This is a genomic window from Bradyrhizobium arachidis (assembly GCF_024758505.1).
GTDB lineage: Bacteria > Pseudomonadota > Alphaproteobacteria > Rhizobiales > Xanthobacteraceae > Bradyrhizobium > Bradyrhizobium manausense_C.
On record NZ_CP077970.1, the window covers coordinates 4,103,470 to 4,159,228 of the forward strand.

At 64.0% G+C, this 55,759-nt stretch carries 58 protein-coding genes (1 of these 58 cut by a window edge); 52 read left to right on the forward strand and 6 right to left on the reverse strand.

Annotation, left to right across the window (positions count from 1 at the left end):
• Window positions 1-32 precede the first annotated feature (32 nt).
• From rplK to KUF59_RS18745, 9 genes are all read left to right on the forward strand, one after another.
• Complete coding sequence (rplK, locus tag KUF59_RS18705; RefSeq protein ID WP_128933125.1) at window positions 33-461, forward strand: 50S ribosomal protein L11; 429 nt, start codon at window positions 33-35, stop codon at window positions 459-461.
• A gap of 6 nt (window positions 462-467) precedes the next feature.
• On the forward strand, window positions 468-1,160 hold the full coding sequence (rplA, locus tag KUF59_RS18710) for a 50S ribosomal protein L1 (RefSeq protein ID WP_212456588.1): 693 nt from the start codon (window positions 468-470) through the stop codon (window positions 1,158-1,160).
• A 93-nt stretch (window positions 1,161-1,253) separates the two neighbouring features.
• A complete protein-coding gene (locus KUF59_RS18715; RefSeq protein ID WP_212456587.1) occupies window positions 1,254-2,219 on the forward strand; it encodes a 2-hydroxyacid dehydrogenase in 966 nt (321 codons plus the stop codon).
• A 575-nt stretch (window positions 2,220-2,794) separates the two neighbouring features.
• Entirely contained in the window at window positions 2,795-3,313 is a 519-nt protein-coding gene (gene rplJ / locus KUF59_RS18720; protein ID WP_027520974.1) for a 50S ribosomal protein L10, read from the forward strand.
• 51 nt (window positions 3,314-3,364) lie between these two features.
• Window positions 3,365-3,742: a 50S ribosomal protein L7/L12 gene (rplL, locus tag KUF59_RS18725; RefSeq protein WP_212456586.1), complete on the forward strand. Its 378-nt coding sequence runs from the start codon at window positions 3,365-3,367 to the stop codon at window positions 3,740-3,742.
• 501 nt (window positions 3,743-4,243) lie between these two features.
• A complete protein-coding gene (rpoB, locus tag KUF59_RS18730) occupies window positions 4,244-8,362 on the forward strand; it encodes a DNA-directed RNA polymerase subunit beta (protein ID WP_212456585.1) in 4,119 nt (1,372 codons plus the stop codon).
• Window positions 8,363-8,490: 128 nt separating this feature from the next.
• Window positions 8,491-12,687: a DNA-directed RNA polymerase subunit beta' gene (rpoC, locus tag KUF59_RS18735; protein ID WP_212456584.1), complete on the forward strand. Its 4,197-nt coding sequence runs from the start codon at window positions 8,491-8,493 to the stop codon at window positions 12,685-12,687.
• A 191-nt stretch (window positions 12,688-12,878) separates the two neighbouring features.
• Window positions 12,879-14,939 carry an FAD-dependent oxidoreductase gene (locus tag KUF59_RS18740; protein WP_212456583.1) on the forward strand — a complete coding sequence of 687 codons (2,061 nt, stop codon included), beginning with the start codon at window positions 12,879-12,881 and terminating at the stop codon, window positions 14,937-14,939.
• A gap of 135 nt (window positions 14,940-15,074) precedes the next feature.
• Window positions 15,075-17,105, forward strand: coding sequence for an ABC transporter ATP-binding protein (locus KUF59_RS18745; protein ID WP_212456582.1), 2,031 nt, complete (start codon window positions 15,075-15,077; stop codon window positions 17,103-17,105).
• On the opposite strand, the gene KUF59_RS18750 is transcribed toward KUF59_RS18745, so the two are convergent.
• Window positions 17,048-18,271: an FAD-dependent oxidoreductase gene (locus tag KUF59_RS18750; protein WP_212456581.1), complete on the reverse strand. Its 1,224-nt coding sequence runs from the start codon at window positions 18,269-18,271 to the stop codon at window positions 17,048-17,050. The two genes, KUF59_RS18745 and KUF59_RS18750, sit on opposite strands and share 58 nt — an antisense overlap.
• A 672-nt stretch (window positions 18,272-18,943) precedes the next feature.
• Between KUF59_RS18750 and rpsL the strand changes: the two genes are divergently transcribed.
• The 33 genes from rpsL (at window position 18,944) to KUF59_RS18915 (ending at window position 40,225) form a co-directional block, all read left to right on the forward strand.
• Complete coding sequence (gene rpsL / locus KUF59_RS18755) at window positions 18,944-19,315, forward strand: 30S ribosomal protein S12 (protein ID WP_007603006.1); 372 nt, start codon at window positions 18,944-18,946, stop codon at window positions 19,313-19,315.
• A gap of 15 nt (window positions 19,316-19,330) precedes the next feature.
• Window positions 19,331-19,801 (forward strand): 30S ribosomal protein S7, encoded by a 471-nt coding sequence (rpsG, locus tag KUF59_RS18760; protein WP_212456580.1) that lies wholly within the window; start codon window positions 19,331-19,333, stop codon window positions 19,799-19,801.
• A gap of 33 nt (window positions 19,802-19,834) precedes the next feature.
• Window positions 19,835-21,907, forward strand: coding sequence for an elongation factor G (fusA, locus tag KUF59_RS18765; RefSeq protein ID WP_212456579.1), 2,073 nt, complete (start codon window positions 19,835-19,837; stop codon window positions 21,905-21,907).
• 40 nt (window positions 21,908-21,947) lie between these two features.
• Window positions 21,948-23,138: an elongation factor Tu gene (tuf, locus tag KUF59_RS18770; RefSeq protein WP_140976510.1), complete on the forward strand. Its 1,191-nt coding sequence runs from the start codon at window positions 21,948-21,950 to the stop codon at window positions 23,136-23,138.
• An 87-nt stretch (window positions 23,139-23,225) separates the two neighbouring features.
• Complete coding sequence (gene rpsJ / locus KUF59_RS18775; protein ID WP_002712302.1) at window positions 23,226-23,534, forward strand: 30S ribosomal protein S10; 309 nt, start codon at window positions 23,226-23,228, stop codon at window positions 23,532-23,534.
• Window positions 23,535-23,632: 98 nt separating this feature from the next.
• A complete protein-coding gene (rplC, locus tag KUF59_RS18780) occupies window positions 23,633-24,346 on the forward strand; it encodes a 50S ribosomal protein L3 (protein WP_212456578.1) in 714 nt (237 codons plus the stop codon).
• 1 nt (window position 24,347) lies between these two features.
• Window positions 24,348-24,968, forward strand: a complete 621-nt coding sequence (gene rplD / locus KUF59_RS18785) for a 50S ribosomal protein L4 (RefSeq protein WP_212403715.1) — start codon at window positions 24,348-24,350, stop codon at window positions 24,966-24,968.
• Window positions 24,965-25,267, forward strand: a complete 303-nt coding sequence (locus KUF59_RS18790) for a 50S ribosomal protein L23 (RefSeq protein WP_140976513.1) — start codon at window positions 24,965-24,967, stop codon at window positions 25,265-25,267. Before rplD ends, KUF59_RS18790 begins: the two co-directional genes overlap by 4 nt.
• A 12-nt stretch (window positions 25,268-25,279) precedes the next feature.
• Window positions 25,280-26,113: a 50S ribosomal protein L2 gene (gene rplB / locus KUF59_RS18795; RefSeq protein ID WP_212456577.1), complete on the forward strand. Its 834-nt coding sequence runs from the start codon at window positions 25,280-25,282 to the stop codon at window positions 26,111-26,113.
• A gap of 12 nt (window positions 26,114-26,125) precedes the next feature.
• Window positions 26,126-26,404 (forward strand): 30S ribosomal protein S19, encoded by a 279-nt coding sequence (gene rpsS, locus KUF59_RS18800; RefSeq protein WP_140976515.1) that lies wholly within the window; start codon window positions 26,126-26,128, stop codon window positions 26,402-26,404.
• A gap of 10 nt (window positions 26,405-26,414) precedes the next feature.
• Window positions 26,415-26,801: a 50S ribosomal protein L22 gene (gene rplV / locus KUF59_RS18805; protein ID WP_008549264.1), complete on the forward strand. Its 387-nt coding sequence runs from the start codon at window positions 26,415-26,417 to the stop codon at window positions 26,799-26,801.
• Window positions 26,802-26,819: 18 nt separating this feature from the next.
• A complete protein-coding gene (rpsC, locus tag KUF59_RS18810) occupies window positions 26,820-27,533 on the forward strand; it encodes a 30S ribosomal protein S3 (protein WP_212456576.1) in 714 nt (237 codons plus the stop codon).
• Between the two features lie 30 nt (window positions 27,534-27,563).
• Entirely contained in the window at window positions 27,564-27,977 is a 414-nt protein-coding gene (rplP, locus tag KUF59_RS18815) for a 50S ribosomal protein L16 (protein ID WP_212456575.1), read from the forward strand.
• 5 nt (window positions 27,978-27,982) lie between these two features.
• Window positions 27,983-28,189: a 50S ribosomal protein L29 gene (gene rpmC / locus KUF59_RS18820; RefSeq protein ID WP_140982250.1), complete on the forward strand. Its 207-nt coding sequence runs from the start codon at window positions 27,983-27,985 to the stop codon at window positions 28,187-28,189.
• Window positions 28,190-28,202: 13 nt separating this feature from the next.
• Window positions 28,203-28,451 carry a 30S ribosomal protein S17 gene (rpsQ, locus tag KUF59_RS18825; RefSeq protein WP_145660379.1) on the forward strand — a complete coding sequence of 83 codons (249 nt, stop codon included), beginning with the start codon at window positions 28,203-28,205 and terminating at the stop codon, window positions 28,449-28,451.
• 83 nt (window positions 28,452-28,534) lie between these two features.
• Window positions 28,535-28,903 carry a 50S ribosomal protein L14 gene (gene rplN, locus KUF59_RS18830; protein WP_072823614.1) on the forward strand — a complete coding sequence of 123 codons (369 nt, stop codon included), beginning with the start codon at window positions 28,535-28,537 and terminating at the stop codon, window positions 28,901-28,903.
• Complete coding sequence (rplX, locus tag KUF59_RS18835; RefSeq protein WP_212456574.1) at window positions 28,903-29,217, forward strand: 50S ribosomal protein L24; 315 nt, start codon at window positions 28,903-28,905, stop codon at window positions 29,215-29,217. The genes rplN and rplX overlap by 1 nt, the downstream gene beginning before the upstream one ends.
• A complete protein-coding gene (gene rplE / locus KUF59_RS18840) occupies window positions 29,210-29,767 on the forward strand; it encodes a 50S ribosomal protein L5 (protein ID WP_212456573.1) in 558 nt (185 codons plus the stop codon). The genes rplX and rplE overlap by 8 nt, the downstream gene beginning before the upstream one ends.
• 46 nt (window positions 29,768-29,813) lie before the next feature.
• Entirely contained in the window at window positions 29,814-30,119 is a 306-nt protein-coding gene (rpsN, locus tag KUF59_RS18845; protein ID WP_018647251.1) for a 30S ribosomal protein S14, read from the forward strand.
• 14 nt (window positions 30,120-30,133) lie between these two features.
• On the forward strand, window positions 30,134-30,532 hold the full coding sequence (rpsH, locus tag KUF59_RS18850) for a 30S ribosomal protein S8 (protein ID WP_140982244.1): 399 nt from the start codon (window positions 30,134-30,136) through the stop codon (window positions 30,530-30,532).
• Window positions 30,533-30,548: 16 nt separating this feature from the next.
• Entirely contained in the window at window positions 30,549-31,082 is a 534-nt protein-coding gene (gene rplF / locus KUF59_RS18855) for a 50S ribosomal protein L6 (RefSeq protein WP_212456572.1), read from the forward strand.
• An 11-nt stretch (window positions 31,083-31,093) separates the two neighbouring features.
• Window positions 31,094-31,456 (forward strand): 50S ribosomal protein L18, encoded by a 363-nt coding sequence (gene rplR / locus KUF59_RS18860; protein ID WP_212456571.1) that lies wholly within the window; start codon window positions 31,094-31,096, stop codon window positions 31,454-31,456.
• A gap of 47 nt (window positions 31,457-31,503) precedes the next feature.
• On the forward strand, window positions 31,504-32,100 hold the full coding sequence (rpsE, locus tag KUF59_RS18865) for a 30S ribosomal protein S5 (RefSeq protein ID WP_212456570.1): 597 nt from the start codon (window positions 31,504-31,506) through the stop codon (window positions 32,098-32,100).
• A gap of 24 nt (window positions 32,101-32,124) precedes the next feature.
• Window positions 32,125-32,319 carry a 50S ribosomal protein L30 gene (rpmD, locus tag KUF59_RS18870; protein WP_212456569.1) on the forward strand — a complete coding sequence of 65 codons (195 nt, stop codon included), beginning with the start codon at window positions 32,125-32,127 and terminating at the stop codon, window positions 32,317-32,319.
• Between the two features lie 75 nt (window positions 32,320-32,394).
• Window positions 32,395-32,880: a 50S ribosomal protein L15 gene (rplO, locus tag KUF59_RS18875; RefSeq protein ID WP_212456568.1), complete on the forward strand. Its 486-nt coding sequence runs from the start codon at window positions 32,395-32,397 to the stop codon at window positions 32,878-32,880.
• Window positions 32,881-33,031: 151 nt separating this feature from the next.
• Window positions 33,032-34,363, forward strand: a complete 1,332-nt coding sequence (gene secY / locus KUF59_RS18880; RefSeq protein ID WP_212456567.1) for a preprotein translocase subunit SecY — start codon at window positions 33,032-33,034, stop codon at window positions 34,361-34,363.
• Window positions 34,360-35,583 carry a preprotein translocase subunit SecY gene (locus KUF59_RS18885; protein WP_212456566.1) on the forward strand — a complete coding sequence of 408 codons (1,224 nt, stop codon included), beginning with the start codon at window positions 34,360-34,362 and terminating at the stop codon, window positions 35,581-35,583. Before secY ends, KUF59_RS18885 begins: the two co-directional genes overlap by 4 nt.
• A complete protein-coding gene (locus KUF59_RS18890) occupies window positions 35,580-36,464 on the forward strand; it encodes an adenylate kinase (protein WP_212456565.1) in 885 nt (294 codons plus the stop codon). The genes KUF59_RS18885 and KUF59_RS18890 overlap by 4 nt, the downstream gene beginning before the upstream one ends.
• 185 nt (window positions 36,465-36,649) lie before the next feature.
• Window positions 36,650-37,018, forward strand: a complete 369-nt coding sequence (gene rpsM, locus KUF59_RS18895; RefSeq protein ID WP_212456564.1) for a 30S ribosomal protein S13 — start codon at window positions 36,650-36,652, stop codon at window positions 37,016-37,018.
• Window positions 37,019-37,141: 123 nt separating this feature from the next.
• On the forward strand, window positions 37,142-37,531 hold the full coding sequence (rpsK, locus tag KUF59_RS18900) for a 30S ribosomal protein S11 (protein WP_007603045.1): 390 nt from the start codon (window positions 37,142-37,144) through the stop codon (window positions 37,529-37,531).
• Window positions 37,532-37,642: 111 nt separating this feature from the next.
• Window positions 37,643-38,674, forward strand: a complete 1,032-nt coding sequence (locus KUF59_RS18905) for a DNA-directed RNA polymerase subunit alpha (RefSeq protein WP_212456563.1) — start codon at window positions 37,643-37,645, stop codon at window positions 38,672-38,674.
• 165 nt (window positions 38,675-38,839) lie between these two features.
• On the forward strand, window positions 38,840-39,256 hold the full coding sequence (gene rplQ / locus KUF59_RS18910; RefSeq protein ID WP_212403728.1) for a 50S ribosomal protein L17: 417 nt from the start codon (window positions 38,840-38,842) through the stop codon (window positions 39,254-39,256).
• Between the two features lie 180 nt (window positions 39,257-39,436).
• Entirely contained in the window at window positions 39,437-40,225 is a 789-nt protein-coding gene (locus KUF59_RS18915) for an SDR family NAD(P)-dependent oxidoreductase (protein ID WP_212460209.1), read from the forward strand.
• An 11-nt stretch (window positions 40,226-40,236) separates the two neighbouring features.
• Here KUF59_RS18915 and KUF59_RS18920 read toward each other — a convergent pair whose 3' ends face one another.
• Window positions 40,237-41,214: a Bug family tripartite tricarboxylate transporter substrate binding protein gene (locus KUF59_RS18920; protein ID WP_258769847.1), complete on the reverse strand. Its 978-nt coding sequence runs from the start codon at window positions 41,212-41,214 to the stop codon at window positions 40,237-40,239.
• A gap of 27 nt (window positions 41,215-41,241) precedes the next feature.
• The gene (locus KUF59_RS18925) at window positions 41,242-42,735 is read right to left on the reverse strand and encodes an amidase (protein ID WP_258769848.1); all 1,494 of its coding nucleotides are present in this window, start codon (window positions 42,733-42,735) and stop codon (window positions 41,242-41,244) included.
• A gap of 175 nt (window positions 42,736-42,910) precedes the next feature.
• Here KUF59_RS18925 and KUF59_RS18930 point away from each other — a divergent pair, with 175 nt between their 5' ends.
• A complete protein-coding gene (locus KUF59_RS18930) occupies window positions 42,911-43,420 on the forward strand; it encodes a hypothetical protein (RefSeq protein ID WP_258769849.1) in 510 nt (169 codons plus the stop codon).
• Between the two features lie 173 nt (window positions 43,421-43,593).
• On the opposite strand, the gene KUF59_RS18935 is transcribed toward KUF59_RS18930, so the two are convergent.
• Entirely contained in the window at window positions 43,594-44,607 is a 1,014-nt protein-coding gene (locus KUF59_RS18935; RefSeq protein WP_258769850.1) for a zinc-binding alcohol dehydrogenase family protein, read from the reverse strand.
• 117 nt (window positions 44,608-44,724) lie between these two features.
• On the opposite strand from KUF59_RS18935, the gene KUF59_RS18940 reads away from it, so the two are divergent.
• Window positions 44,725-45,111 (forward strand): winged helix-turn-helix transcriptional regulator, encoded by a 387-nt coding sequence (locus KUF59_RS18940; RefSeq protein WP_212460205.1) that lies wholly within the window; start codon window positions 44,725-44,727, stop codon window positions 45,109-45,111.
• A gap of 181 nt (window positions 45,112-45,292) precedes the next feature.
• Here KUF59_RS18940 and KUF59_RS18945 read toward each other — a convergent pair whose 3' ends face one another.
• A complete protein-coding gene (locus KUF59_RS18945) occupies window positions 45,293-46,924 on the reverse strand; it encodes an OprO/OprP family phosphate-selective porin (protein WP_258769851.1) in 1,632 nt (543 codons plus the stop codon).
• A gap of 307 nt (window positions 46,925-47,231) precedes the next feature.
• On the opposite strand from KUF59_RS18945, the gene KUF59_RS18950 reads away from it, so the two are divergent.
• The 4 genes from KUF59_RS18950 (at window position 47,232) to KUF59_RS18965 (ending at window position 51,696) form a co-directional block, all read left to right on the forward strand.
• On the forward strand, window positions 47,232-48,638 hold the full coding sequence (locus tag KUF59_RS18950; protein WP_212460203.1) for a DegQ family serine endoprotease: 1,407 nt from the start codon (window positions 47,232-47,234) through the stop codon (window positions 48,636-48,638).
• A complete protein-coding gene (locus tag KUF59_RS18955; protein WP_212460202.1) occupies window positions 48,635-49,972 on the forward strand; it encodes a replication-associated recombination protein A in 1,338 nt (445 codons plus the stop codon). Before KUF59_RS18950 ends, KUF59_RS18955 begins: the two co-directional genes overlap by 4 nt.
• Before the next feature lie 52 nt (window positions 49,973-50,024).
• Window positions 50,025-51,248, forward strand: a complete 1,224-nt coding sequence (locus KUF59_RS18960; RefSeq protein ID WP_258769853.1) for an RluA family pseudouridine synthase — start codon at window positions 50,025-50,027, stop codon at window positions 51,246-51,248.
• 133 nt (window positions 51,249-51,381) lie between these two features.
• A complete protein-coding gene (locus KUF59_RS18965) occupies window positions 51,382-51,696 on the forward strand; it encodes a hypothetical protein (RefSeq protein WP_249140520.1) in 315 nt (104 codons plus the stop codon).
• 174 nt (window positions 51,697-51,870) lie between these two features.
• On the opposite strand, the gene KUF59_RS18970 is transcribed toward KUF59_RS18965, so the two are convergent.
• The gene (locus KUF59_RS18970; protein ID WP_212460200.1) at window positions 51,871-52,317 is read right to left on the reverse strand and encodes a hypothetical protein; all 447 of its coding nucleotides are present in this window, start codon (window positions 52,315-52,317) and stop codon (window positions 51,871-51,873) included.
• Between the two features lie 76 nt (window positions 52,318-52,393).
• Between KUF59_RS18970 and KUF59_RS18975 the strand changes: the two genes are divergently transcribed.
• From KUF59_RS18975 to KUF59_RS18990, 4 genes are all read left to right on the forward strand, one after another.
• The gene (locus KUF59_RS18975) at window positions 52,394-53,179 is read left to right on the forward strand and encodes an ATP12 family chaperone protein (RefSeq protein ID WP_212460199.1); all 786 of its coding nucleotides are present in this window, start codon (window positions 52,394-52,396) and stop codon (window positions 53,177-53,179) included.
• A gap of 57 nt (window positions 53,180-53,236) precedes the next feature.
• Window positions 53,237-54,859, forward strand: coding sequence for a flagellar hook-length control protein FliK (gene fliK, locus KUF59_RS18980; RefSeq protein WP_212460198.1), 1,623 nt, complete (start codon window positions 53,237-53,239; stop codon window positions 54,857-54,859).
• Window positions 54,856-55,131 carry an EscU/YscU/HrcU family type III secretion system export apparatus switch protein gene (locus KUF59_RS18985; RefSeq protein ID WP_212460197.1) on the forward strand — a complete coding sequence of 92 codons (276 nt, stop codon included), beginning with the start codon at window positions 54,856-54,858 and terminating at the stop codon, window positions 55,129-55,131. Before fliK ends, KUF59_RS18985 begins: the two co-directional genes overlap by 4 nt.
• Window positions 55,132-55,201: 70 nt before the next feature.
• Window positions 55,202-55,759, forward strand: partial view of a class D beta-lactamase gene (locus tag KUF59_RS18990; protein ID WP_212460196.1) — the 5' portion only. 261 nt of this gene lie beyond the right edge of the window; only the first 558 of its 819 coding nucleotides appear in the window; its start codon is at window positions 55,202-55,204; its stop codon lies beyond the right edge, outside the window.

Consider the following 55,759-nt stretch of genomic DNA (forward strand, 5'->3'; position numbering starts at 1 on the left):
TGGCCGATAGGCCGGCACAACAGGAGTGATACATGGCAAAGAAAGTGACCGGATACCTGAAGCTTCAGGTCCCGGCCGGTGCGGCGAACCCGTCGCCACCGATCGGTCCCGCGCTTGGTCAGCGCGGTCTCAACATCATGGAATTCTGCAAGGCGTTCAATGCCCAGACCCAGAAGGAAGAGAAGAACACCCCGATCCCCGTGATCATCACCATCTATGCGGACCGTTCCTTCACCTTCGAGATGAAGACGCCACCGATGTCCTACTTCCTCAAGCAGGCTGCAAAAATCCAGTCCGGCTCGAAGGCGCCGGGCCGTGACAAGGCCGGCAAGGTGACCAAGGCGCAGGTGCGCGAGATCGCCGAGAAGAAGATGAAGGATCTCAATTGCGACAGCATCGAGTCGGCCATGAAGATGGTCGAGGGCTCTGCCCGTTCGATGGGTCTGGAAGTGGCGGGGTAAGCGGTCATGGCAATCGGAAAGCGTTTGAAGAAAGCCCGCGAAGGCGTTGACCGCGAAAAGCTCTATCCGCTCGCGGAGGCCATCAAGATGGTCAAGGAGCGCGCCAAGTCGAAGTTCGACGAGACGATCGAGATCGCGATCAATCTCGGCGTCGATCCCCGTCACGCCGACCAGATGGTCCGCGGCGTCGTCAACCTGCCGAACGGCACCGGCCGCACGCTGCGCGTCGGCGTGTTCGCCCGTGGCGCCAAGGCTGACGAGGCCAAGGCTGCCGGTGCCGACGTTGTCGGCGCCGAAGACCTGGTCGAGAAGGTGCAGAACGGCACGATCGATTTCGACCGTTGTATCGCCACTCCCGACATGATGCCGCTGGTCGGCCGTCTCGGTAAGGTGCTCGGCCCGCGCGGCCTGATGCCGAACCCGAAGATCGGTACCGTCACCATGGACGTCACCAACGCCGTGAAGGGCGCGAAGGGCGGCTCGGTCGAGTTCCGCGTCGAGAAGGCCGGCATCGTGCAGGCCGGCGTCGGCAAGGCCTCGTTCTCCGAGGAGAAGCTGGTCGAGAACGTCAAGGCGCTCACGGATGCGGTCGCCAAGGCGAAGCCGGCCGGTTCCAAGGGCACTTACATCCAGCGCGTTGCGGTGTCCTCGACCATGGGTCCCGGCGTGAAGGTCGAGCCGGGCACCATCCTCGGCTGAAGCGATAGATAAAGAGATGAGGGCAGGGGCGGAATTGGGCAACCGATTCCGCCCCTTCCGTTTGTGCGGCGGACTTCGGGAGAAATAACAACAATGGCTGACAAGGTCCTGATCTACTCGCGCTTTCCGAAGACGATGATGACGCGCTTTGCGGAAGCGTTCGAGCTGCTCGACACCGCGGGCAAGCCGGCGCACGAGGTGTTTCCCGCCGAGGAGCTCGCCGGCGTTCGCGCGGTGCTGACGGCGGGCGGCACGCCGCTCGGCGGCGCCGAGATGGATCGCTTCCCGAAGCTCGGCGCGATCGTCTGCTACGGCACCGGTTATGACGGCGTCGACCTGAAGGCGGCCGCCGCGCGCAACATCGCGGTCGGCCATAGCCCCGGCGCCAATGCTGCTTCGGTTGCCGACATCGCGATGACGCTGATGCTGGCCGCCACTCGGCGCATCCTGGTCGCCGACCAATATGTCAGGAGCGGCGATTGGGCCGCCTCGAGACAGTCGCCGATGATGCGGCCGCAGGCGGGGATGCCGAGCCGCCGGATCGGCGTCTACGGCATGGGCGAGATCGGCCGGAAGATTGCCGCGCGCTGTGCCGCGTTCGAATCCGAGGTTGGTTATTTCAGCCGCAGCCGGCACGATTTGCCCTATCAGTACTTTCCGACGCTCGAAGCGATGGCCGACTGGTGCAGCGTGCTGATGGTGGCGGTGCGCGCGAGCGCGGAGACCAACCACGTCGTCAACGCCGATATCCTCAAGCGGGTGGGCGCCGACGGCTTCATCGTCAATATCTCCCGCGGCTCGGTCATCGACGAAGCGGCGCTGGTTGCGGCGCTGACCGACGGGACCATCGCTGGCGCCGGCCTCGACGTCTATGCGAGGGAACCCCATGTGCCCGACGCGCTGACGGCGCTGCCCAACGTGGTCCTCAGCCCGCATATCGGCGGGCACACGCTCGATTCGCATGTCGCCATGCAGAACTGCGTCCTGGCCAATCTGACCGCGCTCTTCGATGGCAAGCCGCTGCCCCATGATGTGCGGCCCGAGGGCAAAACGGCCTGAATCGGGTGCTTTCGGCCAGGTCAAGTGCTTTGGCCAATCGATTGGAACTGGTGTGAATTTTGCCCTTGGCAAGCGCCACCGGAGCGGTTAAAGAACCGCATCCGGACGTGCTGGCGGTGGCTGGCGCGTTCGTGCACGCATTCCGAAAACCCGACACGATAGGAGACCATTCCTCTTTGGGATATCCGACAGGATTTGCCCGAAAGGAAGGGGAACCGCTTCGCTAGGCGGAAGGCGCGCAGGGGTTAACCGGCATGCCGGCTGACCTCGTCCTGTCCAAGACTGCAGGCGCCCGCGGAGAATTCAGGTTCTTCAACGGCTTAATCGCACGGCCTGCATAGACGGGTGAAGACCGGATTTCGCTTCGCAGCCTTGCCTTCGGGCGGCTCGGAATGGGTTTGGTTCGGACCTCGACACCCCGTGGGCCCAAAAGGCTTCGGGAGGGCAGGCTTTAATTGTCGTCTCGCCCCGGCGTGTCCAAAGGGTTTTGACCCAGAGGTTCAGGTTTGGGTGGGACGATGGGTGCAACCCGGCAGTCCCGCTTTCGCGCGACTGCCAACCGGAGAGAGCTTGCTGTGGAACGAGCGGCAAAAAAAGAGGCGGTCGAACAGCTCAATGAGGTCTTCAAGACCACGAGCGTCGCGGTCGTTGCTCAATATTCCGGCCTCACCGTGGCCCAGATGCAGAAGCTGCGCATGCAGATGAAGCAGGCGGGTGCGTCGGTGAAGGTCTCGAAGAACCGTCTCGCCAAAATTGCTCTTGAAGGCACTGACGTCGTTGCCATCGGCCCCATGCTGAAGGGGCCGACCGTGATCGCTACTTCGAACGATCCGGTGGCGGCGCCAAAGGTCGCCATCGATTTCGCCAAGGCGAACGAGAAGTTCGTCATCATTGGCGGCTCGATGGGAAAGACCGTCCTGAATGTCGACGGCGTGAAGGCGCTTGCCTCGCTGCCGTCGCTTGACGAACTGCGCGGCAAGATCGTCGGCCTCATCGTGGCCCCGGCGACCAAGCTGGCCCAGCTCGCCAATGCGCCCGCGGGCAAGCTCGCGCGCGTCATCCAGGCTCATGCCTCAAAGGGCGAAGCGGCCTGACGCCCTTCGCAAAACTCAAACCCGAACCAAACGACTTAAGGAAACAGAACTATGGCTGACTTGCAGAAGATCGTTGACGACCTCTCGAGCCTCACCGTGCTCGAAGCTGCCGAACTCGCGAAGCTCCTCGAAGAGAAGTGGGGCGTCTCGGCCGCCGCGGCCGTTGCCGTGGCCGGTCCCGCCGCTGGTGGCGCTGCCGCCGCTCCGGCCGAAGAGAAGACCGAGTTCACGGTCGTTCTCGCCAGCGCCGGCGACAAGAAGATCGAAGTCATCAAGGAAGTCCGCGCCATCACCGGCCTGGGCCTGAAGGAAGCAAAGGACCTCGTCGAGGGCGCGCCGAAGCCGGTCAAGGAAGGCGTGAACAAGGAAGAGGCCGACAAGATCAAGGTCCAGCTCGAGAAGGCTGGCGCGAAGGTCGAGCTCAAGTAAGCGCAGCTTATTGGAGCGAGATCCCGGGCGGGCGTCAGCGCGACCCGGGATCCAGACCCGCAAATTCGATGGCCGTGTTCGGCCGCGGAGAGGCGGGTCTAATGCAAAAGGCGTGCGACGGGACAACCCGACGCAGGCCGAACACGAAAAAGTGTGGGGATTTGAGGGCTTACCCCTCGAATCTCCTCTATTGTCGCCCCATATCGGGTCGGCAGCACGAAAGCGCGGCGGCGGAAAAGGCGAGCTTCCCGCAAGCCGTTGGGAGAGCAGGCTATTTCGGGCTTTTGCAGTCCGTGAAGACAATCGTTGTGACGGGCGGGTGCGCCTTCGCGCCCCGCGCGTCGTTTTGCGTTTTGAAGGTCTGAAGAACAGTTCAGGACTTTAGGGTCCGCAATTGGACTTCTGGCTCTCGAAACGGGTTCGAAAAATTCAACCCGGGGAACGGTGGCAGCCGTGTCCTGGAAGGCGCGCCCAAAGCGGGCGCCGAAATGAGAGGCCACGATGGCGCAGCAGACATTCACCGGTCGCAAACGCGTTCGCAAGTTCTTCGGACACATCAAGGAAGTCGCCGAGATGCCGAACCTCATCGAGGTTCAGAAGGCGTCCTACGACCAGTTCTTGATGGTCGAGGAACCCCAGGGCGGGCGGCCGGACGAAGGCTTGCAGGCGGTTTTCCGTTCGGTGTTCCCGATCTCGGACTTCTCCGGCACCTCCATGCTGGAATTCGTCCGCTATGAATTCGAGCCGCCGAAATACGACGTCGACGAGTGCCGCCAGCGCGGCATGACCTTCGCTGCGCCGCTCAAGGTGACGCTGCGCCTCATCGTGTTCGATATCGACGAGGAAACCGGCGCCAAGTCGGTGAAGGACATCAAGGAGCAGGACGTCTACATGGGCGACATCCCGCTCATGACGATGAACGGCACCTTCATCGTCAACGGCACCGAGCGCGTCATCGTCTCCCAGATGCACCGTTCGCCCGGCGTGTTCTTCGACCACGACAAGGGCAAGACCCACTCCTCGGGCAAGCTGCTGTTCGCCGCCCGCGTGATCCCGTATCGCGGCTCCTGGCTCGACATCGAGTTCGACGCCAAGGACATCGTCTATGCGCGTATCGACCGTCGCCGCAAGATTCCGGTGACGTCGCTGATGTTCGCCCTCGGTCTCGACGGCGAAACGATCCTGTCCACCTTCTACAAGAAGATCCTCTACAAGCGGACCAAGGAAGGCTGGCGCGTTCCGTTCGACGCCAACCGTTTCCGCGGCTACTCGACCATCAACGACCTGATCGACGCCGACACCGGCAAGGTCGTGCTCGAGGCCGGCAAGAAGCTCACCGTCCGTGCCGCCCGCCAGCTCCAGGAGAAGGGGCTGAAGGCGCTGCGCATGTCGGATGAGGAGCTGGTCGGCAACTACCTCGCCGAGGACCTCGTCAATCCGAAGACCGGTGAGATCCACGCCGAAGCCGGCGAGGAGATCACCGACAAGTCGATGAAGCTGCTGAACGAGCAGGGCTACAAGGAGCTGCCGCTGCTCGACATCGACCACGTCAATGTCGGCGCCTACATCCGCAACACGCTCTCGGCCGACAAGAACATGACGCGCGAGGACGCGCTGTTCGACATCTACCGCGTGATGCGTCCGGGCGAGCCGCCGACGCTGGATTCGGCGCAGGCGATGTTCCAGTCGCTGTTCTTCGACGCCGAGCGTTACGACCTCTCCGCGGTCGGCCGCGTCAAGATGAACATGCGCCTCGACCTCGATGCGCCCGACACCCAGCGCACGCTGCGCAAGGAAGACATCCTCTCCGTCATCAAGACGCTGGTGGACCTGCGCGACGGCAAGGGCGAGATCGACGACATCGACCACCTCGGCAACCGCCGTGTGCGCTCGGTCGGCGAGCTCATGGAGAACCAGTACCGCATCGGTCTGCTCCGCATGGAGCGCGCGATCAAGGAGCGCATGTCCTCAGTCGACATCGACACGGTCATGCCGCAGGACCTGATCAACGCGAAGCCCGCGGCTGCGGCCGTACGCGAGTTCTTCGGCTCCTCGCAGCTCTCGCAGTTCATGGACCAGACCAACCCGCTGTCGGAGATCACCCACAAGCGCCGTCTCTCGGCGCTTGGACCGGGCGGTCTGACCCGCGAGCGCGCCGGCTTCGAGGTGCGCGACGTGCATCCGACGCATTACGGCCGTATCTGCCCGATCGAGACGCCTGAAGGTCCGAACATCGGCCTGATCAACTCGCTCGCAACCTTCGCGCGCGTCAACAAGTACGGCTTCGTCGAGACGCCTTATCGTAAGGTGAAGGACGGTCGCGTCACCGACGAGGTCGTGTACCTCTCGGCGATGGAAGAGGGCCGCTACACCGTCGCGCAGGCCAACGTGCCGCTCGACGCCAAGGGCCGCTTCACCGAAGACCTCGTGGTCTGCCGTCACGCCGGCGAAGTCTTGCCGGTGACGCCGGACAAGGTCGACTACATGGACGTGTCGCCGAAGCAGCTCGTTTCGGTCGCCGCCGCGCTGATCCCGTTCCTCGAGAACGACGACGCCAACCGCGCGCTGATGGGCTCGAACATGCAGCGCCAGGCCGTGCCGCTGGTTCGCGCCGAAGCGCCGTTCGTCGGCACCGGCATGGAAGGCGTGGTGGCGCGTGACTCGGGTGCCGCGATCGCGGCGCGCCGTTCGGGCGTGATCGACCAGATCGACGCCACCCGCGTCGTCATCCGCGCCACGGAAGATCTCGATCCGACCAAGTCGGGCGTCGATATCTACCGCCTGATGAAGTACCAGCGCTCCAACCAGTCGACCTGCATCAACCAGCGTCCGCTGGTGAAGGTCGGCGACATCGTCAAGAAGGGCGATATCATCGCGGACGGTCCGTCGACCGACCTCGGCGAGCTCGCTCTGGGGCGCAACGTGCTCGTCGCGTTCATGCCGTGGAACGGCTACAACTTCGAAGACTCGATCCTGCTCTCCGAGCGGATCGTGAAGGACGACGTGTTTACCTCGATTCATATCGAAGAATTCGAGGTGATGGCCCGCGACACCAAGCTCGGACCTGAGGAAATCACCCGCGACATTCCGAACGTCTCGGAAGAAGCGCTGAAGAACCTCGACGAAGCCGGCATCGTCTACATCGGTGCGGAAGTGCGCGCCGGCGACATCCTGGTCGGCAAGATCACGCCGAAGGGCGAGAGCCCGATGACGCCGGAAGAGAAGCTGCTCCGCGCCATCTTCGGCGAAAAGGCCTCCGACGTGCGTGACACCTCGCTGCGCGTTCCTCCGGGCGTGCAGGGCACCATCGTCGAAGTCCGCGTCTTCAACCGCCACGGCGTCGACAAGGACGAGCGTGCGCTGGCGATCGAGCGGGAAGAGATCGAGCGTCTCGCCAAGGACCGCGACGACGAGCAGGCGATCCTGGACCGCAACGTCTACAGCCGTCTCGCCGACCTTCTCGAGGGACGGCAGGGCATCGCGGGCCCCAAGGGCTTCAAGAAGGACACCAAGATCACCCGTGCGGTGCTCGAGGAGTACCCGAAGTCGCAGTGGTGGCTGTTCGCCTCGCCCAACGACAAGCTGATGGCCGAGATCGAGGCCATGCGGAAGCAGTACGACGAGTCGAAGAAGGGGCTCGAGCAGCGCTTCCTCGACAAGGTCGAGAAGCTGCAGCGCGGTGACGAGCTGCCGCCCGGCGTGATGAAGATGGTCAAGGTCTTCGTCGCGGTGAAGCGCAAGATCCAGCCCGGCGACAAGATGGCCGGCCGCCACGGCAACAAGGGCGTGGTGTCGAAGATCGTGCCGATCGAGGACATGCCGTTCCTCGAGGACGGTACGCATGCCGACATCGTGCTCAACCCGCTGGGCGTGCCCTCGCGCATGAACGTCGGTCAGATCCTCGAGACGCATCTCGGCTGGGCCTGCGCGGGCCTTGGGCGGCGCATCGGCCAGACGGTCGATGCCTATCTGTCGAAGCAGGACATGAAGCCGCTGAAGGAAACCTTGAAGCGGATCTACGGCGACGACGAGACGATCAAGACGCTCAACGACGGCGAACTGATCGAGCTCGGCCGCAATCTGAGCCACGGCGTGCCGATCGCGACGCCGGTGTTCGACGGCGCCAAGGAGTCCGACATCGAGGAGATGCTGAAGCTCGCCGGTCTCGACGCTTCGGGTCAGTCGACCGTCTATGACGGCCGCACCGGCGATCCCTTCGATCGCAAGGTGACGGTGGGCTACATCTACATGCTCAAGCTGCACCATCTCGTGGACGACAAGATCCACGCGCGTTCGATCGGTCCGTACTCGCTCGTCACTCAGCAGCCGCTGGGCGGCAAGGCGCAGTTCGGCGGCCAGCGTTTCGGCGAAATGGAGGTGTGGGCGCTCGAAGCTTACGGCGCGGCCTACACGCTCCAGGAAATGCTGACCGTGAAGTCGGACGACGTCGCGGGACGAACCAAGGTGTACGAGGCGATCGTGCGCGGCGACGACACGTTCGAGGCCGGTATCCCGGAATCGTTCAACGTGCTGGTCAAGGAAATGCGCTCGCTCGGCCTCAACGTCGATCTGCACAATTCCAAGGTGGGACCGGCGCCGACGTCGGAAGCGGCCGAGTAATACGACCTTTCATGCCCGGCCTTTGCGGCCGGGCATCGGCGCCCCTCCCAAGGCCTTGAGGGCAGGGCGCCTCGCAAAGTGATTTTCGAATTTGCTGCCGGAGGCGACCGGTACGCGAGGAGAAGACGATGAACCAAGAAATTATGAATCTTTTTAACCCGACGACGCCGGCTCAGGTCTTCGACCAGATCCGGATCTCGATCGCGTCCCCCGAGAAGATTCTGTCCTGGTCCTACGGCGAGATCAAGAAGCCGGAGACCATCAACTACCGCACCTTCAAGCCCGAGCGGGACGGTCTGTTCTGCGCGCGCATCTTCGGGCCGATCAAGGACTACGAGTGCTTGTGCGGCAAGTACAAGCGCATGAAGTACAAGGGCATCATCTGCGAGAAGTGCTCGGTCGAGGTTACGCTGTCGCGCGTCCGGCGCGAGCGCATGGGCCATATCGAGCTCGCAGCGCCCGTCGCCCACATCTGGTTCCTGAAGTCGCTGCCCTCGCGCATCGGCCTCCTGCTCGACATGACGCTGAAGGATCTCGAGCGGATCCTGTACTTCGAATACTACGTCGTTCTCGAGCCGGGCCTCACCGCGCTGAAGGACCGTCAGCTCCTGTCGGAAGACGAGTACCTGAAGGCGCAGGACGAATACGGCCAGGATTCCTTCACCGCCATGATCGGCGCCGAAGCGATCCGCGAGCTGCTCAAGGGCATGGATCTCGAGAAGCTCGAGGTGACCCTGCGCGCGGAGATGGCCGACACCGACTCCGACATCAAGCACAAGAAGCTCGCCAAGCGTCTGAAGATCGTCGAGGCGTTCCGCCACTCCGGCAACAAGCCGGAATGGATGATCCTCACGGTCGTTCCGGTGATCCCGCCGGATCTGCGTCCGCTGGTGCCGCTGGACGGCGGCCGCTTCGCGACCTCCGACCTCAACGACCTCTACCGCCGCGTCATCAACCGCAACAACCGCTTGAAGCGGCTGATGGAGCTGCGCGCGCCCGACATCATCATCCGCAACGAGAAGCGCATGCTTCAGGAAGCGGTCGATGCACTGTTCGACAACGGCCGCCGCGGCCGCGTCATCACCGGCGCCAACAAGAGGCCATTGAAGTCGCTCGCCGACATGCTGAAGGGCAAGCAGGGCCGGTTCCGCCAGAACCTGCTCGGCAAGCGCGTCGACTATTCCGGCCGGTCGGTGATCGTGGTCGGTCCCGAGCTGCGCCTGCACCAGTGCGGCCTGCCGAAGAAGATGGCGCTCGAGCTGTTCAAGCCGTTCATCTATTCGCGGCTCGACGCCAAGGGCCTGTCCACCACCGTGAAGCAGGCCAAGAAGCTGGTCGAGAAGGAGCGGCCCGAGGTCTGGGACATCCTGGACGAGGTGATCCGCGAGCATCCGGTGCTCTTGAACCGCGCGCCGACGCTGCATCGCCTGGGCATCCAGGCGTTCGAGCCGGTGCTGATCGAGGGCAAGGCGATCCAGCTCCATCCGCTGGTCTGCGCTGCGTTCAACGCCGACTTCGACGGCGACCAGATGGCCGTGCACGTTCCGCTGTCGCTTGAAGCGCAGTTGGAAGCGCGCGTCCTGATGATGTCGACCAACAACATCCTGCACCCGGCGAACGGCCAGCCGATCATCGTGCCGTCGCAGGACATCGTGCTCGGTCTCTACTATCTCTCGATCCTGCGCGAAGGCATGCCCGGCGAGGGCAAGGTGTTCGGCGAGATGGCCGAGCTCGAGCATGCGCTGCATTCGAAGGTCATCCACCTCCACACCAAGATCAAGTATCGGTGGGAAGGCGTCGGCGAGGACGGCAAGCCCGCGCGCCGCTGGATCGAGACCACGCCCGGCCGCATCATGCTCGGCAACGTGCTGCCGAAGAGCCCGAAGATCTCCTACGACATCATCAACAAGCTGATGACCAAGCGCGAGATCTCCGGCGTGATCGACCAGGTCTACCGCCACTGTGGTCAGAAGGAGACGGTGATCTTCTGCGACCGCATCATGGCGCTCGGCTTCTACAACGCGTTCAAGGCCGGCATCTCGTTCGGCAAGGACGACATGGTCGTGCCGCACGGCAAGTGGAAGATCGTCGACACCACCCGTACGCTGGCGAAGGATTTCGAGCAGCAGTACAATGACGGTCTGATCACGCACGGCGAGAAGTACAACAAGGTCGTCGACGCCTGGTCGAAGGCCACGGAAGAAATCGCCAAGGCGATGATGAAGGAGATCTCCTCGACCAAGAAGACGGCGAGCGGGGCGGATGCCGACATCAACTCGATCTACATGATGGCGCATTCCGGTGCGCGTGGTTCGCCGGCGCAGATGCGCCAGCTCGCCGGCATGCGCGGCCTGATGGCCAAGCCGTCGGGCGAGATCATCGAGACGCCGATCATCTCGAACTTCAAGGAAGGCCTCTCGGTGCTCGAGTACTTCAACTCGACCCACGGCGCCCGCAAGGGCCTCGCGGACACCGCGTTGAAGACCGCGAACTCCGGCTACCTGACGCGGCGTCTGGTCGACGTTGCCCAGGACTGCATCATCACGCAGGACGACTGCGGCACCAAGCTCGGCATCAAGATGCGCGCCATCGTCGATGCCGGCACCGTGGTCGCCTCGCTCGGCTCGCGCATCCTCGGCCGCACGGCCGGCGAAGACGTCAAGGACGCCTCCGGCAAGGTGATCGTCAAGCGCGGGACCTTGATGGAAGAGATCCACGTGGACGCCATCCAGCAGGGTGGCGTGCAGGAGGTGAAGATCCGCTCGGCGCTGACTTGCGAGCTCGTCAACGGCATCTGCGGCAAGTGCTACGGCCGCGACCTCGCCCGCGGCACGCCGGTCAACCACGGCGAAGCGGTCGGCGTCATCGCGGCGCAGTCGATCGGTGAGCCGGGCACCCAGCTCACCATGCGCACCTTCCACATCGGCGGTGCGGCGCAGCTCAACGAGCAGTCGTTCGTCGAATCCAATTTCGACGGCAAGATCGTGATCAGGAACAAGGCCATCGCCCGCAACAGCGAAGGTCACCTGATCGCGATGGTGCGCAACATGGTGGTCGCGATCGTCGATGCCGACGGCACCGAGCGTGCGACGCACCGCATCCAGTACGGCTCGCGCCTGCATGTCGACGAAGGCGACATGGTCAAGCGCGGCCAGCGCATCGCGGAGTGGGATCCCTACACCCGTCCGCTCCTCACCGAGGTGGAAGGCACCATCGGCTTCGAGGATCTGGTCGAGGGGCAGTCGATCTCGGAAACGCTCGACGAGTCCACCGGTATCGCCAAGCGCGTGGTCATCGACTGGCGCTCGACCCGCGGCGGCGCGGACCTGCGTCCGGCCATCGTGGTCAAGGGCAAGGACGGCAAGGTCCTCAAGCTCGCGCGTGGCGGCGATGCCCGCTACATGCTGTCGGTCGACGCGATCCTTTCGGTCGACACCGGCTCGAAGGTTGCGCCGGGCGACATCCTCGCCCGTATCTCGACCGAGAGCGCCAAGACGCGTGACATCACGGGCGGTCTGCCGCGCGTGGCGGAACTGTTCGAGGCACGGCGTCCGAAGGACGCGGCGATTATCGCGGAAATCGCGGGCACCATCCGGTTCGGCCGCGACTACAAGAACAAGCGCCGCATCTCGATCGAGCCGATGGACAAGACCGAGGAGACTCGCGAGTACCTGATTCCGAAGGGCAAGCACATCCACCTTCAGGACGGCGACGTCGTCGAAAAGGGCGACTTCATCGTGGAAGGCAACCCGGCGCCGCACGACATCCTGGCGATCAAGGGCATCGAGGAACTCGCGGCCTATCTGGTCAACGAGATCCAGGAGGTCTACCGGCTGCAGGGCGTGCTCATCAACGACAAGCACATCGAGGTGATTGTCCGTCAGATGCTCCAGAAGGTGGAAATCACCGACCAGGGCGAGACCGACATGATCTCCGGCGAGCAGGTCGACAAGATCGAGTTCGACCAGCTCAACGAGAAGGCGAAGGAAGAGGGCAAGAAGCCCGCTACGGGAACGCCGGTTCTGCTCGGCATCACCAAGGCGAGCCTGCAGACCCGCTCCTTCTTCTCGGCGGCCTCGTTCCAGGAGACCACCCGCGTCCTCACGGAAGCGGCGGTCAACGGCAAGGTCGATCCGCTCGAGGGCCTCAAGGAGAACGTCATCGTCGGCCGGCTGATCCCGGCAGGCACCGGCGCCTCCATGGCCAAGATCCGCGAAGTCGCCGTGAAGCGCGACAAGCTGATCCTCGACGAGCGCGAGAAGCAGGCCTCCATCGTCTCGCCGGCGCCGGAAGCGGAACCGGTGGCGTTGCCGCCCGCGGAATAATAGCTCCTCCGTACGATTACTGAGGACGACGAAAAGGCCGGCTCATGCCGGCCTTTTTGCTGCTTTCTTTGCTTGTTGCAGTGCAGGGACGCCTTTCGTTCATCTTCCCTTCAGGCTGAAAAGCGCTTTTGCTAAGGTAGCTTAGACCGGAGGTCCCGACACGGGGGGCGGCCGGAGACCACGGAACTCACATGCTTGATCTCGCAATCGTAGGCGGTGGCCCCGGCGGGCTGATGAGCGCCTGGTATCTGAAGCGTAAACTCGGCGATCTCTGCCGCGTCACCATCTACGAAGCGTCCGACCGTCTCGGCGGCAAAATCGTCACCCGCAAATTCGATTCCGCGCCCGCGATCTACGAGGCCGGCGTTGCGGAAATCTATGACTACTCGATGACAGGCCCGGACCCGCTGCGCGAGCTGATCCAGCATTTCGGACTGCAGACCATTCCAATGGATGCCGAGCAGGTGCAGTTCGGCGGCGAATTGTTGAACGACGTGCCGGGCATGCGCCGGAAGTACGGCGCCAAGACTGCCGCGGCGATCGAGGCCTTCCGCCAGCGCTGCGCCGATCTGATGTCGCCGATCGAGTACTACGAGGGCGTCGGCGCGCACGACAACGAGCACCCCTGGGCTCACAAGACCGCGGAGCAGGTGCTGGACGAGGAAGTCGACGACGCAATCGCAAAGCGCTTCTTCAAGGTGATGGCGCGTTCCGACATCGCAACCGAGAGCCACAACACCAACGGGCTCAACGCGCTGAAGAACTATCTGATGGATCTCGACGGCTATATCGGCCTCTATTCCATCCAGAACGGCAACGAGCAGTTGATCGAGTGCCTGCAGTCCGAGGTCAACGCAGACATCCAGCTCAATCATCGCGTGCTCGCCGTCGGCAAGGCCGCGACCGGCCGCTATCAGCTCAAGATGATGAACGGCAAGGGGCCGGAGACGCGCGACTTCGACCTCGTGCTGGTCTGCCTGCCGCATTCCTGGCTGCACACCATGGGCTGGGAAGGCGAGCAGCTCCGCAAGTCGATGGTCAAGCACGTCTCCTATTTCGACCGTCCGGCGCACTATCTGCGGGTCTCGATCCTGTTCGACGAGCCGTTCTGGGGCGAGAAGATTCCCGGCGCCTGGTTCATGTCGGAGGCGTTCGGCGGCTGCTGCGTCTACAACGAGGGCGCGCGCCACGACGTCGGCAAGCACGGCGTGCTGAACTGGCTCATTCCCGGCTCCGATGCGCTGGCTTTTGCCAACCTGTCGGACCAGGAGTTGATCGACGCCGCGGTGAAATCGCTGCCGGCTTCGCTGGGCGATGCCCGCGCGCACTTCATGGAAGGCAAGATCCACCGCTGGCTGTCCTCGGTGAATGCGATTCCCGGCGGCTTGCCCGTGCGCGACGTCATGACCAACCATCGGCCGGAGCCGAAGGAGCACCCCGGCATCGTGCTCGTCGGTGACTATCTGTTCGACTCCACGCTGAACGGTCTGCTGGACTCCTCGGACGCGGCGACCGACATCATCCTGACCGAGATGATGCGCCTGCGCCGCGCGAAGAGCCAGGATGCGAAGCCGCTGTCGGACAAGATCGACCGCGACTACTTTGAGAACTATCGCGGCGCCGGCCCCTATGGCGAGGTGTGGCGGCAGTTCACCGATCCCGACTATCTCACCAGGCTGATCGGCATCGTCTGGGGCAGGGCGAAGGGCGCAAAACTCCTGGTCGCGGGTTCCGCGAGCGGCGAGCTGGTCGGCGCGCTGCGCGAGCGCGGCATCGACGCCTTCGGCATCGAGAACAACCGCGCCATCCACGCCAAAACGCCGAAGGCGCTGCGGAAGTACAACAAGCTCGGCTCGATCGTGGACATGCCGTTCAAGGACGGCGCGTTCGATTTCGTGTTCGAGACCAGCCTCTGCCACGTCTCCGAGAAGCAGGTGGCGCGCGCCATTCGCGAGCTCAACCGCGTGGTCAAGACCGGCCTGGTGTTTGGCTCGGTGACCTCGGACATGGCGCCGGCGTTGATCGACCGTTACGACCTCCTTCGCGGCGTCAGGAAGCTCGGCACCTGGTGGGAGTGGTCGGAGCTGTTCTTCGGCAACGGGTTCGACCTGTCGATGCACCGCAACGATTGCACCGATGCGCTGTGGGCGGCGACGCTGTCCGCCAACAAGGGCCCGGGACAGTGGTACGCCGACGCTGACAGTCTGCGTTACTCGTTCTTCGACAAGGTCGAGGACGACGACGAGGACTAGCCGCGGCCGCGGAACGCGCATTTGCCAATTGTTTTGCCGAATTCATTTTGATCGCATAGAATCGGTGCCATAGCGGTTTCCGCTATTCCCTCGGTTTCTCTGCGGTCATGCCGGCCGTCAGCATCGGTTGGTTTCATGGCGCCCAGGTCTTCGGACAATAGGTCTTCGGACAACAGGTCTCCCTCGTCGGATACACAGAAGCTCGCTGCCGCGGACGCGGCGGCCGAGCTCGAGGACAAGCTCGCCTCCGGCAAGCAGGCCGAGGACGACGATGACGAGGAGGATGAGGACGAGCTTCCCGAGCTCGATGATGACGACGAGGACGAGGACCTCGTCGTCTTTACCGCCCGCGAAGCCGCCGGCGCGCTCTCGACCATCCTGAGTTTCGTCAGGCCCTATCTCGGCAACTACAAGCGCATGCTGGCTTTCGTGGCGTTCGGCGTCATGATCGAGACGCTGTTCAACGTCATCATGCCGCTGAGCCTGAAGTTCCTGATCGACGACGCGCTCGGCGAAGAGGATTTTCAGGCGCTCTACAAGATCCTCGGCGTGCTGGCAGTTGCCGGTATCTTCACCTCGATCGTCGCGGTCTGGTACGAGCGCTGGGATGCACGGCTCGCCGCCTGCATCATCTCCGATATCCGCAAGCGGCTGTTCGAGCACGTCCAGGACCTGCCGGCCTCCTATTTCGGCCGCACCAAGCGCGGCGAGATCTTGTCGCGCTTCTCGGTCGATCTGTCGGCCGTCGAAGGCTCGATCAAGACCTTTGCCAACAGCGCCGCGCTGCCGTTCCTGGAATTGATCGCGGGCATCATCCTGATGGTGTTCCTGAACTGGCAGCTCGCCGCGGTGGCGCTGCTGGTGTTCCCGATCACCTTGATCGGCCCGCGCATCCTCACGCCGAAGGCGGTGCATGCGAACTACGAGCAGAAGCTGAACGAGGCCTCGCTGCTCGGCATGGTGCAGGAGAACGTCGGCGCGCAGGCGGTGATCAAGGCGTTCAGCCTGCAGCGCAAGATGTTCGGCTTCTTCAGCTTCCGCAACAATGAGACCCGCAACAGGATCGCCTCGGCGACCTTCCTGTCCACCATGGTGGAGCGGACGGTCACGATCTCGGTGCTGCTGTTGCACCTCGTGGTGCTGGCGATCGGCGCCTATCTGGCGACCAAGGGCCAGATCACGATCGGCACCTTCGTCACCTTCGAGAGCGCGTTCTGGGAAGTCTCCTACAATATCGCCCATGTGATGCACTTTATCCCGGTGTCGATCTCCTCGGCCGCCGCCGTGCGCCACATCCAGGACCTCCTGGACGAGCCGACGCGCGGCGCCGATCGTGCCGGCGCGCCGGATCTGCCGCGCATCACCAACGACATCACCTTCGACCGCGTCACTTTCCAGTATGAGGGCAGCCAGACGCCGGTGCTGGACAATCTCAGCCTCAAGCTCAACGTCGGCAGGAGCATCGCGGTCGTCGGCCCGAGCGGCTCCGGCAAGAGCACGCTGCTCAACCTGATCCTGCGGCTCTACGTTCCGGACGAGGGCCGCGTCACCATCGACGGCGTCGATATCCGAAAGGTCACGCTGGGCTCGCTGCGGCAAAGCATGGCGGTCGTGTTCCAGGAGAACATGCTGTTCAACATGTCGATCCGCGAGAACATCCGCCTCGGTAAGGAGGGCGCCACCGACGCGGAGGTGGAGGAGGCGGCCAAGAAGGCGGAGATCCACCGCTACATCATGAGCCTGCCGCAGAAATACGACACGCCAGTCGGCGAGCGCGGCGACACGCTGTCGGGCGGCCAGCGCCAGCGTATCGCGATCGCGCGCGCGATCATCCGCAACCCCTCGGTGCTGCTCCTGGACGAGGCGACCTCGGCGCTGGACCAGACCACGGAAGCCGCGATCAATCGCACGCTGCTCAAGGTCGCCAAGGGCCGCACCATGATCTGGTCGACGCACCGTCTGACGTCGGTGGTCGAGATGGACGAAATCATCGTGATTTCAGGCGGCCGCGCCATCGAGCGCGGCTCGCATGCCGAGCTGCTCGCCAAAAACGGCGCCTATCGCAAGCTGTGGGACGACCAGCTCCACCAGCCGCATGGCGCCGCGCGTCAGGTCGATGACGACGACAGCGATGACGATGACGATGAGGACGACGACGAGGAGTGACCGAGGAAATTCGGCTCCAGGCGAAATTGCCGTCCAAGACGTCGTAGCAGGCCCTGGGCGGACCAGGCCGTGAAGCGCGCCCAGCGCTGGGCTGCCCAATAGGGGCTCGTCGAAATCGAAACCTCGCGGAAGTCGAAGGCCTTTGCCGCGGACCAGGCGTCGCAGTCGCGCTTGACCGGATCGTCGTAGAAGGCGGCGATCTTGCCCGCATCCATGCCGTCGGTCGCCAGCCAGGCCGGGATGTGGACGTTGCAGAGCCGCTCGACGTCGGTGAACACCTTGTCGGTGCCCGTGCCGGCGACAGGGCAGGAGGTCGCGAAGGCATCGCCGACCAGCACCAGGCCGGCCTGGCGCACCGCGCTGTGCACGTAGAGATCGACGGGGCGGATCTTGACGTCATCAGAGACGTCGAAGGCGCCGGTGATGCGCTTCAGCCGCGGCAATGCGGCGTTCAACGTCGTAACCGGCGCCCGGCGCAGCTCGCGCAGCCAGGGATCGTCGGCGGCGCGGTAGACGAACAGGTTGGCGCGCATCCGCGTGCCGATCGGAAACAGGGTGAGGTAGGGGATGCGGTCGCTCGGCCGCTCCGAGAAATAGGTGAGTGCCGGGAAATCGAACGAGGGACGTCCGACCGGCACCATGTTGAAGCCAACCGAGATCGAATGTCCTGCACTGATGATTTCGCGCTGGAGGCCGAGCTGGTGGCGCAGGCCGACATTCAGTCCATTGGCGAGCACGACGAGTCGCGCGGATACGGTCTCGTCGTTGGAGAGGGTGACCTTCTGCCGCTCCGTGCTGGTCGAGATTGACAGAGCCTTGGCGCAGATCGTCTCGACAGATCCTGGAATCTCAGCGCGGATCGCGTTGACGAAGGAATGATAGTGGAAGCCGAACTGGTGGCTCGGTGACTTGTCGAGCAGGCGGCCGAAGCGCGCAATCCAGTTCTCGCCGGCGAAGGTCGTCTGCCGGAGTACCGATTCGGCGAATCCGGTGCGCCGGAACAGCTCGACCTGGGTGTCGCCAGAGATTTTTTCGACGCGAAAATCCGGCGGATAGTCGCGGTGAGGGTCGATCAGCACGGCCGAAATACCGGCGCGGCCGAGCATTGCCGCGGCGGTCGAGCCGGCAAGACCCCCGCCGATGATCGCAATGTCGGTATACCGCATGGGGTATTTTCTCCGCCGAAGCGCCATCAGTGCTCACGAACAGGAAAAAAAGCCTTAGCACCGGTCATAAAAGTACATTTTACCCGGGTATAAATTGGGTTCGGGCTGGCGGAACGGCACCCCGGCACCCATATCCGGGAGGCGCGGTGAGGGCGCCGAACAAGCGAATTCTACAGGCGCGATAAGCGCTTTTGCGCTGTGGTTTCGCCTTGACTTGACCGATTCTCACTTATAGAAAGCGCGTCACTTAACGACAGGCGGTGAGCATCGCCAACGTCGGAACGGAGCACCCGTTAGGTCCTCTTAGGACCGCTTCGCGGGCACCAACCTCGACGAATGCCGCTCAAACGCTGTCGATGATAGCTAGGCAATGCCAGGACGATATTTGTTCTCTTGAGCACGTCCTCTTGAGACCGAACTCGGATGCATGACCTCGGTATGCGGCCGCAGGCTTAAACGCCGAACGGCCTGAAGACTGCGGTCCTCTGTGGCGTCGAAGCGCTTTCCGCTCAGCAATGAGCGGTTGGCGCAATTTCGCTTTGCGCGGATCGTTTCGCGCAGCGCGGCCCCCTCGGGCGGGTTGTCCGGAGAAGAATTTGCGGACCCGGTAAAGGTTCGCGGCAAGAAAGCGGTCCCGCAAGGGGCCGCGGCAGAAAAAGGGTGAAGGCCAGGATGCCGACGATCAACCAGCTGATCGCACAACCGCGTGAAGTGCAGAAGTCGCGCAAGAAGGTGCCGGCGCTGCAGCAGTCGCCGCAGAAGCGCGGCGTGTGCACGCGCGTCTACACCACCACGCCGAAGAAGCCGAACTCGGCGCTTCGTAAGGTCGCCAAGGTGCGCCTGACCAACGGTTTCGAGGTCATCGGCTACATCCCCGGCGAGGGCCATAACCTCCAGGAGCACTCGGTGGTCATGATCCGCGGCGGTCGCGTCAAGGACTTGCCCGGCGTGCGCTACCACATCCTCCGCGGCGTGCTGGATACCCAGGGCGTCAAGAACCGTAAGCAGCGTCGTTCGAAGTACGGCGCGAAGCGTCCGAAGTAAGCGGGAACCTCTTCCATGTCTCGTCGCCATTCTGCGGAAAAGCGTGAAGTTCTCCCGGATCCGAAGTTCGGGAACATCATCATCACGAAGTTCATGAACTCCATCATGTACGACGGCAAGAAGTCTGCCGCCGAGAGCATCGTCTACGGCGCGCTCGCCATGATCGAGACCAAGACCAAGCAAGGCCCGCTGCCGGTGTTCGAGCAGGCGCTGGAAAACGTCATGCCGACCATCGAGGTGCGGTCCCGCCGCGTCGGCGGCGCCACCTACCAGGTGCCCGTCGAAGTGCGTTCGGTCCGCCGTCAGGCGCTGGGCATTCGCTGGATCATCACGGCTGCGCGCGAGCGTAATGAGAAGACGATGACCGAGCGGCTCTCGGCTGAGCTCCTGGACGCGTCGAACAACCGCGGGAACGCCGTCAAGAAGCGCGAAGACGTGCACCGGATGGCCGAAGCCAACCGCGCCTTCTCGCACTATCGCTGGTAACGGCGACACACTGGACTCGCAAGGAACGACCCCATGCCCCGCCAACATGCCATCGAAGACTACCGTAACTTCGGTATCATGGCGCATATCGACGCCGGTAAGACCACGACGACCGAGCGCATCCTCTATTACACCGGCAAGAGCCACAAGATCGGCGAAGTGCACGAAGGTGCTGCGACGATGGACTGGATGGAGCAGGAGCAGGAGCGTGGCATCACGATCACCTCGGCTGCGACCACCGCGTTCTGGGCCGGCAAGCGCCTGAACATCATCGACACGCCCGGCCACGTCGACTTCACCATCGAGGTCGAGCGTTCGCTGCGCGTGCTCGACGGCGCCGTGTGCGTTCTCGACAGCAACCAGGGCGTCGAGCCGCAGACCGAGACTGTCTGGCGCCAGGGTGACAAGTACAAGGTTCCGCGCATCGTCTTCGCCAACAAGATGGACAAGACCGGCGCCGACTTCTTCAAGTGCCTGGCCGATATCGTCGACCGTCTCGGCGCCAAGCCGATCGCGATCCAGCTTCCGATCGGCGCCGAGAACAACTTCAAGGGTCTCGTCGACCTCGTGAAGATGAAGGGCGTCATCTGGAACGACGAAGCGCTCGGCGCGAAGTACGACTATGTCGACATCCCGGCCGACCTCGTCGACCAGGCCAAGGAATACCGCGAGAAGATGGTGGAAGCCGCCGTCGAACTCGACGACGACGCCATGGCCGCCTATCTCGACGGCAACGAGCCGGACGAGGCGACGCTGAAGCGGCTGATCCGCAAGGCCGTGCTGACCGGTGCGTTCTATCCGGTGCTCTGCGGTTCCGCGTTCAAGAACAAGGGCGTGCAGCCGCTGCTCGACGCCGTCGTCGACTATCTGCCGTCGCCGATCGACGTGCCCGCGATCAAGGGCACTGACGACAAGGGCAACGAAGTCGTCCGCAAGGCGGACGACAAGGAGCCGCTCGCGCTGCTCGCGTTCAAGATCATGGACGACCCGTTCGTCGGCACCATCACCTTCTGCCGCATCTACTCCGGCGTTCTGCAGAGCGGCACCGGCGTCGTGAACTCGACCCGCGAGAAGAAGGAGCGGATCGGGCGCATGCTGCTGATGCATGCGAACAACCGCGAAGACATCAAGGAAGCCTATGCCGGCGACATCGTTGCGCTGGCTGGCCTGAAGGAAGCGCGCACCGGCGACACGCTGTGCGATCCCGACAAGCAGGTCATCCTCGAAAAGATGGAATTTCCCGAGCCGGTCATCGAGATCGCGATCGAGCCGAAGTCGAAGGCCGACCAGGAAAAGCTGGGCGTGGCGCTGGCGAAGCTCGCCGCGGAGGATCCGTCCTTCCGCGTTTCGACCGATCAGGAGTCCGGCCAGACCATCCTCAAGGGCATGGGCGAACTCCACCTCGACATCAAGGTCGACATCCTCAAGCGCACCTACAAGGTCGATGCCAACATCGGCGCGCCGCAGGTGGCGTTCCGTGAGCGCGTCACCAAGAAGGCCGAGGTCAAGTACACGCACAAGAAGCAGACCGGCGGTACCGGTCAGTTCGCCGAAGTGTCGATCGTGGTCGAGCCGAACGAGCCCGGCAAGGGCTATGAGTTCGAGTCCAAGATCGTCGGCGGTGCGGTGCCGAAGGAATACATCCCCGGCGTCGAAAAGGGCCTCAACAGCGTCATGAGCTCCGGCGTGGTCGCGGGCTTCCCCGTGGTGGACGTCAAGGTTCAACTCGTGGACGGCAAGTACCACGACGTCGACTCGTCGGCGCTGGCCTTCGAAATCGCATCGCGCGCGGCGTTCCGCGAAGCCTTGCAGAAGGGCAAGTCCGTCCTGCTCGAGCCGATCATGAAGGTCGAAGTGGTGACCCCGGAAGACTACACCGGCTCGGTCATCGGCGACCTGAATTCCCGGCGCGGTCAGATCCAGGGTCAAGACATGCGCGGCAACGCCAACGTCATCAACGCGATGGTGCCGCTCATGAACATGTTCGGTTACGTGAATAACCTGCGCTCGATGAGCCAGGGGCGCGCGACCTTCACCATGCAGTTCGACCACTACGCAGAAGCGCCGGCGAACGTGTCGGCAGAAGTCCAGAAGAAGTTTGCCTGATTGTCGTCGGTCCGAAGCTGACGATTGAACGGAGAGTCAAATGGCCAAAGCAAAGTTTGAACGTAACAAGCCGCACTGCAACATCGGCACCATCGGTCACGTCGACCATGGCAAGACGTCGCTGACGGCGGCGATCACCAAGGTTCTCGCCGAAGCCGGCGGTGCGACGTTCACGGCGTACGACCAGATCGACAAGGCGCCGGAAGAGAAGGCGCGCGGCATCACGATCTCGACCGCGCACGTCGAGTACGAGACGCCGAACCGCCACTACGCTCACGTCGACTGCCCCGGCCACGCCGACTACGTCAAGAACATGATCACCGGCGCTGCCCAGATGGACGGCGCGATCCTGGTCGTGTCGGCCGCTGACGGCCCGATGCCGCAGACCCGCGAGCACATCCTGCTCGCCCGCCAGGTCGGCGTGCCCGCGCTCGTCGTGTTCCTCAACAAGTGCGACATGGTCGACGATCCGGAGCTGCTCGAGCTCGTCGAGCTCGAAGTCCGCGAGCTGCTCTCGAAGTACGAATTCCCGGGCGACAAGATCCCGATCATCAAGGGCTCGGCGCTCGCCGCCCTCGAAGATTCCGACAAGAAGCTCGGCCACGACGCCATCCTCGAGCTGATGAAGAACGTCGACGAGTACATCCCGCAGCCGGAGCGTCCGATCGACCAGCCGTTCCTGATGCCGGTTGAAGACGTGTTCTCGATCTCGGGCCGCGGCACCGTGGTGACCGGCCGTGTCGAGCGCGGCATCGTCAAGGTCGGCGAGGAAATCGAGATCGTCGGTCTGCGTGCGACCCAGAAGACCACCGTCACCGGCGTCGAAATGTTCCGCAAGCTGCTCGATCAGGGCCAGGCCGGCGACAACATCGGTGCGCTGCTCCGCGGCACCAAGCGCGAGGAAGTCGAGCGCGGCCAGGTGCTCTGCAAGCCGGGTTCGGTCAAGCCGCACACCAAGTTCAAGGCCGAGGCTTACATCCTCACCAAGGAAGAGGGCGGTCGCCACACCCCGTTCTTCACCAACTACCGTCCGCAGTTCTACTTCCGCACCACCGACGTGACCGGTGTCGTGCACCTGCCGGAAGGCACCGAGATGGTGATGCCGGGCGACAACATCGCGATGGAAGTGCACCTGATCGTGCCGATCGCGATGGAAGAGAAGCTCCGCTTCGCGATCCGCGAAGGCGGTCGCACCGTCGGCGCCGGCGTCGTCGCCTCGATCATCGAGTAATTACGCGAATAGGGAATGGCGGGTGGCGAATAGGGAAATCTATTCGCTACTCGCTACTCGCCACTCACCTGAGAAGAAAGCACGGCAATGAACGGCCAAAACATTCGCATCCGTCTCAAGGCGTTCGACCATCGTATCCTCGATACGTCGACCCGCGAGATCGTGAACACGGCGAAGCGCACGGGCGCTCAGGTTCGCGGACCCATTCCGCTGCCGACCCGCATCGAGAAGTTCACCGTCAACCGTTCGCCCCACGTCGACAAGAAGAGCCGCGAACAGTTCGAGATGCGCACCCACAAGCGCCTGCTCGACATCGTCGATCCGACCCCGCAGACCGTCGATGCCTTGATGAAGCTCGACCTGGCCGCCGGTGTCGACGTCGAGATCAAGCTCTGAGCATGACCCCGAGAAGTGGGCACCGGTTTTCGGATCGGGTCATGCTCACGAAGAAAATTGGTTAGTCCGCAAGGACAGAAAGAACAGGAAGCAAGCCGATGCGCTCCGGAGTGATCGCACAAAAGGTCGGGATGACGCGGGTCTTCACGGAGGCCGGCGAACATATCCCCGTGACCGTGCTGAAGCTCGGCAATTGCCAGGTCGTAGGCCACCGCACCGAAGAGAAGAACGGCTATGTCGCGCTGCAGCTCGGCGCCGGCACCCGCAAGACCGTGTATCTACCGAAGGCGGAGCGCGGTCAGTTCGCGGTCGCCAAGGTCGAGCCGAAGCGGCAGGTCGAGGAATTCCGCGTCTCCGCCGATCAGATGATCCCGGTCGGCGCCGAGATCCAGGCCGATCACTTCGTCGTCGGCCAGTTCGTCGACGTCACCGGCACCTCGGTCGGTAAGGGTTTTGCCGGCGGCATGAAGCGCTGGAACTTCGGCGGTCTGCGCGCCACGCACGGTGTGTCGATCTCGCACCGCTCGATCGGTTCGACCGGCGGCCGTCAGGACCCCGGCAAGACCTGGAAGAACAAGAAGATGCCCGGCCACATGGGTGTCGACCGCATCACCACGCTCAACCTTCGCGTCGTCCAGACCGATGTCGCGCGTGGCCTGATCCTCGTCGAAGGCGCCGTTCCCGGCTCCAAGGGCGGCTGGATCCGCGTGCGCGACGCCGTCAAGAAGCCGCTGCCGAAGGAAGCTCCGAAGCCCGGCAAGTTCAAGGTTGCCGGCGAAGCGGACGCCGCTCCGGCCGCGCAGGAGGCGTGAGATGGAACTGAAGGTCACGACCCTCGAGGGCAAGGAAGCCGGCTCCGTCCAGCTCTCCGACGCCATTTTCGGCCTCGAGCCGCGCGAGGACATCATCGCGCGCTGCGTGAAGTGGCAGCTCGACAAGCGTCAGGCTGGCACCCACAAGGCCAAGGGCCGCGCCGAGATCTGGCGCACCGGCAAGAAGATGTACAAGCAGAAGGGCACCGGCGGTGCTCGTCACGGCTCGGCTCGCGTGCCGCAGTTCCGCGGCGGTGGCCGTGCCTTCGGCCCGGTCGTGCGCTCGCATGCCTCCGACCTGCCGAAGAAGGTCCGCGCGCTTGCTCTCAAGCACGCGCTGTCGGCCAAGGCCAAGGATGGCGATCTCGTGGTGATTGAGAAGGCCGCGCTGGAAGCCGCCAAGACCAAGGCGCTGCTCGGTCACTTCGCCGGCCTCGGGCTCACCAACGCCCTGATCATCGACGGCGCCGAGCTCAACAACGGTTTTGCCGCGGCCGCCCGCAACATCCCGAACATGGACGTGCTGCCGATCCAGGGCATCAACGTTTATGACATCCTGCGCCGTCAGAAGCTCGTTCTGACCAAGGCCGCCATCGATGCGCTGGAGGCGCGCTTCAAATGACGAAGAACATCGAGCCTCGCCACTACGACGTGATCGTTGCGCCGGTCGTGACCGAAAAGGCGACGATCGCCTCCGAGCACAACAAGGTCCTGTTCAAGGTGGCCGCCAAGGCGACCAAGCCGCAGATCAAGGAAGCGATCGAGAAGCTGTTCGACGTCAAGGTCAAGAGCGTCAACACGCTGGTCCGCAAGGGCAAGACCAAGGTCTTCCGCGGCAATCTCGGCTCGCAGTCGAACACCAAGCGCGCGATCGTGACCCTCGAAGAGGGCCACCGCATCGACGTTACCACCGGTCTGTAAGGTCGCACGACGATGGCACTGAAGACATTCAATCCCACGACGCCGGGCCAGCGCCAGCTGGTCATGGTCGATCGTTCGGCGCTCTACAAGGGCAAGCCGGTCAAGGCGCTCACCGAGGGCAAGCAGTCCAAGGGTGGCCGCAACAACACCGGTCGCATCACCGTGCGCTTCCGCGGCGGCGGCCACAAGCAGGCCTACCGCACCGTCGACTTCAAGCGTGACACGGTCGATACGCCTGCGACCGTCGAGCGGCTGGAATACGATCCGAACCGCACCGCGTTCATCGCGCTGATCAAGTACCAGGACGGCACGCTCGCCTACATCCTGGCACCGCAGCGCCTCGCCGTCGGCGACACCGTGGTTGCCGGCAACTATGTCGACGTGAAGCCGGGCAACGTCATGCCGCTCGGCAACATGCCGGTCGGCACGATCATCCACAACATCGAGACCAAGATCGGGAAGGGCGGCCAGCTCGCACGTTCGGCCGGCACCTACGCCCAGATCGTCGGTCGCGACCAGGACTACGTCATCGTCCGCCTCAACTCGGGCGAGCAGCGCCTGGTGCACGGCCGTTGCCGCGGCACGATCGGCGCGGTGTCGAACCCGGACCACATGAACACCTCGATCGGCAAGGCCGGCCGCAAGCGTTGGATGGGCCGTCGCCCGCACAACCGCGGCGTCGCGATGAACCCGATCGACCATCCGCACGGCGGCGGTGAAGGCCGTACCTCGGGCGGCCGCCACCCGGTCACCCCGTGGGGCAAGCCGACCAAGGGCAAGAAGACCCGCACCAACAAGTCGACCAACAAATTCATTCTCCTAAGCCGCCACAAGCGGAAGAAGTAAGGAACGGCGGACATGGTTCGTTCAGTCTGGAAAGGCCCGTTCGTCGAGGGCTCGCTGCTCAAGAAGGCCGACGCCGCGCGCGCGTCGGGCCGTCACGACGTCATCAAGATCTGGAGCCGTCGCTCGACCATCCTGCCGCAGTTCGTCGGCCTGACGTTCGGCGTCTACAACGGCCAGAAGCATGTGCCGGTGAACGTCAACGAGGAAATGGTCGGTCACAAGTTCGGCGAGTTCTCGCCGACCCGGACCTTCCATGGCCATTCGGGCGACAAGAAAGCCAAGAAGGCTTGAGGATTAAACGATGAGCAAACCTAAGCGCGAACGGAGCCTCGCCGACAACGAGGCCAAGGCGGTCGCCCGGATGCTGCGGGTGAGCCCGCAGAAGCTCAACCTGGTCGCCCAGCTCATTCGCGGCCGGAAGGCGTCTGCGGCGCTCGCTGACCTGCAGTTCTCGCGCAAGCGGATCGCGGTCGACGTGAAGAAGTGCCTGGAATCGGCTATCGCCAACGCCGAGAACAACCACGACCTCGACGTCGACGATCTCGTCGTGGCGCAGGCCTTCGTGGGCAACGGTCTCGTGATGAAGCGCTTCGCCGCGCGCGGCCGTGGCCGCTCGGGCCGTGTCTACAAACCATTTTCGCAACTGACGATCATCGTTCGTCAGGTCGAAGCCGAAGCAGCGGCTTAAGGGACGCAGGAGAAAACGATGGGTCAAAAGATCAATCCGATCGGTCTGCGTCTCGGCATCAACCGGACCTGGGATTCGCGCTGGTTCGCCGGCAAGCAGGAATACGGCAAGCTGCTGCACGAGGACGTCAAGATTCGCGAGATCCTGCACAAGGAGCTCAAGCAGGCGGCCGTCGCCCGCATCGTGATCGAGCGTCCGCACAAGAAGTGCCGCGTCACCATCCACTCGGCTCGTCCGGGTGTCGTGATCGGCAAGAAGGGCGCCGACATCGACAAGCTGCGCAAGAAGGTCGCCGACATCACCTCGTCGGACGTCGTGATCAACATCGTCGAGATCCGCAAGCCGGAGCTCGACGCCACGCTGGTCGCCGAATCGATCGCGCAGCAGCTCGAGCGCCGCGTCGCGTTCCGCCGCGCCATGAAGCGCGCGGTGCAGTCGGCGATGCGTCTCGGCGCCGAGGGCATCCGCATCAACTGCTCGGGTCGTCTGGGCGGTGCGGAAATCGCGCGCATGGAGTGGTACCGCGAAGGTCGCGTGCCGCTGCACACGCTGCGCGCCGACATCGACTACGGCGTTGCGACCGCGTTCACGACCTTCGGCACCTGCGGTGTCAAGGTCTGGATCTTCAAGGGTGAGATCCTCGAGCACGATCCGATGGCCCAGGACAAGCGGATGGCTGAAGGCGAGAGCGGTGGCGGCGGTAGTGGCCGGCCGCGTCGCGACGCAGCTTGAAGCCAGGACAGGAATTGAGGGCTTAAAGCCATGATGCAACCAAAGAAAACGAAGTTCCGGAAGGCGCATAAGGGCCGTATCCACGGCGTTGCGACTTCGGGCGCGACGTTGGCGTTCGGCCAGTTCGGCCTGAAGGCGACCGAGCCGGATCGCGTCACCGCGCGCCAGATCGAAGCCGCCCGCCGCGCGCTGACCCGCCACATGAAGCGCGCCGGCCGCGTCTGGATCCGCGTGTTCCCGGACGTGCCGGTGTCGAAGAAGCCGGCCGAAGTCCGCATGGGCTCCGGCAAGGGCTCGCCCGAATTGTGGGTGGTGCGCGTCAAGCCGGGTCGGGTGCTGTTCGAGATCGACGGCGTCAACAACCAGACCGCGCGCGAGGCGCTGACCCTGGCCGCTGCCAAGCTGCCGATCAAGACGCGCTTCGTCGAGCGCATTGCGGAGTAATGGCCATGGCCCAGATGAAGATCGAAGACATCCGCGCGATGAGCCCCGACCAGCAGGATGACGCCATCCTGAACCTGAAGAAGGAGCGCTTCAACCTGCGCTTCCAGCGCGCCACCGGGCAGCTCGAGAACACCTCGCGCCTGCGCGAGGCCCGCCGTGACATCGCCCGCATCAAGACCGTCGCCGCGCAGAAGCGCGCGAAGAAGAAGTAAGGGGCTTACGAATATGCCGAAACGTACTCTGCAAGGCGTGGTCGTCAGCGACAAGACTGCCAAGACCGTCGTGGTGCGCGTCGACCGCCGCTTTACGCACCCGATCTACAAGAAGACGATCCGCCGTTCGAAGAACTACCACGCGCACGACGAGAGCAACGAGTTCAAGCCGGGCGACATGGTGTGGATCGAGGAATCGAAGCCGATTTCGAAGTTGAAGCGCTGGGTCGTGATCCGGGGCGAACACAAGAAAAGCGCCTGAGCTGCCGGCTTTCCGCCGACTGACTTCAGGGAAATGTTGAGCGCAGCGAGCCTGCGCAGATAGAAAGAGGACGAGGTGCATCAATGATTCAGATGCAGACCAACCTCGACGTGGCCGACAATTCTGGCGCACGCCGTGTCATGTGTATCAAGGTGCTTGGAGGCTCCAAGCGCCGTTACGCCACCGTGGGCGACATCATCGTCGTGTCGATCAAGGAAGCGATTCCGCGCGGTAAGGTGAAGAAGGGCGACGTGATGAAGGCCGTGGTGGTGCGGGTCCGCAAGGACATCCGCCGTCCCGACGGTTCGGTCATCCGCTTCGACCGCAACGCCGCCGTCCTGATCAACAACCAGGCCGAGCCGGTCGGAACCCGTATCTTCGGGCCCGTGCCGCGCGAGCTGCGCGCCAAGAACCACATGAAGATCATTTCGCTCGCGCCGGAGGTGCTGTGATGGCTGCGAAGATCCGCAAGGGCGACAAGGTCATCGTTCTGACCGGTCGCGACAAGGGCCGCACCGGCGAGGTGTTCGAGGTGCGCCCGGATGCCGGCACCGCTCTGGTGCGCGGCATCAACATGGTCAAGCGTCACCAGAAGCAGACGCAGGCCCAGGAGGGCGGCATCATCTCGAAAGAGGCGCCGGTCCAACTGTCCAACATCGCGTATCTCGGCAAGGACGGAAAGCCGACGCGCATCGGATTCAAGATTCAGGCGGACGGCAAGAAGGTCCGCGTTGCCAAGAGCTCGGGAGCTGAGATCGATGGCTGAGGCCGCTTACACCCCGCGCCTGCGCGCGGAATACGACAGCAAGATTCGTACGGTCATGACCGAGAAGTTCGGTTATGAGAACGTCATGCAGGTGCCGCGACTGGACAAGGTCGTGCTCAACATGGGCGTGGGCGATTCCGTCAACGACCGCAAGAAGGCCGAGACCGCCGCTGCCGAACTGACGCAGATCGCCGGCCAGAAGGCGATCGTAACCTATTCGCGCATCGCGATCGCGACCTTCAAGCTGCGTGAGAACCAGCCGATCGGCTGCAAGGTCACGCTGCGCAAGACCCATATGTACGAGTTCATCGATCGCCTGGTGAACGTCGCGCTGCCCCGCGTTCGCGACTTCCGTGGCCTCAACCCGAAGAGCTTCGACGGCCGCGGCAACTATTCGCTCGGCATCAAGGAACACATCATTTTCCCCGAGATCGACTTCGACAAGGTCACCGAGGCCCGCGGCATGGACATCACCGTCTGCACCACGGCCAAGACCGACGAAGAGGCGAGGGCCTTGTTGACCGCTTTCAATTTCCCGTTCCGGCAGTGAGACGCTGAAGAGCAGCCTCTCAAACGCGGATACCCAGGAGCCAAGCATGGCAAAGAAGAGTTCAGTCGAGAAGAACAACCGGCGCAAGCGGATGGTGAAGAACGCCGCCGCCAAGCGCGAGCGGTTGAAGGCGATTATCGCCGACAAGAAGCTGCCGATGGAAGAGCGGTTTGCCGCGACCCTGAAGCTTGCGGAAATGCCGCGCAACTCGTCGGCGACCCGCATCCGTCTGCGTTGCGAACTGTCGGGCCGGCCGCGCTCGAACTACCGCAAGAACAAGCTGTCGCGTATCGCGCTGCGCGACCTCGGCTCCAAGGGCATGGTCCCTGGCCTCGTGAAGTCGAGCTGGTAAGGAGGGTCGGTTAGATGTCTACGCACGATCCAATCAGCGATCTGATCACCCGTATCCGCAACGCGCAGATGCGTGCCAAGACCAAGGTCTCCACGCCTGGCTCCAAGATGCGCCAGAACGTGCTCGATGTGCTGAAGAACGAAGGCTACATCCGCGGCTACGCCACGGTCGAGCACACCTCCGGCCGCAGCGAGATCGAGATCGAGCTGAAGTATTTCGACGGCGAGCCCGTCATCCGCGAGATCGAGCGGGTCTCCAAGCCCGGGCGTCGTGTCTACGCCTCGGTGAAGAACCTGCCGCGGGTCAATAACGGACTCGGCATTTCGGTGTTGTCGACGCCGAAGGGGATCATGGCCGACCACGACGCGCGCGACGCGAATGTGGGCGGCGAAGTCCTCTTCACGGTGTTCTGAGAAGGATTTTTGATCCATGTCACGTGTTGGCAAAAGGCCTGTGGCGGTTCCGTCGGGCGTTACCGCGACCGTCGATGGGCAGACCGTCAAGATGAAGGGGCCGAAGGGCCAGCTTCAGTTCGTCGTCCATGACGACGTCGAGGTGAAGCTTGAGAGCGGCCAGGTCAAGGTCAAGCCCCGGCTCGAGACCAATCGCGCGCGGGCGCTGTACGGCACCGCACGCGCCCAGGTCGCGAACCTCGTCGAGGGCGTCACCAAGGGTTTTGAGAAGAAGCTCGAAATCACCGGCGTCGGTTACCGCGCCGCGATGCAGGGCAAGAACCTGCAGCTCGCGCTCGGCTACAGCCACGACGTGGTCTATACGATCCCGGAGGGCATCACGATTACCGTGCCGAAGCCGACCGAGATCAACATCTCGGGCAGCGACGTCCAGCGCGTCGGCCAGGTTGCCGCGGAGATCCGCGCCTACCGTCCGCCGGAGCCCTACAAGGGCAAGGGCGTGAAGTACGCCGACGAATTCATCTTCCGCAAGGAAGGCAAGAAGAAGTAACGGAGCCGGTCATGTCGAAAGCCAAGGTTACGAATGCCCGGCGCAAGCGGAGTGTGCGGCTGAAGCTGCGCCGCTCCGCCGGCGGCCGTCCGCGCCTGTCCGTGTTCCGCTCGTCCAAGCACATCTACGCCCAGGTCATCGACGACCTGAAGGGCGAGACGCTGGCGTCGGCCTCCTCGCTCGAGAAGGCGATGCGCGACGGCGGCAAGACCGGCGCCGACATCGACGCCGCGAAGGCGGTCGGCAAGTTGCTGGCCGAGCGCGCTGCGCAGAAGGGTGTCAAGGAAGTCGTGTTCGATCGCGGTAGCTACCTCTATCACGGGCGCGTCAAGGCTCTTGCTGACGCGGCACGTGAGAGCGGGCTGAGCTTCTAACAGAATTTGAGGATTGAGGCGTAAGCCTCTGAAGGATTGGAAAAACCATGGCAGCTGAACGCGAGCAACGCGGTGGACGCGATCAACGCGGCGGACGCGAACGGAGCAGGGAGCGCGAGGAGCGCGACAGCGAGTTCGTCGACAAGCTCGTCCACATCAACCGCGTGGCCAAGGTCGTCAAGGGCGGCAAGCGCTTCGGTTTCGCAGCGCTGGTCGTGATCGGCGATCAGAAGGGCCGCGCCGGCTTCGGTCACGGCAAGGCCCGCGAAGTGCCTGAGGCGATCCGCAAGGCCACCGAGTCCGCCAAGCGCAACCTGACCCGCGTGTCGCTGCGCGAGGGCCGCACGCTGCATCACGACATCGCCGGCCGTCACGGCGCGGGCCGTGTCTACCTGCGTGCCGCTCCGGCCGGTACCGGCATCATCGCCGGCGGCCCGATGCGCGCCGTGTTCGAGACGCTCGGCGTCCAGGACGTGGTTGCGAAGTCGATCGGCTCGTCGAACCCGTACAACATGGTGCGTGCGACCTTCGACGCGCTCAAGCACCAGGACTCGCCGCGTTCGGTCGCTGCGCGCCGCAACATCAAGGTGTCCACTCTGCAGTCCCGCCGTGTCGGCGGCGATGCCGAGGCGGCTGCCGACTAACGAAAGCTTTTCGGAGTTAACACGATGGCCAAGGCCGCAAAGACGATCAAGGTCGAGCAGACCGGCAGCGCGATCCGCCGCCATCACTCGCAGCGCTCGACCCTGATCGGGCTCAAGCTCAACAAGATCGGCCGCGTCGCCGAACTGCCGGACACTCCGGCGGTCCGCGGCATGATCGAAAAAGTTCACCATCTCGTCCGCATCGTCGACGAGAAGTAAGACAGGGCGCATGACGCCGAAGACCGGCTACCGGTTTTCGGACCAGATCATGCGCAAGACACAAGGAGAAGGGCGATGAAGCTCAGCGAGATCGCCGACAATCCCGGTTCGCGCAAGAAGCGCATGCGCGTCGGCCGCGGCATCGGTTCCGGCAAGGGCAAGCAGTCCGGCCGCGGCGGCAAGGGCCAGACCGCGCGTTCGGGCGTGCGCATCAAGGGCTTTGAAGGCGGCCAGATGCCGATGCATCGCCGTCTGCCGAAGCGTGGCTTCAACAACATCTTCCGCGTCGAGTTCGCCGAGATCAATCTCGACCGGCTCCAGGACGCCGTCGATGCCAAGAAGCTCGACACCAAGAGCGTCGTGAACGCCGAGGCGCTGGTGAAGGCCGGTGTGCTCCGCCGCTCCAAGGCTGGCGTGCGGCTGCTCGGCCGCGGCGAGCTCAAGACCAAGCTCAACATCGAGGTGCACGGCGCCACGAAGTCCGCGATCGCAGCGGTCGAGAAGGCCGGCGGCTCGGTGAAGATCCTCGCAGCCCCCAAGGACGAAGGCGAGGCGGCGTAACAACTGCGTCATTGGCCCGCACCCTGCGGGCCTTTTCGCGTGCTTGACGATGGACTTATCGAAGCCGAGCACCAGATAATGTCCGGCGTCCGCCGAGTGTCCAGATCGTCGCGGGCATGACGGCGCAGAAGGCGGCGGGAGAAAGCCCAATATGGTCTCAGCAGCGGAACAACTGGCAGCCAACCTCAATTTCGGCGCGCTGGCCAAGGCCGACGAACTGAAGAAGCGCATCTGGTTCACCCTGGGTGCGCTGCTCGTTTATCGGCTCGGCACCTACATCCCGCTGCCGGGCATCGACCCCAACATCTGGGAGCAGGTTTTCCGCTCCCAGGCGGGCGGCATCCTCGGCATGTTCAACATGTTCGCCGGCGGCGGCATCCACCGCATGGCGATCTTCGCGCTGAACATCATGCCGTACATCTCGGCCTCGATCATCATCCAGCTCCTGACCACGGTCTCGCCGCAGCTCGAGGCGCTGAAGAAGGAAGGCGAGGCGGGCCGCAAGACGCTGAACCAGTACACCCGCTACCTGACGGTGATTCTGGCAGCCTTCCAGTCCTACGGCATTGCCGTCGGTCTCGAAGGCGCCGGCAATGTCGTCAGCGACCCCGGCATGTTCTTCCGCCTGTCCACCGCGATCACGCTGACCGGCGGCACCATGTTCCTGATGTGGCTCGGCGAGCAGGTCACCTCGCGCGGCATCGGCAACGGTATCTCGCTGATCATCCTGTCCGGCATCGTCGCCGAGCTGCCCTCGGCGCTCGCCAACATGCTCGAGCTCGGCCGTCAGGGCGCAATGTCGACCGGCCTGATCCTGGTCGTCATCATCATGGCGGTTGCCGTGATCGCGTTCATCGTTTTCGTGGAGCGCGCGCAGCGCCGCCTGCTGATCCAGTATCCGAAGCGCCAGGTCGGCAACAAGATGTTCGAAGGCCAGTCCTCGCATCTGCCGCTCAAGCTCAACACCTCGGGTGTGATCCCGCCGATCTTCGCGTCCTCGCTGCTCTTGCTGCCGACCACGGTCGCGAACTTCAACGCGGGCAAGGGACCGGAATGGTTCCAGTGGCTCACCACCCAGCTCGGGCATGGCCGGCCGCTGTTCCTGTTCATGTATCTCGCGCTGATCGTGTTCTTTGCGTTCTTCTACACCGCGATCGTCTTCAACCCGACCGAGACCGCCGACAATCTCAAGAAGCACGGCGGCTTCATTCCGGGCATCCGCCCCGGCGAGCGCACCGCCGAGTACATCGACTACGTGCTGTCGCGTATCACCGTGGTTGGCGCGATCTACCTCGCGATCGTCTGCTTGATCCCGGAAATCCTGATTTCCTACGCCTCGGTGCCGTTCTATTTTGGCGGCACGTCGCTTCTGATCGTGGTGAGTGTCACCATGGATACGGTGGCGCAGGTTCAGGGTTATCTGCTGGCCCATCAATATGAAGGGCTGATCAGGAAGTCGAAGCTGAGGGGCCGCCGTAGATGACGAAGGAGCTTGCGCGCCGGATCGCTGTCACGATTGGCGCGCTGCTTCTTTTCAGGCTCGGCGCTCACGTCCTGCTCCCGGGGCTTCGCCCGGGTGATTGGCTGACGGGCAGCCCATTGGTGGCTGGTGCGATAACCCGCCTGTCCATCGTTGCCCTCCATCTCGTTCCCTATCTGAGCGCGGCGATCATCGTCCAACTGATCGCGATGGTGTGGGGGAGGCTGAGCTCGCTCGAGAGGTCGGGCGAGCGTGGTCGGCGCAGGATCGCCCGTTACACCCTGATCCTGACGCTGGTGATCGCGTCTTTCCAGGCCTACGGCATCGCTTCCACGCTTACGACGATCCCGAACGTCGTTCCCGTTCCCGACGATTGGTTCGTGCTGTCCGCGACCGCTTCGATGGTCGGCGGCGTGTTCTTGCTGGTCTGGCTCAGCGAGCTGATTACCCGCCACGGAATCGGCAATGGTCTTGCCCTGGTGCTGAGTGTCAGCATTCTCGTTCACGTTCCGGGCGACGTTGCAGGTATCCTCGAACTCCTGCGGAGCGGCCAAATATCCGGCAATCTTGCGCTGACCCATGCCGTCTTCTGGATCGTGCTCGTCGCCCTGGTCGTCTTCGTTGAAGGCGCGCGGCGGAACGTCCGTGTCGAATTCGCCGAGCGCAAGGTCGGCGAGCGCACCTTGCCGGCGCGATCGGCGGTTCTGCCGATCAAGATCAACAGCGCCGGCTATCTGGTGCCGACCACCGTGGCGCCCTGGTTCTTGTTTCTGCCGCTGGCCTTTCTGACCTACATCTTTGGTGCCGATGCGCTGTGGATCGCCGCCGCCTATAAGCAGCTTCAGCTTGGCTCGCTTGGCCACGTGATCATCGGATCGGTCGCGGTCTTCGTGCTCGCCTTCATCTACACCTCTTATGTCGTGGATCCCGAGCACACGGCCGAATCGCTGGCCAAGCAGGGCGGCGCAATTCCCGGTGTCGCGCCCGGCGAGGCGACAGCCGATTACCTCGATCGCGTGGTGTCATTGACGACGGTCGTCGGAGCCGTCTACCTGACGGCGCTGCAGCTGATTCCGGAGATCTTCGAGCCTTACGGGATCGGACTGCCGTATAGTATGGTGATCAATGGTGGTGCGGTGCTGATTGTGGTTTGCACTATTCTTGATCTCTTAAATCAGGTGCGCGACCTATCGCTCACCAATCCGGGGGGCGAACGCCGATGAGAATTATACTTCTGGGACCGCCGGGGTCGGGCAAGGGGACCCAGGCGCAACTGCTCGTGCAGCGCTACGGCATTGTCCAGCTTTCGACCGGTGAGATGCTTCGCGCAGCCGTTGCGGCCGGCACACCGGTCGGGCTCAAGGCCAAGGAGATCATGGCGGGCGGCGGGCTGGTGCCCGACGACGTCGTGGTCGGAATCATCTCCGACCGGATCGACCAGCCTGACGCGAAGAAGGGTTTTATCCTGGACGGCTTCCCGCGCACCGTGCCGCAGGCCGAGGCGCTGGACGAGTTGCTCCGGCACAAGCACCTCAAGCTCGATGCGGTGGTCGAGCTGCGCGTCAATGAGAGTGCGCTGCTCAGTCGCGTGGAGACCCGCGTCGCCCAGATGCGCGAGCGCGGCGAGGAAGTGAGGCTCGACGACACCCCGGAGGTGCTGACCAAGCGCCTCGCCAGCTACCGCAGCCAGACGGAACCGCTGATTCACTACTATTCCGAGCGGCGGAAGCTCTCGACCGTCGACGGCATGATGGCCATCGACGAGGTCACCCGCGCCGTCCACCGGCTTCTGCTTGCCCTGGGGGCAGTCGAGCCCAAGACGCACGCCAAGAGTGCGGCCCAGAGCGCCACCAAGGCCACTCCCGCCAAGAAGGGGGCTAAAAAGGCCTCCAAGACGACGAAAACGGCCAAAAAGTCAGCCAAAAAGGCCGCGAAGGGCGCCCAGAAGGCCGCCAAGCCCACCAAGAAGGTCGCCAAAAAGGCTGGCAAGAAGGCGGTGAAGAAGGCCGCCAAACAGGCGGCCAAGAAGACCGCCAAGAAGACCGCGAAAAAGGGTGCCAAAAAGGCCCCAAAAAAGGTCACGAAAAAGCGAGCTAAGCGCTAGCAGCGGTTGACGAAACCCCCGGGAATCCCTTAATAAGCCCCGCATCCAAGTCGGATAGTTTCAGACGATGCCGGGCCCCAGGAAGACCGGGGGTGGGCGTCGTGTTCGCGTTTGTGAACACCTGCCCGAGACAACAAGCACTTAAAGCCCGATCCTGACGAGGATCGGCAACAGGAGAGAAGGCCGTGGCCCGTATTGCCGGCGTAAATATTCCGACCAACAAGCGCGTCCTGATCGCGCTCCAGTACATTCATGGCATCGGCCCGAAGATCGCCGCCGATATCATCGAGAAGGTGAAGATCCCCGAGGATCGCCGCGTCAGCCAGTTGACCGACGCTGAAGTGCTCCAGATCCGCGAAGTCATCGACCGCGACTTCCTCGTCGAGGGCGACCTGCGTCGTGAAGTCGGCATCAACATCAAGCGTCTGATGGACCTCGGCTGCTATCGCGGCCTGCGTCATCGTCGCGGTTTGCCGGTGCGCGGCCAGCGCACCCACACCAATGCGCGCACGCGCAAGGGTCCGGCCAAGGCGATTGCCGGCAAGAAGAAGTAAGTTTTCGCAATTCAAGTATGGCGTGTGGCGATAGAGGGATCCTCGGTTCGCCACGCGCCTTTCGTTCCACAGGTGTAGCCGCTGGCATTACGGCGGCGCTTGAGATCACAGGAAAGGTCATCAATGGGCAAGGAAGCCACCCGCGTTCGCCGTCGTGAGCGCAAGAACATCGCCTCCGGCGTTGCGCACGTGAACTCGTCGTTCAACAACACGACGATCACCATCACCGACGCGCAGGGCAACACGATCGCCTGGTCGTCGGCGGGCACCATGGGTTTCAAGGGATCGCGCAAGTCGACCCCGTATGCAGCGCAGGTCGCTGCGGAGGACGTTTCCAAGAAGGCGCAAGAGCATGGCATGCGCACGCTGGAAGTCGAAGTCGCCGGTCCCGGTTCGGGCCGCGAGTCGGCGCTCCGCGCGCTGCAGGCTGCGGGCTTCACCGTCACCTCGATCCGCGACGTGACCACGATCCCGCACAATGGTTGCCGGCCGCGCAAGCGCCGCCGCGTTTGATGCGACGTTGCGGGCGCTATGGTCGCCCGCAATGACTTTTTAGAAGCCGCGGGAATGATCTGCGGCCTTTCTCCAACGCCAGTATTTGATGCCTCAAATTGACTGGCCTGTATGGGTGAAACAGTGACGATCCAGAAAAATTGGCAAGAACTGATTCGGCCGAACAAGCTCCAGGTGTCCCCCGGCAGCGACCCGGCCCGTTTTGCGACCATCGTCGCCGAGCCGCTCGAGCGCGGCTTCGGCCAGACGCTCGGCAACGCGCTGCGCCGCATCCTGCTGTCCTCGCTCCAGGGCGCGGCCGTGCAGTCGGTGCACATCGACGGCGTGCTGCACGAGTTCTCCTCGATCGCTGGCGTCCGTGAGGACGTCACCGACATCGTGCTCAACATCAAGGACATCTCGATCAAGATGCAGGGCGAAGGCCCCAAGCGCATGGTCGTGAAGAAGCAGGGCCCGGGCGTGGTCACCGCCGGCGACATCCAGACCGTCGGCGACGTCGTCGTGCTCAATCCGGACCTGCAGATCTGCACCCTCGACGAGGGCGCCGAGATCCGCATGGAGTTCACGGTCTCGACCGGCAAGGGCTACGTGCCCGCCGAGCGTAACCGTCCCGAGGACGCGCCGATCGGCCTGATCCCGGTCGACAGCCTGTACTCGCCGGTCCGCAAGGTCTCCTACAAGGTCGAGAACACCCGCGAGGGCCAGATCCTCGACTACGACAAGCTGACCATGACGATCGAGACCAACGGCGCGATCACGCCGGATGACTCGGTGGCTTACGCCGCCCGCATCCTGCAGGATCAGCTCAACGTGTTCGTCAACTTCGAAGAGCCGCGCAAGGAAGTCGCGCAGGAGATCATTCCGGATCTCGCCTTCAATCCGGCCTTCCTCAAGAAGGTGGACGAACTCGAGTTGTCGGTGCGTTCGGCCAACTGCTTGAAGAACGACAACATCGTCTACATCGGCGACCTCGTGCAGAAGAGCGAAGCGGAAATGCTCCGCACCCCGAACTTCGGCCGCAAGTCGCTGAACGAGATCAAGGAAGTGCTGGCCCAGATGGGTCTGCACCTCGGCATGGAAGTGCCGGGCTGGCCGCCGGAGAACATCGACGAGCTCGCCAAGCGCTTCGAGGATCATTACTGAGCATTTCGTCATTCCGGGGCGGCTCGCAGAGCCGAACCCGGAATCTCGAGATTCCGGATCGCCGCTTCGCGCCGTCCGGAATGACACTATGGGCGAACGCAGGCAGCCCACCTGAGCAACATGTCCGACGAACCGTCGCGGCAGTCAAAGTAAGGAATACGAAAAATGCGTCACGGCAAGGTTCATCGGAAGCTCAACCGCACCGCCGAGCACCGCAAGGCGATGTTCGCCAATATGGCGGCCGCGCTGATCAAGCACGAGCAGATCGTCACCACGCTGCCCAAGGCCAAGGAGCTGCGGCCGATCGTCGAGAAGCTCGTCACCCTCGGCAAGAAGGGCGGCCTCTCGCTCCGTCGCCAGGCGATCTCGGAGCTGCGCGACGTCGACATGGTCAAGAAGCTCTTCGACACGCTGGCGACCCGCTACAAGGACCGCCAGGGCGGCTACACCCGCATCATCAAGGCCGGCTTCCGCTACGGCGACAACGCCGCGATGGCCGTGATCGAGTTCGTCGATCGCGACGTCGATGCCAAGGGCCAGGACTCCGGTCCGTCCCAGGCGAAGGAAGCCGAGGCGGCGTAAGCCGTTTCAGTAGTACGGAATATGAAAGCGGCGCCTTCGGGCGCCGCTTTTTTGTTGTGCGGTCGTAGGGTGGGCACGCTTCGCTTTGCCCACCCTACAGGCGCTCACGCCTGGGTGAGCGGCGATTGCAGCTCGCTGTGCGGCGCCCGATATCTCCGTCAACATCAATGGAGATGACGGATGAAGATCGACCTTTCCGGAAAGACCGCGCTGATCACGGGCTCAACCGCCGGCATCGGCTACGCGATTGCCAAAGGCCTTGCAGGCTCGGGTGCTGATGTCGTGATCAATGGCCGCGGCAAGGACAAGGTCGACGCTGCCGTCCGCAAGCTGGAAGGCACCGGCGCAAAGGTCAGCGGCATTGCCGCCGATGTCTCGGCCGCGGCCGGCTGCAAGGCGCTGGTCGCTGCACTTCCCGACGTCGATATCCTCATCAACAATGCCGGCATCTTCGAGCCGAAGAACTTTGTCGACATTCCGGACGAGGACTGGAGCCGTTTCTTCGAGGTCAACGTCATGAGCGGTGTCCGGCTGTCGCGCGCCTATCTGCCGGGGATGCTGAAGCGCAATTGGGGCCGCATCGTCTTCATCTCCTCGGAATCCGGGCTCAACATCCCCGTCGAGATGATCCACTACGGCATGACCAAGACGGCGCAGCTCTCCGTCGCGCGCGGCCTTGCGCAGCTCACCCGCGGCACCGGCGTCACCGTCAATTCCGTGCTGCCGGGACCGACGATGTCCGAAGGCGTCGAGACCTTTGTGAAGGACCTCGCGAAGCAGAATGGTCAGTCGGTGGACGAGGCGGCCGCCAACTTCGTCAAGCAGCATCGCCCGTCGTCTCTCTTGCAACGCTTTGCGAGCGTGGACGAGATCGCCAACATGGTGGTCTATGTCGCGTCGAAGGAAGCTTCCGCTACCAACGGCGCGGCGCTCCGCGCCGAAGGCGGCATCGTCAACACGATCGCGTAGCGGGCTAGCCGCTACTCCTCCTTGATCCCCGCCTTCTGCGCGATGTCCTTCATCTCCGCCGTCTCCTTGGTCACCGCGCCGGCCCAGTCGTCGAAGCGTGCAAAGCCGGGCTCGAAGCCGACCTTGGTGAAGCGCTCGACCACGGAGGGGCTGTTGATGATCTCCTCCAGCGTCGCCGTCAGCTTGTCGCGAACCGCTGGCGGCAGCCCCTTGGGCGCGACCACCGCGCCCCAGGACGAGAAGTCGATGCTGCCATAGCCGAGCTCGGCGAGCGTCGGCACGTCGGGCAGGAACGGCGTGCGCTTGCCGGAGAACACCGCGAGCACCTTGACGGTGCCGGCCTCGATCTGCGGCTTCACGGCGATCACGGTGTCGACATGGTACTGGATGTGCTTGCCGATGAGATCGTTCATCGCCGGCGCGCTGCCCTTGTAGGGCAGGTGCACCATCTTGATGCCGGCGTTCGACTTGAACAGCTCACCGGCGAAATGCGACACCGTCGCGACGCCGAAGGATGCCAGCGACAGCTTGTCGGGATTGGCCTTTGCTTCAGTGACCAGTGCAGGCACGTCCTTGATCGGGTTGTCCTTGGTGGTGACCAGCGCCAGCGTGATCTTGCCGACCTGTCCGAGCGGCTCAAAATCTTTGGCCGCGTCGTAGGGCACGCTCTCCTTCACGGCCGCCGGCAGCGTGAAGCTCGAGTTCGAGCTGAAGAACAGCGTGTACCCGTCGGGCGCCGCGCGCGCGACCTCCTTGGCTGCGATCGTGGTGCCGCCACCGGGACGGTTCATGATGATGACGGGCTTGCCGAGCCGGGTTTCCAGCTCGCTGCCGATGATGCGGGCCACCACGTCGGAGGCGCCGCCCGGCGGGAACGGGCAGATCAGTTGCAGGGACTTTTCCGGATAGGTCGCTTGGGCGGACGCAAGCGAGTGGGTGCCGATCGAGCCGATCAATGCGAGCGCCACCGTGAGAGCCGTTGTTTTCATCGCGTCGTTCTTCCGTGGTTGAACGTTTCAATCGAAAGCCAAGAATCCCGGCTTGCCCGCAATCGGCGGCTGGCGGCCGAGCCAGGCGATGTCGGGAAGCGGGCGGGCGGTGTCCGGATTGGCCGCAAGCACCGCCTCGATCTCGCGCGCCACCGCGAGCGTGGCGAGATCGCCGCCGCGCGGGCCGATCACCTGGATGCCAAACGGCAGGCCGGCGCCGTCGCGGCCGGCCGGGATCGCGACCGTGGGGTGCCCCACATTGGTGACGGCATAGGCCATCGCGAGCCAGTGGAAATAGCTCTTGGTCGGCTGGCCGTCGATCTCGGCCGGATAGAGTTCTGACCACGGCCGCGGACTGATGGTGATCGCGGGTGCGATGATGAAGTCGTGGCTGGCGTAGAACGTCTGCCAGCGCCGGTAGAGCTCGGTCTGCATCGAGAGTGCACGCGCGACGTCGGCGGCGGAATAGCCGAGCCCCTCGGCGACGTTGTCGCGAATGTTGGGCCCGACCTTGTCCGGAAATTTTTCGGCGAGCTCGCGGTGGCGGCCGAGGAAGGCGACGGCACGCAAGGTGCTGAACACCTCGTCTGCACCGGTGCAATCGGGATGGGTCCATTCGACGTTGCGAAACACCGATTCGAACGAGCCGAGCTTGCCTCTGAAGGTCGCCGCGACCGCCCGCTCGGTCGGCGCAAAGCCGAAATCACAGGTCGCCGCGATGCGCAGGCCCGAGAGATCGGCGCGCGGCGGATTGCGATAGAGCGTTGGCGCCGGCGCGCCGCCGGCATGCAGTATCGCCGACAGCGGATCGCGGCCATCGCGATCCAGCATGCAGGACAGCATGAGGCAGGCATCCGATACGGTTCTCGCCATCGGTCCGAGCTGCGAGATCTGCAACCAGGCCATGTTGCGGCTGTTGCTGGCGATCAGTCCGGGCGACGGCCTGAAGCCGACGACGCCGCAGAACGATGCAGGATTGCGCACCGAGCCGCCGGTGTCGGATCCGGTCGCGAGCGGCACCATGCCGGTTGCGAGCGCAACGGCCGATCCGCCGGAGGAGCCGGCCGCGGATCGATCAGGATCGAAGGGATTGCCGGTCGCGCCATACACGGCGTTGCGCGTATTGCCGCCGGCGCCCCATTCCGGCACGTTCGTCTTGCCGATGACGATCGCACCTTCGCGCTTGAGCATCGCGACGATGGCCTCGTCCTGCTTCGCGACGTTGCCTGCGAACAGCACGCTGCCAAAACTGGTCGGCAACCCCTTTGCGTCGATCAGGTCCTTGACGCCGAGCGGCAGGCCGTGCACGGCGCCAAGCGTGTCGCCGCGCATCACGGCGGCCTCGTGTTCGCGCGCGGTGTTGCGCGCCGTCTCGAAGGAGCGCGCCACCATCGCATTGACGGCCGGATCGATCGCCTCGATGCGGCGGATGCAACTGTCCGTCAGTTCGACGGGCGAGAGCTTGCGTTGGCCGATCAGTGCGCGTGCCGCGACCGCGGACAGGTCGCATGGTTCGGTCATGATATGTCTGCTTGTTCCGGACCCGGCGGGCCCTGCCGGCCCTCATGTCCGGGGCCACGGACTCATGATGCCGCAATCGGCCGCGCGTGCCAAGCGTCAGCCCTCCAGCCATCTGGTGGGGGACTTTCAAGCCTTACCACAGGTTGCTATGTTGCCCTGCTACCTCGAGGGGAGAATGATGCTTAAGCCGCGATACCGGATCCTGTGTTTCTTTGTGACGTTATCGGTTTTGTTGCCTGCTTCGCTTGTGCGCGCCGATCAGCCGTTTCAACGTCTCCTGCCGTTCCTGATTGATCTGGCGGGATGGCAGGGCGAGAAGCCGGAGGGCATGTCGATGCAAATGTCCGACACCAGCATGACGACGGCAACCCGTGACTATGAACGCGGCGAGGCGAGGGCTCATGCGTCCATCGTCATCGGCCCAGCCGCCGCGGGCGCGCTGGCGCCGATTCAGAGCGGGATGAATATGCAGACATCGGAAGGGCGCATGGTGACATCCACCGTGCGCGGCATGAATGTCTTGAAAGCCTACAACAGCAAGGACAAGTCCGGCACGCTGGTCGTAGCGCTCGACAAGAACGCGATGTTCAGCCTCGCCTATGAAGGCGTGGCCGAGGAAGAGGCCTTGGCGCTCGCGGACAAGTTCGACTGGAAAGCGATGCAGGCGGCAACTCAGGCGAAGTAAGAACGTAGGGTGGGTTAGCCCCGCGGCTGCGCGAAGCGCAGTCCGCGAGGCGTAACCCACCACATCTGTTTCCGCGGATAGAAAAGAGGTGGGGTACGCCGAGCGGTTTGCGCTTCGCGCAATCCGCGGGGCTAACCCACCCTACGAAGCTACGAAGCATCGCTGGCGCTACGCTACCAGCCCTCCAGCACGATCTTGCCGCGGGACTTGCCGCTCTCGAGCAGCGCATGCGCGCGCTTGAGATTGGCAGCACTGATGGTGCCAAAGGTCTGGTCGAGCGTGGTGCGCAGCACGCCCTTGTCGATGAGGTCGGCGACGTCGTCGAGCAGATCATGTTGCGCGATCATGTCAGGCGTCCCAAACGAGGAGCGCGTGAACATCGATTCCCAGTGCACCGAGATCGCCTTGCCCTTGAACGCGCTGACGGTGAATTCAGGGGGATCGTCGATCAGGCCGAACTTGCCTTGCGGCGCCATGAATTCCGCGATCGCCTTGTAGTGCTGGTCGGTGAAGGTGAGGCTGGCGACCAACGCGACCGGTGGAAGCTTCAACTTCTCGATCTGCTCCTTCAACGGCTTGCCGTGGTCGATCACCGCATGCGCGCCGAGATCGAGGCACCATTTTTGCGACTCCGGCCGGGTCGCGGTCGCGAGCACCGTGAGGCCGGTGAGGCGGCGCGCGAGCTGAATCAGAATCGAGCCGACGCCGCCGGCGCCGCCGGTGATCAGCAGCGTGCGCGGATCGTTGCTCTTGCCGGGGACAGCGCCGAGGCGGTCGAACAGCAATTCCCAGGCGGTGATGGAGGTGAGGGGGAGGGCTGCGGCCTGCGCGAACGACAGCGTCGTCGGCTTGCGGCCGACGATGCGTTCGTCGACGAGGTGGAATTCCGAGTTGGTGCCCTGGCGCAGGATCGAGCCCGCGTAAAACACCTCGTCGCCCGGCTTGAACAGCGTGACGTCGGGTCCGACCGCGTCGACCACGCCGGCGGCGTCAAACCCCAGAATCTTGAATTCGCCCTCGGACGGGGCGGCGCGCTTGCGCACCTTGTAGTCCACGGGATTGGCCGAGATCGCCTTCACGGCGACGCGGATGTCGCGTCCCTTCGCCTCCGGCTTTGCGGTCTCGAAATCGATCAGCGAATCCGCGTCCTCGATCGGGAGCGATTTTTTGTAGCCGACGGCTTTCATGCTTGTTCTCCATCACCTCTGTGATCGTCGCTTCTAACTGTCGGGGTAGCGCCCATTTTGCAAGTACTGTAAAATCGGGGATATAGTCCCCGTTCGGATACTATTGGAAAATCCCGCATGAAACGACGAAACTTTGCCCGTCGCCCCGGCTGCGCGGTGGAAGCGACGCTCGACCTGATCGACGGCAAGTGGAAAGGCGTGATCCTCTACCATTTGCAGGGCGGTACGAGGCGCTTTGGCGAGCTGCGCCGCCTGATGCCCGGCATCACCCAGCGCATGCTGACCAAACAGCTCCGCGCGCTGGAGGAGGACCGGCTGATCATCCGCAAGGTCTATGCCGAGGTGCCGCCGCGGGTGGATTATTGCCTGTCCGAGGTCGGCGAGAGCCTGCGGCCCGTGATCGACATTTTGAAGGCCTGGGGCGAGAGCCACCACCAGCAGCTCTCCTGCGCGCCCGCGCCGGAAGAGCCCGTGAGCGTCAAGAAGCCGAAGCGCGCGGCTTGAACCACATACTCAGTGTCATCCCCGCCTAGTGCGCAATTGCGCACGGGGGGCGGGGATCCATAACCACAAGGAGGAGTTGTAGCGCGAACTGCCAACTCCGAGTCTTCGCAAAATTCAATCCTGTGGTTATGGGTCCCGGGCTCGCGCTTTCGCGCGCCCCGGGACGACGAGGGCAAGATCCTCACCACGCGACCTGCGTGCGCATTGCAAAGGCATCGAACTTCGAGCCGACATTCGCGACCGAGACCGGGCTTGCCTGCCGCGAGACCTCGCCGTGCAGATAGTCGAACATGAAGCGGACGTTGCCGTTGATGTACCAGTTCAGCGCCGCCGTATAGACGGTCTGGCGTCCACCGGCGATCCCCGTTGCGGTACCCAACTGATCGTTGAGATTGATCTGCGAGACCCGTCCGGCGATTTCCCAGGCGCCCCAGCCACCGCCGGAAACCGAGAACGGATGCGCCGGCTTGATGCCGCCATAGGCCGCGGTCGCGGGGTTGTAGGCGCGGTTTTCGCCGGTCAGCGCGTAGGCGATTTCGGCGTAACCGCCCTGGAATTTCAAGCTCGGTGCGCCGATCGGTGGTAAGCCGGTCGCCGCTCCGCGATCGACATTATACCAGTAGTATTCGCCCTGCGCGAACAGGGGTCCATAGGTGCCGGCCGCCTCTACGCTGTAGATCTGCGCACCCGAAACGTTGGCGATCGCGCCCGTCGATATCAGCGTCGTCGGGTCGATGCGCAACTCCGGACGATCGCTAAACGTCAGCGTCTGCGCGCCCGTCACCAGATTATGCGGCGTCCTGAGCAGCCATTGCGCGTTGCCGCCGAGATGCAACGAATAGTCCTTGCCGCTGATGAGCTGGCCCGCAGCACGGGCGGCCGCACCAAGTTGCTCGGTCATGCCGTTGGGGCTGATGCTGGAGGCCGAGTGGATGGCGCCGGTCGTCGGTCCCGTCACATAGGCGCCGATCCAGAAGCTGTCAGTGTACCAGCGTGTACCGAAGGTCGAGCGGAAGTCGCCCGCGGCCATGTTGACGGCAATCACGTTGGCGGACGAGCGCTCCATGAACGGAATGTCGTTCGAGCTCATCGCCTCGTCGATCGTGATGGGCAGGTCCATGATGCCGCCTTCGATCGCCATCTTGCCGCCGAACGGCTTGAAGCCGGTGTAGCTGAGATAGGCGTTCTCGACGCCCGAGACCGCGCCGCCGGGCAGGAAGCCGACCGGGGTGGCGCCGGCCGCGGCCGTGCCGCCAAAGCCGTCCGAGGTGCCGCCGAAATCGTAGATCAGGCCAAAATTCCAGTCAGAGAGGAATTTGCCGGTGATGCCGATCCGGGCGCGGCGCAGATTGGTGCCGTCGTCGAGCCGCTGCGGCACGGTTGCCGGCGTGTTGGGATGGTAGTCGTAGCCGCCGCCGTCGAAATGGATGCGGCCGGTGATGGCGACGCAGTTCTGTTCGTCCGCGGTGCAGATGGTCGGGCGGTTGTTCGGCATGGTGACCACCACGCCGGAGGGTGGTGCCACCGGGCCCTTGACGGGAATGGCGGCGTTGGCATTGGCAACCGCCACGCGCGCCTCCGCCTTTGCTTCAGCCCTCGCTTCGGCCTTGGCTTCCACTTTCGCTTTCGCAGTAGCCGCAGTGTTGGCGGCGGTCTGCTTCTGGAGATTGTCGAGCTTCTGCTCGAGCAGCTTCAGTTGCTGCTTGAGCAGCGCGATTTCCTCGCTGCTGTTGGCGGACTCTGCATGGACCTGAGTCGCAATCAACGCGCCGGCCAACCCCAGCGCCGCGGTTGTGAAGAGTTTCCTGGTCACGTTACTGCTCCCCTTTTGATCGATTGTCCCACCCGAAAAGTTCGTAGGTCTGATCGGTGACTGCCCGGCGACGATACGCCCCAAGGTCGCGGTTCCCGCTGATGCAAATTCGCCGCGACCGAATCCGGTCGCCTGAGCATGCAAGATGATGACCGTCATGCCAATCCGGACCAGCGCGCCGGATGGGGTGGTATCAGCGCATGGCTCGCATCTTTCGGCGCGGGGAGGGGCCAAATATGCGGGGAAACTGCCCTTCAATTGGGGGGCGAACGCGCCTATATTCCGGCGTCTTTTCCGAGAGGTAGGAATGTTTCGACCCATACGCGCCGCCGTTTTCACCGCAACATGCATTGCCCTTCTGGGGAGCCTCGATCCTGCGCTGGCGCAGGACCGCCGGGTCCCGTCATCGCCCGCCGAGATCAAGCTGTCCTACGCGCCGATCGTGCAGCGGGTGCAGCCGGCGGTGGTCAACGTCTATGCGGCCAAGGTAGTGCAGAACCGCAATCCGCTGCTGGACGATCCGATCTTCCGCCGCTTCTTCGGCGTGCCGGGCCAGCAGCCTGAGCAGATGCAGCGCTCGCTCGGCTCGGGCGTCATCGTCGATGCCTCGGGCCTCGTCGTCACCAACGTCCACGTCATCGAGGGCGCCGACCAGGTCAAGGTATCGCTCTCGGACAAGCGGGAGTTCGAGGCCGAGATCCTGCTGAAGGATTCCCGCACCGATCTCGCGGTGCTGCGCCTGAAGGACACCAAGGAGAAATTCCCCACCCTCGACTTCACCAACTCGGATGAGCTGATGGTCGGCGACGTCGTGCTCGCGATCGGCAATCCCTTCGGCGTCGGCCAGACCGTGACCCACGGCATCATCTCGGCGCTCGCGCGCACGCAGGTCGGCATCACCGATTACCAGTTCTTCATCCAGACCGATGCCGCGATCAATCCCGGTAATTCCGGTGGTGCGCTGGTCGACATGAACGGCAAGCTTGCCGGCATCAACACCGCGATCTATTCGCGTTCCGGTGGCTCGCAGGGCATCGGCTTCGCAATCCCTGCCAATATGGTGCGTGTCGTCGTTACGACCGCCAAGGGCGGCGGCAAGGCGGTGAAGCGGCCGTGGCTCGGCGCACGGCTCCAGACGGTGACGCCCGACATCGCCGAAAGCCTCGGGTTGCGCTCGCCGACCGGCGCGCTGGTCGCAAGCGTCGTGCCGAACGGGCCCGCGGCGAAGGCCGGTCTGAAATCCTCCGATCTGATCACAGCGATCGACGGCCAGACGATCGACGATCTCAACGCCTTCGACTATCGGCTCGCCACGCGCCCGCTCGGCGGGACCGCGCAGCTCGACGTGCAGCGCGCGGGCAAGCCGGTCAAGCTCACGGTGCAGCTCGAGGCCGCTCCTGACACCGGCCGCAATGAGATCGTGATCACCGCGCGCTCGCCGTTCCAGGGCGCAAAGATATCGACGATCACACCGGCGGTCGCCGACGAATTGCATCTCGATGCCGATACCGAAGGCGTCGTGATCACCGAGATCGGCGACAGCACCACGGCCGCCGGCGTCGGCTTCCAGAAGGGCGACATCATCCTCGCGGTCAATAACCAGAAGATCGCCAGGACTGGCGATCTGGAGAAGGCGGCTAAGGACCAGCCGCGGCTGTGGCGCATCACCGTGGTGCGGGGCGGCCAGCAGATCAACGTCACGCTGGGCGGATGAGTCCGAAGCGACCGCACCAGACGCCAAGCCTGTTCGCCGCCGCGGGGCTCGAGCAAGAGGCCCCGCATCCGCTGCCGGACAGGTTGCGTCCGCGCACGCTGTCGGAGGTCGTCGGTCAGGACCACATCCTCGGTCCCGACGGCGCGCTGACGCGCATGCTGGAGACGCGCACGCTCGGTTCGCTGGTGTTTTGGGGCCCGCCGGGCACGGGCAAGACCACGGTGGCACGGCTCCTGGCCGATGCCACCGATCTGCATTTCGAGCAGATTTCCGCGGTGTTCTCCGGCGTTGCCGATCTGAAGAAGGCGTTTGACGCCGCGCGTGCCCGTCGCGAGATGGGGCAGGGCACGCTCCTGTTCGTCGACGAGGTGCACCGATTCAACCGTGCGCAGCAGGATTCCTTCCTGCCTGTCATGGAAGACGGCACGGTGGTCATGGTCGGTGCCACCACCGAAAATCCGTCCTTCGAGCTCAACGCGGCGTTGTTGTCGCGGGCGCGCGTGCTGGTGTTTCACTCGCTCGATGCCGCCGCGATCGAAAAGCTGTTTTCGCATGCCGAGGAGATCGAGGGCAGAAAACTGCCGCTCGATGCCGAAGCGCGCGCCGTGCTGGTGCGCATGGCCGATGGCGACGGCCGGGCGTCGCTAACGCTCGCCGAAGAGGTCTGGCGCGCCGCGCGCAAGGGCGAGATTTTCAACGCCGCACAGTTGCAGGACATCCTTCAGCGCCGCGCGCCGATCTACGACAAATCGGCCGACGGCCATTACAATCTGATCTCGGCTTTGCATAAGTCGGTGCGCGGCTCCGATCCCGATGCTGCACTCTATTATCTCGCGCGCATGCTGGACGCCGGCGAGGACCCGTTGTTCCTGGCGCGCCGTGTCGTGCGCATGGCGGTCGAGGACATCGGGCTCGCCGATCCGCAGGCGCTCGTCATCGCCAACGCCGCCAAGGACGCCTTCGATTTCCTCGGCCACCCCGAAGGCGAGCTCGCCATCGCGCAGGCCGTGGTCTATCTCGCCACCGCGCCGAAATCGAACGCGGTCTACACCGCCTTCGGTGCGGCCATGCAGACCGCAAAGCAGGCCGGCTCGCTGCTGCCGCCAAAACACATCCTCAACGCGCCGACCGGCCTGATGAAGTCCGAAGGCTATGGCGCAGCCTACGAATACGACCACGACGCCCCCGACGCCTTCTCCGGCCAGGACTATTTTCCGGAAGCCCTGGGCCGGAAGACCTTCTATGACCCGCCCGAGCGCGGGTTCGAACGCGAGATCCGGAAGCGGCTGGACTACTGGGCCAAGCTGCGGAAGGAGCGGGGCGGTTCGCGCTGAAAACGGCCATTTCGCCGTGACGCGCGGCCACTTTTAGGCTAGGCAGGCGATCATGAGCCGCCGCATCAAGAGAACCAACCAGGAGCCCCGCTCGCGCGACGAACGCCGCGAGGCGCGTCCGTTCAGGGCGAAGAGCCCGCACAAGGCGGGTCCGCGTCCGGGTGGCAAGTCAGTTTCGAAGCCAGGTTCAAAGCCCGGTGCGAAGCCGCAGCGCTTTGCCGGCGAGCGGGCCGAGCGGCGGGCGCCAGTGGAAGCGCCGCCAAAGCCTGTCGAGGCGCTGCTGCCGACCAAGGTGCAGACCGTCACCGTCACGGCCGACGAGAACAACATGCGCGTCGACCGCTTCCTCGAAGCGCGCTTTCCCGGTCTATCGTTCTCCCACATCCAGCGCGTCGTCCGCAAAGGCGAGCTGCGCGTCGACGGCAAGCGCGTCGACAGCAAGGATCGGCTGGAGGAGGGGCAGAGCGTGCGCATTCCGCCGCTCAAGCTCGACACGCCGAAGGCCGCCGGTCCGCTGTCGGAGGCCGCGCAAAAGACGTTGGCCGCGCTCAAGGAGATGACGATCTACGAGGACGACGACGTCCTCGTCCTCAACAAGCCGGCCGGCCTTGCCGTGCAGGGCGGCTCGGGCATCACGCGTAACGTCGACCAGATGCTGGAGGTGATGCGCGACGCCAAGGGTCAGAAGCCGCGCCTCGTGCACCGCATCGACAGGGAGACGTCGGGCTGTCTCTTGATCGCCAAAACGCGCTTTGCCGCCTCGCATTTGACCGGCGCGTTCCGCTCGCGCTCGGCGCGAAAGGTCTATTGGGCACTGGTGCCGGGTCTGCCGAAGCCGAGGCAGGGCCGCATCTCCACCTTCCTCGCGAAGGAAGAGAGCGAGGACGACACCATCATGCGCATCGCCCAGCATGGCGACGAGGGCGCGATCCACGCGGTGACCTACTACGCCGTGGTCGAGACCGCCGGCAGCAAGCTGACCTGGGTGTCGCTCAAGCCGGTGACGGGCCGCACCCACCAGCTTCGCGCCCACATGGCCCATATCGGCCATCCCATCGTCGGCGATCCCAAATATTTCAACATCGAGAACTGGCAGCTTCCGGGCGGTCTTCAGAATCGGCTGCATCTCTTGGCGCGCCGCATCGTCATCCCGCATCCGCGCGGCGGCGTGATCGACGCCAGCGCGCCGCTGCCGCCGCACATGCAACAGTCGTGGAACCTGCTCGGTTTGGATGCAACGAGATTTGATCCGATCGAGAACGCGCCTGAAGAATAGTTAGAGCGTTTTCCAGCGAAGTGGACACCGGTTCGCGTCAAGAAAACGCGTCAAAACAAGAATCTAGAGTTTCCGTTCCGATTCTATCGGAACGGAAACTCTGGGTTGCGCGGGGCGCTGCGAGGAGCACAAAATGTCCTCCATGACGCGGCATACGATTTCGATCCTCCTCATGACGGTGTCGTTGCTCGTCGGCGAACGCGCCCTGGCGCAGTCGACGCTGCCCGGCACGTCGATATTCAATCCGCCACCGCCTCCACCGCCCCCGCCGCCAAAGATCGAAGTGCCGAAGATTCCGCAGCTCGATGCCAAGCCGAGGTACAACTACAAGCCCTTGCCGCGGAATTCACACGGTGATCGCTTCAACAGATGTCTTGATGCCGCCGCGGCCGCGGGAATGAGCCCGGCCGACCGCGGGACCTTCGCGCGGAGCTGCGCGAACCAGTAGGGGCATCGGAAATGGGATGATGGCATTATGCCCCCGATTTGCCCGACGCGTCAAGCGAAATTCGTAAAATCAGAAATTGTTCGCGCCGGCAGTCACCGGCTACTGTGCATGGGGTTGTTTCGATCTTTTGTTGGACGATCGTGAAAGCCTCGAGCCGAACCTCGTCTCGATGCCCTAATTCCTGAACTGTTCCAAGAACATCCGCAGACTGTCATGCGGGCTCTCGACATCTGATATCAGCCAGCCCTCCGGGCTGCTGATCAGGATGAAGTTCAACGTCACCCGGCGGCCGTTATTATCGAAGATCGCGGCGACATAGGTCTTGTCGAACTGCTTGCGCAGGACTGAGATCGCGACCGGGCCGAGCCGCCAGGTCGGGCTCTGCACCAGGAAGTCATAGGGCTCGCTTCTGGGGCTGCTCCAGGCCTTGCGCAGGCTGGCGTCGAAGAACTGCCGGGCGGTCACAGCATCCCGCGGCAGGCCTTTTGAGAGGTCGGGCGAGCCCTGGCCGTAATGGGCGTAGACGTTGCGGACCAGCGATTCCGGGGAACGGAAGCCGGCCTCGGCGGTCGTCAGCCAAAGCCCGGCGAAAACGGCCAAAATGCCCGCAATTTCCCTCATTCCCGCGGCTCGCTTTATCGGCCGCCGTTCTTACCTTAAAAGCCTACCTTCTTGCCACCAGAGCCGAAAACGTACGATGCGCGAACTGTTTGACGAAGCTGCGGGCCGGTCCCCGCTCGATCCGCAGGAGGCCGTGCGCCAGGCCACCCGTGCGCCCCAGCGCAAGCGTTTCTATCAGGAGGCAGGCGTTGCGGAGGCCGATGGCGGTTTTGCCGTCACGCTCGACGGCAAGGCCATCCGCACGCCCTCGGGACGTCAGGTCGTGATCCCGTCGCGTCCGCTTGCCGAGGCGGTCGCCGGAGAATGGGCGGCCCAGAAGGAGACCATCGATCCCCTGACCATGCCGCTGACGCGGCTCGCCAACAGCGTGACCGAGGGGGTGGTTGATCGCGTCGAACTCGTCACCGACGATCTCGCAAAATACTTCCAGTCCGACCTTTTGTTCTATCGCGCCGGCCACCCCGAAGGGCTGGTCGCGCGCGAGGCCGCGCATTGGGACCCCGTGCTGTTCTGGGCTGCCGAGACGCTCGGCGCGCACTTCATCCTCTCGGAAGGCATCATGCACGTGACGCAGCCCGATCAGGCGGTCGCCGCTGCGCGCGCGGCGCTGCCCGGGGATGCCTGGTCGATCGCGGCGCTGCATGTGATCACGACGCTCACCGGTTCGGCCCTGCTGGCCCTGGCGCTGGCGCACGGCGCGCGCGATGCCGAGCAGGTCTGGGCCGCCGCCCATGTCGATGAGGACTGGAACGCCGAGAAATGGGGAGTGGACGAGGAAGCGGCCGCCCGCCGAGCCGCCCGCGAGAGGGATTTTGACGCCGCCGTCCGGGTCCTGCTGGCGGTGAGCCCGCGCGGTCCTTAACAAGACGTTTACGACGCGCCCGCTAGGGTAGGGGCCGCTTTTCGCGAGCCCCTTGAGATGCCGACACCCGTCAGCTCCATCCTTCCGGTGACCGCCGCCACGTCAGTGGCCGATGCGGCAACGCCTGAGCTAACCCTGCAGGCCGGCAGCGTCGTCGATGCCAAGGTCGTCACCGTGCTCGCCGACAATCTGGTGCGGATCGCGATCGCCAATCTCTCGCTCGACGTGATGTCGGAGGTGGCGCTGTCGCCGGGCCAAAACCTCCAGCTCGCGGTGTCCAAGAACGAAGCCGGCGTCCGGCTCGCCATCGTCAACGAGGCGACTGCCGATCAGGTCACGCTGACGCCGAGTGCAGCCGCAATGGTCGACAAGGCCGTGTCGGCGCCATTAGTCACAACGGCGCGCAATCAACTGACGCCACTGGAGCAGATCGCCGTCTCCGTGGCCTCCAGCGAAGCGGTGACGAAGCAGGGCAGCCAGGCGCCGCTGTTTGCCGATCTCACGGCAGCGGTGAACGGCAGCAGCCTGCCGCCCGCGCTGAAGCAGGCGATGCTCGACGTGCTCGCGCAGCAAACGCCGCTCGACCCACAGCTTGGCGGCGACGACATCGAGGCTGCTTTCCAGAAATCCGGGCTGCTGTTCGAGGCGTCGCTGGCGTCCGGCGCGCCGCAATCATCGGGCACCGTTCCCGATCTGAAAGCCGCGTTGCTGGTGCTGCGCCAGACACTCGCGGCCACTTCGGGGTCGCTCGACACATCCGCCCAGCCGCAGACGGCAACACAGGGTGCCGCGTCGCCTTCCGTGGTCGTGCCGCAGGCCGCGACGTCGCCGGAGCAGGCGGCACTGAAAAGCTTGCAGTCGCCACCGCTCGCGCCAGATCCGGACGCGAACCTGTCGCCGGCTGTACCGCGCGTTGCGACAGGTGCAGCGACGACGCTCGCCGAGGGCCTCGCCACCGCTCCGGCAGCAAATTTGCCGCGTGCTGTTGCTGCCAGTGTGGCGCTGAGCCTGTTGCAGGAGGCCGTACAGGACATGCCGCGCGCGCCCGGCAGCATCTTGTCCCCGAACAAGGCGCCGGACACTCACGTCTTCGATCCGCGCGCGGCCACCGCGCCGCCGCCATTCCGCGGCGCAATGCCGTCGGCGCAGCCGATCGCGCTGCCATTGCTCGCAGCAGATGCTCCGCTGTCGCAGACCGTGCATCGCCTGCTCGGCGACACCGATGCTGCGATCGCACGGCAGACGCTGCTCCAGGTCGCCTCGCTGCCGGATCGCGTCGATAGCGGCGGCCACCGCATCGACCCGTCCGTGCCGCAGTGGAATTTCGAGATTCCCTTCGCGACGCCGCAGGGTACCGCGATGGCGCAGTTCGAGATTTCGCGCGATGGCGGCACCGAGGCGGCCGATCCCGAGAAGCGTGCCTGGCGCGCACGTTTCTCGCTCAATGTCGAGCCGAGCGGACCAATTCATGCGCTAATCACGCTCATTGGCGAAAAGACCTCCGTGCGCATGTGGGCGGAGCGGCCGGCGACGGTGGCGCAGTTGCGGGCCGGCGTTGGTGAGCTCAGCGAGGCCCTGAACAAGGCCGAGCTGAAGACCGGAGACATCACCATTCGCGAGGGCACGCCGCCGCAGCCGGCACCCGCCAAGGCCGGGCACTTTTTGGATCGCGCGCTATGAGCGTCGACGAGAAGACCCAGCTTGCCATCGCGCTGCATTACGACCGCGAGAAGAAGGGCAGCGCGCCCGTCGTCGTCGCCAAGGGCAAGGGCGCGATCGGCGCCAAGATCGTGGAACTCGCAAAGGCCCACGACATCCCGATCGAGGAGAACGAGGTGCTGGCCGGCGCGTTGTCCAAAGTCGAGCTCGGCGAGGAGATCCCGCCGGATCTCTACAAGGCGGTGGCCGAGGTGCTGGTGTTCGTGCTGCGCCTGTCGGGCCGCATTCGCTGAGCCGTCATTGTTTGACCACGATATCCGCGGCAATGTCGCGGCCGCTTCGAAACTCCTGGGATAAGCGTTTGTGATCACCCGTCGCGCCACTCTCGGCCTGCTCACTGCGGCCACCGTCCTGCCATCGCGCACGCTCGCCGCTGTCGCGCCGCCGCGCAGCGAAATTCGCGACAGCCTTGCAAAACGCTTCAAGGACGCCGGCACGGCCGGCACCTTCGTGGGCTACAAGGTCGACGACTACCTGATCATCGCCAGCGACAAGGACCGCTCGGGCGAAGCGCAGTTGCCGGCCTCGACCTTCAAGATCCCGAACTCGCTGATCGCGCTCGAGCTAGGGGTGGTGCAGGATGCCGACAAGGACGTCTTCCCCTGGGACGGCGTGAAGCGGCCGATCGAGGCCTGGAACAAGGACCACACTCTGCGCAGCGCCATCGCGGTCAGCGCCGTGCCGGTCTACCAGGAGATCGCACGCCGGATCGGGCAGGAGCGGATGCAAAAATACGTCGATCTCTTCGACTACGGCAATCGTGACATCGGCGGCGGCATCGACCAGTTCTGGCTCACCGGCGCCTTGCGCATCGATCCGATCGAGCAGATCGACTTTGTTGACCGCCTGCGCCGCCGCGCG

Coding starts and splice junctions, on each gene's coding strand:
- rplK (WP_128933125.1), top strand. CDS start 33: ATGGCAAAGAAAGTGACCGGATACCTGAAGCTTCAGGTCCCGGCCGGT.
- rplA (WP_212456588.1), top strand. CDS start 468: ATGGCAATCGGAAAGCGTTTGAAGAAAGCCCGCGAAGGCGTTGACCGC.
- KUF59_RS18715 (WP_212456587.1), top strand. CDS start 1,254: ATGGCTGACAAGGTCCTGATCTACTCGCGCTTTCCGAAGACGATGATG.
- rplL (WP_212456586.1), top strand. CDS start 3,365: ATGGCTGACTTGCAGAAGATCGTTGACGACCTCTCGAGCCTCACCGTG.
- rpoB (WP_212456585.1), top strand. CDS start 4,244: ATGGCGCAGCAGACATTCACCGGTCGCAAACGCGTTCGCAAGTTCTTC.
- rpoC (WP_212456584.1), top strand. CDS start 8,491: ATGAACCAAGAAATTATGAATCTTTTTAACCCGACGACGCCGGCTCAG.
- KUF59_RS18740 (WP_212456583.1), top strand. CDS start 12,879: ATGCTTGATCTCGCAATCGTAGGCGGTGGCCCCGGCGGGCTGATGAGC.
- KUF59_RS18745 (WP_212456582.1), top strand. CDS start 15,075: ATGGCGCCCAGGTCTTCGGACAATAGGTCTTCGGACAACAGGTCTCCC.
- KUF59_RS18750 (WP_212456581.1), bottom strand. CDS start 18,271: ATGCGGTATACCGACATTGCGATCATCGGCGGGGGTCTTGCCGGCTCG.
- rpsL (WP_007603006.1), top strand. CDS start 18,944: ATGCCGACGATCAACCAGCTGATCGCACAACCGCGTGAAGTGCAGAAG.
- rpsG (WP_212456580.1), top strand. CDS start 19,331: ATGTCTCGTCGCCATTCTGCGGAAAAGCGTGAAGTTCTCCCGGATCCG.
- fusA (WP_212456579.1), top strand. CDS start 19,835: ATGCCCCGCCAACATGCCATCGAAGACTACCGTAACTTCGGTATCATG.
- tuf (WP_140976510.1), top strand. CDS start 21,948: ATGGCCAAAGCAAAGTTTGAACGTAACAAGCCGCACTGCAACATCGGC.
- rpsJ (WP_002712302.1), top strand. CDS start 23,226: ATGAACGGCCAAAACATTCGCATCCGTCTCAAGGCGTTCGACCATCGT.
- rplC (WP_212456578.1), top strand. CDS start 23,633: ATGCGCTCCGGAGTGATCGCACAAAAGGTCGGGATGACGCGGGTCTTC.
- rplD (WP_212403715.1), top strand. CDS start 24,348: ATGGAACTGAAGGTCACGACCCTCGAGGGCAAGGAAGCCGGCTCCGTC.
- KUF59_RS18790 (WP_140976513.1), top strand. CDS start 24,965: ATGACGAAGAACATCGAGCCTCGCCACTACGACGTGATCGTTGCGCCG.
- rplB (WP_212456577.1), top strand. CDS start 25,280: ATGGCACTGAAGACATTCAATCCCACGACGCCGGGCCAGCGCCAGCTG.
- rpsS (WP_140976515.1), top strand. CDS start 26,126: ATGGTTCGTTCAGTCTGGAAAGGCCCGTTCGTCGAGGGCTCGCTGCTC.
- rplV (WP_008549264.1), top strand. CDS start 26,415: ATGAGCAAACCTAAGCGCGAACGGAGCCTCGCCGACAACGAGGCCAAG.
- rpsC (WP_212456576.1), top strand. CDS start 26,820: ATGGGTCAAAAGATCAATCCGATCGGTCTGCGTCTCGGCATCAACCGG.
- rplP (WP_212456575.1), top strand. CDS start 27,564: ATGATGCAACCAAAGAAAACGAAGTTCCGGAAGGCGCATAAGGGCCGT.
- rpmC (WP_140982250.1), top strand. CDS start 27,983: ATGGCCCAGATGAAGATCGAAGACATCCGCGCGATGAGCCCCGACCAG.
- rpsQ (WP_145660379.1), top strand. CDS start 28,203: ATGCCGAAACGTACTCTGCAAGGCGTGGTCGTCAGCGACAAGACTGCC.
- rplN (WP_072823614.1), top strand. CDS start 28,535: ATGATTCAGATGCAGACCAACCTCGACGTGGCCGACAATTCTGGCGCA.
- rplX (WP_212456574.1), top strand. CDS start 28,903: ATGGCTGCGAAGATCCGCAAGGGCGACAAGGTCATCGTTCTGACCGGT.
- rplE (WP_212456573.1), top strand. CDS start 29,210: ATGGCTGAGGCCGCTTACACCCCGCGCCTGCGCGCGGAATACGACAGC.
- rpsN (WP_018647251.1), top strand. CDS start 29,814: ATGGCAAAGAAGAGTTCAGTCGAGAAGAACAACCGGCGCAAGCGGATG.
- rpsH (WP_140982244.1), top strand. CDS start 30,134: ATGTCTACGCACGATCCAATCAGCGATCTGATCACCCGTATCCGCAAC.
- rplF (WP_212456572.1), top strand. CDS start 30,549: ATGTCACGTGTTGGCAAAAGGCCTGTGGCGGTTCCGTCGGGCGTTACC.
- rplR (WP_212456571.1), top strand. CDS start 31,094: ATGTCGAAAGCCAAGGTTACGAATGCCCGGCGCAAGCGGAGTGTGCGG.
- rpsE (WP_212456570.1), top strand. CDS start 31,504: ATGGCAGCTGAACGCGAGCAACGCGGTGGACGCGATCAACGCGGCGGA.
- rpmD (WP_212456569.1), top strand. CDS start 32,125: ATGGCCAAGGCCGCAAAGACGATCAAGGTCGAGCAGACCGGCAGCGCG.
- rplO (WP_212456568.1), top strand. CDS start 32,395: ATGAAGCTCAGCGAGATCGCCGACAATCCCGGTTCGCGCAAGAAGCGC.
- secY (WP_212456567.1), top strand. CDS start 33,032: ATGGTCTCAGCAGCGGAACAACTGGCAGCCAACCTCAATTTCGGCGCG.
- KUF59_RS18885 (WP_212456566.1), top strand. CDS start 34,360: ATGACGAAGGAGCTTGCGCGCCGGATCGCTGTCACGATTGGCGCGCTG.
- KUF59_RS18890 (WP_212456565.1), top strand. CDS start 35,580: ATGAGAATTATACTTCTGGGACCGCCGGGGTCGGGCAAGGGGACCCAG.
- rpsK (WP_007603045.1), top strand. CDS start 37,142: ATGGGCAAGGAAGCCACCCGCGTTCGCCGTCGTGAGCGCAAGAACATC.
- KUF59_RS18905 (WP_212456563.1), top strand. CDS start 37,643: ATGGGTGAAACAGTGACGATCCAGAAAAATTGGCAAGAACTGATTCGG.
- rplQ (WP_212403728.1), top strand. CDS start 38,840: ATGCGTCACGGCAAGGTTCATCGGAAGCTCAACCGCACCGCCGAGCAC.
- KUF59_RS18915 (WP_212460209.1), top strand. CDS start 39,437: ATGAAGATCGACCTTTCCGGAAAGACCGCGCTGATCACGGGCTCAACC.
- KUF59_RS18920 (WP_258769847.1), bottom strand. CDS start 41,214: ATGAAAACAACGGCTCTCACGGTGGCGCTCGCATTGATCGGCTCGATC.
- KUF59_RS18925 (WP_258769848.1), bottom strand. CDS start 42,735: ATGACCGAACCATGCGACCTGTCCGCGGTCGCGGCACGCGCACTGATC.
- KUF59_RS18930 (WP_258769849.1), top strand. CDS start 42,911: ATGATGCTTAAGCCGCGATACCGGATCCTGTGTTTCTTTGTGACGTTA.
- KUF59_RS18935 (WP_258769850.1), bottom strand. CDS start 44,607: ATGAAAGCCGTCGGCTACAAAAAATCGCTCCCGATCGAGGACGCGGAT.
- KUF59_RS18940 (WP_212460205.1), top strand. CDS start 44,725: ATGAAACGACGAAACTTTGCCCGTCGCCCCGGCTGCGCGGTGGAAGCG.
- KUF59_RS18950 (WP_212460203.1), top strand. CDS start 47,232: ATGTTTCGACCCATACGCGCCGCCGTTTTCACCGCAACATGCATTGCC.
- KUF59_RS18955 (WP_212460202.1), top strand. CDS start 48,635: ATGAGTCCGAAGCGACCGCACCAGACGCCAAGCCTGTTCGCCGCCGCG.
- KUF59_RS18960 (WP_258769853.1), top strand. CDS start 50,025: ATGAGCCGCCGCATCAAGAGAACCAACCAGGAGCCCCGCTCGCGCGAC.
- KUF59_RS18965 (WP_249140520.1), top strand. CDS start 51,382: ATGTCCTCCATGACGCGGCATACGATTTCGATCCTCCTCATGACGGTG.
- KUF59_RS18970 (WP_212460200.1), bottom strand. CDS start 52,317: ATGAGGGAAATTGCGGGCATTTTGGCCGTTTTCGCCGGGCTTTGGCTG.
- KUF59_RS18975 (WP_212460199.1), top strand. CDS start 52,394: ATGCGCGAACTGTTTGACGAAGCTGCGGGCCGGTCCCCGCTCGATCCG.
- fliK (WP_212460198.1), top strand. CDS start 53,237: ATGCCGACACCCGTCAGCTCCATCCTTCCGGTGACCGCCGCCACGTCA.
- KUF59_RS18985 (WP_212460197.1), top strand. CDS start 54,856: ATGAGCGTCGACGAGAAGACCCAGCTTGCCATCGCGCTGCATTACGAC.